Origin of the sequence: Cypionkella psychrotolerans, from assembly GCF_001294535.1 — a bacterium.
GTDB classification, from domain to species: Bacteria; Pseudomonadota; Alphaproteobacteria; order Rhodobacterales; family Rhodobacteraceae; genus Cypionkella; species Cypionkella psychrotolerans.
On record NZ_LGIC01000065.1, the window covers coordinates 111,165 to 166,740 of the forward strand.

The window sequence follows — 55,576 nt, forward strand, 5'->3', positions numbered from 1 at the left end:
CGCGATCAAGGCGTTAGCTTTATTCTCGGCGGTGATATCGCGCGGGTGTTTGACTCGGCTTTGCTGCCCGCAGATGGCGTGGCCACCCTGACCGAAGACCGCTCACGCCTGCGCGCGGGGGTGCATTGGCAGGGCGAAAAGGCCTCGGTGTTCTATGGCGTCAGCTATCTGAGCAAGGAATTTGATCAGCAGCCGGAATGCCAGTTGGTTGGCGGGCTGAACCTGAACCTCAAGTTCTAAGCAAATCGAATCGGCCGAAGAACACCAGATCAACTCAAAGTTGTATAAAGTAACATTCACTTGCTCTGTTGCCTTTTTACCATAGGAATTCGCGTAACCCTCTGTTAACGTTTCCAGATAAGAAACAAAAAAACGAGCAGGCAAACAGGCATGAAAACGGGCTCTTTGGGCACGTTCGTCATCTCCTGGTCACAAACAGAAGTAGACGGCCTTAAGGCCGCATCCTTGGACTTACTGAGCGTAGGCGCCGCATGGCGTTGGACGGGTGCAGCCGTGCGCGTGGACGGTCCTCAGGGGTTGCTACTTTTGGAACAGGCTGAAGGGGCGGCGGATTTACGCAAAAGGGCGGCGCGCATGGTGCGCCGTCTGGTGGGTGTAGCGGTGGGCGGCGAGGTTAAGCCGGAATACGAAACAGATCCCTATCCTGATCTTCCCGATCAGGGCTTTATCGTCACCGATGGGCATCAGTCCTTCACGGTAACCATCATTCCGGTGCCGGACACCGGGGCGCATCTGTTGATGCTGGTCGGCGATCTGCCGCCCTGCGATCAGGATTTGTGGGTGGTGCGCACCGCGATTGACCGCACCCATTCCGGGGCAGGGGCGCGGGTGGCGGGCGGGGTGATTTGCTTTACGCCTGATACACGCGTGGCCACGCCGGACGGAGTGCAGCAAATCCGCCATCTGCGCAGCGGTGATATGATCCTGACCCGCGACAATGGCCCGCAAGAGGTTCTCTGGACCGGTCACAGGCGGATGTCCGGCGCGCGGCTTTACGCCATGCCACATCTGCGGCCCATTCGATTTCGGGCAAATTCGATGGGCCTTTACCGCCCGGATGAGGATTTGTTGGTCTCGCCGCAGCACCGGATGCTGGTCAAAGGTGCCGCAGCACAGGCCTTGTTCAACACATCGGAAGTGCTGGTCGCCGCCGAAGATCTGGTTAACGACGCCACCATCGCCGTTGATCACGTGCTGCGCGAGGTGACTTATGTGCATATCCTGTTGGAGCGGCACAATATCGTCTGGGCCAATGGGCTGGAAACCGAAAGCTTCCACCCCTCCAACACCGCGCTCGATACTGTCGATCCGGTACAGCGCGAAGGCCTGCTGCACATCCTGCCCGAGATCGCAGAAAATCCGCACGCCTACGGCGATTACGCCCGCCGTAATATCTCGGGGTCCGAGGCCGCCATCCTGCGGCACGAACTGGCGGCATAAAGTGGTCTGCAGCGGTTGACTCTGCTTAGGCCGACTGTATAAGCCGCCCTACGTCCCGGATGAAAGTCCGGGGCTTTTCATTGGTGTTGGTGGACTTCGCAAGAAGAACCCTGTCGAACCTTCGGGTTAAAGGACAACGCCCTTCGTAACTTAAGAAGGAGATCAGAGATGACAAAACGCACCTCTGCCAAGTACAAAATTGACCGTCGCATGGGCGAAAACATCTGGGGCCGTCCGAAATCCCCGGTGAACAAGCGTGAATATGGCCCCGGCCAGCACGGTCAGCGCCGCAAGAACAAGCTGTCGGATTTCGGTACTCAGTTGCGCGCTAAGCAAAAACTGAAGGGTTACTATGGTGACCTGACCGAGAAGCAATTCCGCAAGATCTACACCGAAGCTGAACGCGTCAAAGGCGATACCGGCGAGATGCTGGTGGGTCTGCTGGAGCGTCGCCTCGACGCCGTCGTATACCGTGCTAAACTGGTGCCGACCGTATTCGCAGCGCGTCAGTTCGTGAACCATGGCCACGTCACCGTCAACGGCAGCCGCGTCAACATCGCGTCGTACCGTGTCAAAGAGGGCGACATCATCGCCGTTCGCGAAAAGTCGCGTCAACTCGCGATCATCGCAGAGGCTTTGGCTTTGACCGAGCGTGACACCCCGGACTATCTTGAAATCGACACCAACAAACTGACCGTGAAGTTCATCCGCACCCCCGGTCTGGGCGACATCCCGTATCCGGTCGTCATGGAACCGAACCTGGTCGTCGAATATTACGCCAAAAACTAAGCTCTGCCCCACTCGGCAGAGGCGAAACCGTTATGATCGGCCCGCCTTTATGGCGGGCCTTTTCTCTTTTATCGGAGCCCGTGATGTCAGACAAACCCACGCTTGAATCGAAGTTTGAACAGGGTCTGTTCGCCAGCCGCTGGTTGATGGCGCCGATGTATCTTGGGCTGGTGGTCAGCCTTGCGATGCTAGTGGTGATTTTCGTAAAGGAATTGGCTTATTACGCGCCACAAGTCCTGACGATGACAGCCGATCAAAGTATCCTTTCGGTGTTGACCCTGATCGACCTTAGCCTTGCCGCCAACCTGCTGCTGATCGTGCTGTTTTCCGGCTATGAGAATTTCGTCTCTAAGCTGGACATCACCAGCGATGACCGACCCGATTGGATGGGCAAGGTCGATTTCTCGGGCCTGAAAATGAAACTGATCGCCTCGATCGTGGCGATTTCAGGTATTCACTTGCTAAAGGTCTTCATGGGTTTAGGTAAGCCAGACTCGGCTTATGCCGTCACCCCCGACACTTTGCGCTGGATGGTGATCATCCACCTGACCTTCGTGACCTCGGGCGTTCTGCTCGCTCTGATGGATTGGCTGTCGGCGAAAACCGACAAGCATTGAGGACCTTATGACCTACACCGTACACGCCCGCATCGACGGCCCCTTGGTGATGATCGGCTTCGGCTCGATTGGCCGTGGCACTCTGCCGTTGATCCAGCGCCACATTGATTTCGACCGCGACCAGTTCACCGTGATCGAGCCCTCGGCTGAATTCGCGCCGATGCTGGCCGAACATGGCATCAACCACCTGCAACTGGCGTTGACGCAGGACAACTTCGCCGAAACCCTGCGCAGCCTGTTCCCGAATGGCAAAGGCTTCATCGTTAACCTTTCCGTCGACGTAGATTCCATCGAACTGATGAAGCTCTGCCAAGAGCTTGGCGTGCAATATATCGACACCGTCGTGGAGCCTTGGCCCGGTTTCTACTTCAACTCGCCGCTGCCGAACGCCGACCGTACCAATTATCCCCTGCGCGAAAAGGTCCGCGCGTTGGGCAAAACCTATCCCGGCGGCCCGACAGCAGTCTCCTGCTGCGGCGCCAATCCAGGCATGGTCAGTTGGTTGCTGAAGGAAGCGCTGCTGCGCCTCGCCAAAGATACTGGCGTCAAAACCGACCCCAAGACCCAACAAGACTGGGCCCTGCTCGCGATGACCCTTGGCGTCAACGGCGTTCACATTGCCGAGCGCGACACTCAGGTCTCTGCCCGCCCCAAGCCCCAAGGCACCTTCGTCAACTCCTGGTCGGTCGATGGCCTGCTCTCGGAAGGCTACCAACCCGCCGAACTCGGCTGGGGCACGCATGAGAAAAAACTACCCCCCAACGGCCATAAATTCAAATCCGGCCCCGGCTATGCGATCTGGATCGACCGCCCTGGCGCCGATACCCGCGTGCGCTCTTGGTGCCCCGATGTCGGCCCGCAATTCGGCCTTGTCGTCACCCATAATGAATCGCTGTCGATCCCCGACTATTACACGGTCTGGGACGGCCCCCGCGCCCTTTACCGCCCGACCTGCCACTACGCCTACCACCCATGCCCGGACGCGATCCTATCGTTGCACGAAACCAATGGCGCAGGAAAACTCCCTGAACAAAAACACATCCTGACCGCCGATGAAATCATCGGCGGCGGCGACGATCTGGGCGTGTTTCTCTACGGTCACGCCAAAGGGGCTATGTGGTATGGCTCGCGCCTGACCATCGAAGAAGCCCGCGCTTTGGCCCCTTACCAGAACGCTACCGGCATGCAGGTGACCTCCGCCGTCCTCGCCGCAATGGTCTGGACCGCCGAAAACCCCCGCATGGGCTTCGTCGAAGCCGATGAGATGGACCACGCCCGCTGCCTCGACGTCCAACGCCCCTACTTGGGCCGCATCGAGTGCCACTACACCGACTGGACCCCGCTGCAAAACCGCATCAACCGTTTTGCCGAGGATCGGGACGAAGACGATCCGTGGCAGTTCACCAACTTCCTCGCGGTTTGAGACATTTGCGCAAGGGCTAGCCCCTTGCGCAGCCCGATAGGCCAAATGTTGCTGGCATTGCACCCGCCCCCTCGCTAAAACCCGCGCAACACTTGGGGAATCCGATGAACGACGCAATCCGCCCACAGCCCGGCATCATGGACATCGCTCTGTACGAAGGTGGCAAAGCCGCCATCGCAGGCGTCACCAATGTGCTGAAACTGTCGTCGAACGAAAACCCGTTCGGCCCGTCTGACAAAGCCAAAGACGCCTTCGCCCGCTCGGTCCACAACCTGCACCGCTACCCCAACACAGACCACGCGTCCTTGCGCCAAGCCATCGCCGACGTGCATGGCCTCGACGCCAGCCGCGTGATCTGCGGTGTCGGTTCCGATGAAATCATCACCTTCCTGTGCCAAGCCTATGCCGGCCCGAAAGACGAAGTGGTGTTCACCGAACACGGCTTCCTGATGTATCGCATCTCGGCCCTCGCCGCAGGGGCCACCCCGGTTGAAGTCGCCGAACGCGACCGCACCACCGATGTCGATGCCATCCTGCGCGCCTGCAACCGTCGAACAAAGCTGGTTTTTATCGCCAACCCAAACAACCCGACCGGCACGATGATTTCCGCCGCCGAGATCGAACGCCTTGCTGCGGGGCTGCCTGCGCAGGCCATTCTGGTGCTCGACGGTGCCTATGCCGAGTTTGTTGAAGGTTTTGATGCCGGCCTCTCCCTGATCGAATCCCGCACCAACGTCGTGATGACCCGCACCTTCTCGAAAATCTACGGTCTGGGCGGTCTGCGCATCGGCTGGGGCTATGGCCCCAAACAAATCATCGACGTGCTGAACCGCATTCGTGGCCCGTTCAACCTGTCGAACACCCAGCTGGATACCGCCGAAGCCGCCGTGCGTGATCAGGATTTCGTCAACCGCTGCCGCACCGACAACGCCCGGATGCGGACGTGGCTTGCGCAGGCTTTGGCCGAGCTTGGCATTCCCTCCGACACCTCGCTTGCCAATTTCATCCTCGCCCGCTTTGCTAGCCCGGAAGAAGCCGAGGCCTGCGATTTGTTTCTGCAAAAGCAGGGCCTGATCGTGCGCCGCGTCGTCAGCTACAAACTGCCGCACTGCCTGCGCATCACCGTGGGGGATGAGGCCTCGTGCCGCCGCGTCGTCCACGCGATTGCGCAGTTCAAGGGTGTGAAATGACGCAAATCTACAGCCGGGTGGCCCTGATCGGACTGGGCCTGATCGCCTCGTCGATGGCCCATGCGATGCGCGCCAACGGCCTTGCGGGGCAGATCGTTGGTCACGCCAAATCGGCTGAAACCCGCGCGACCGCCTTGGAACTGGGCCTGTGCGATCATGTCTACGCCACTGCTGCCGAAGCCGTGCAGGGCGCTGATCTGGTCGTGCTTGCCGTGCCCGTGGGTGCTATGGCGGCGATTGCTGAAGAAATCGGCCCGCATCTTATGCCGGGTTGCACCGTCACCGATGTAGGCTCGGTCAAACAAGCCGTGATCGCCGCCGTCGCCCCCTATATCCCTGAAGGCGTTCAGTTTATTCCCGGCCACCCGATGGCAGGCACCGAATATTCCGGCCCGCGCTCGGGCTTTGCGACGCTGTTTCAAAACCGCTGGTGGCTGTTGACCCCGGCACCCGAAGTTGACCCTGCGGCCCTCGCACGCCTGCAATCTCTGCTGATCGGCATGGGGGCCAAGGTCAATTTGATGGACCCGCCGCATCATGATCAGGTCTTAGCCGTGGTCAGCCACACCCCACACCTGATCGCCTACACCATGGTGGGCGTCGCGGATCACCTCGCACAAGTGTCCAACTCTGAAGTCATCGAATATTCCGCCTCGGGTTTCCGCGATTTCACCCGGATCGCGGCATCGGACCCGACGATGTGGCGCGATGTATTCCTGACCAACAAAGACGCGGTGCTGGATATTCTGGGTCGCTTTGCCGAGGAATTGTTCGTGCTGCAACGCGCCATCCGTATGGGGGACGGCGATCATCTGCACGATTATTTCACCCGCACCCGTGCCATCCGTCGCGGCATTATTGAGGCCGGGCAAGACACCTCCGCCCCCGATTTCGGTCGCGCCCCAGCTGCGGCAAAGCCCGCAGGCGAGGCCTAACATGCGGGCCATTGGCCCCCTCACACTGATCTTGGCGGTACTCGGTGGGATGGCGATGGCCGAGGCCCCGAAATCCTCCCCCCATCCCGCCCCACGCCCCACCGTTGTGCAACCCGAAACGCCTGTGGTCGCGCCCATCCTCCGCCCCCGGCATCGCCCAACCACACGCGCCGCCGAGCCGCAAACCACCGTGGAGCCAGCACGACAACAAGCCGCCCCAGAAATCGCAGCGGTTGCCCCGACGCTGCGACCCCGGCCTCGCCCCAAGGGATTGCAAGCTGAAGTCGAACAAGTGGCGATGGCCCAGTCCGAGCCGGAAGCCACCCCCACCCGAAAATCCCAAAAAGAATCCCGCAAAGGTTCGGTCTGCGGCGACCCTGCGATCCGCGGCCAGGAACTCCCCCCGGTCACCTCACGCACCAAAGGCTGTGGCATCGCCGAGCCCGTCCGCGTCACCGCCATCGACGGCATCCCGTTCAGCCAGCCCGCCACCATCGACTGCGACACCGCGCTCGCGCTGAAACGCTGGATGCGCGAAGGCATGGCCCCCGCCTTCGGCAACCGTGAGGTGGTGCAGTTGCACATCTTCGGCAGCTACATGTGCCGCAGCCGCAACAACGTGCGTGGGGCGAAAATCTCAGAACACGGGCGCGGAAAAGCCGTTGATATCGCTGGGTTTATCTTCTCAGATGGGAAAGAATGGACCGTGGCGCGCGATTACAACAAACAAATCCGCCGCGCCCAGAAAGCCGCCTGCGGCATCTTCGGCACCACCCTCGGCCCTGGCTCCGACGGCTATCACGAAGACCATCTGCACTTTGACACCGCAGAGCGGCGCGGTTCGGCCTACTGCCGATAACCTAAGCCCCGCCCATATTCCGCATCCGGGGAGCAGGCCCCAACGGCAGCGGCCCCAGCACCATGCCGCCATCCTTACAGATCAGCTTGATCTGCAAAATCTCCAAATCGCCGCCCTGCTGTGCCACAATCCCCAGCATCCGCTCCACCGTCGGCGCCACATCCGGCTTCACCAGCCCCAAAGCCACCAAGATCGGCGGCAGCCGCTTCCAGCCTTCCACCCGCAACGCGATCTCGCCTTCCGCCAGCCCATCCGGCCCCGCCGTCAGCACCCCCTTGGCGGAAAACTTCAACGCTCCCCAACTCACCCGTGCATCCGCAATCTCCAGCGCCATCAGTTCAGGCCTGGATGTCACCGCATTGCGGTCCAGCGGCGCGGTCAGCACAGCATGACCATCCAGAAACACCTCATCCACAAGATCGGGCAAATCCGTCGCCGCCAAAGCCTGCAACACCGCAGCATCCGGCGCAATCTCGGCCACCCGCAGACCCAGCCGATAGGTGTTGGCGCGGGTCACATCCTCGGCCATCGAAACCGTGGCGGTATTGATCCCCAGCGTCCAGCCCGCATCCGAGGTCAGCTTCACACCAGAAGCCTCACCCACCAACTCATTCAGCGCAAGCGCGGTCGAGGGATGCACCTGCACACTCGCCCGCAGTTTCTCAGAGCCAACCGTTACCACCTGATCCGGCAGCGTAATCACCTGACCCGAAGGCAAAGCCGCAATCACATGCCACGGCTTCCACGTCATCGCATAAACCTGCACAAACGGGCTGGAAACCTGCACGCCCTGCGCCGGATCAGCCAGCACCAGATCGGAAACCGTCAGATCAAAGCGGTTCGGGATGCCATGCACCTCCACGCTGGAAGCGATCACCACCCCCGGCGGTTGCTGCGCAATCCACGCCTTGACCCCGCTTTCAATCTGCGACGCCCCCACCCACCAATAGCCGGTCCACGCCGCCGTAGCCGCCAGCACAATCCACAAAAGCGCGCGCATCCTCGCCCCTTTTCTTTGCTTTGCCCAATGCTTACACCTAAGCCGAACAGAGGGATAGCCAATGCCAGACAGCCAAGAAATACCAGAACCGCTTTGGGTCTTCGGCTATGGCTCGCTGATCTGGAACCCGGATTTCCCCGTCGCCGAGCGCCAAATCGCCCGCGCCACCGATTGGCACCGCAGCTTTTGTATGCGCTCGATCCACCATCGCGGCAGCGTCGAAAGCCCTGGCCTCGTCCTCGCGCTTGATCACGCGCCGGGTGCTGTTTGCGACGGCGTCGCCTTCCGCGTCACGCCGGGGGCCGAGGTGGAAACCCTGCAAGCCTTGCGCGGCCGCGAGCTGATTTCCTCGGCCTATTTAGAAACCACTCTGCCGCTCACCCTGTCAGATGGTCGCATTATCATTGCCTTAGCCTATGTGATCGACCCCGATCATGACCAATATTGCGGCAACCTGCCCTTGGCAGAACAAGCCCAGATCATCGCCCATGCCACAGGCGGGCGCGGCCGCAACCGCGACTATCTGTTTGCCACCGCCGATCATCTCGCCGAGCTTGGCATTGCCGACCCCGATTTGGCATGGCTTTCCACACAAGTTCGCAAACTCTAAGGGTTTTACTTGGCACAGGCCCGCCGCCTGCTATGCTTAACCCCAGCAGAACAGCCGGGCGGAACCGACGCGATGGACATTTCCAAGGCCGAGCAGTCGACCTTCTTCAGCCAACCCATTCGCCAGATCGTCACCATGCTTGTGGCCGTCGCACTTGTTTGCGCGGGGGCGTGGCTGATCCACCGCACCGTGTTGGGCATCATCGACACCAACCCGCTGCTCAATGGCTTCATCATCCTGGTCTTCGCTTTGGGCGTCGTGACCTGCTTCTGGCAGGTCTTCACCCTCGTGCAATCGGTGTCGTGGATTGAGCGTTTCGTGCGCCACGACACCGGCTATGAAGACGCCGCCGCACCGCGCCTTCTCGCGCCCTTGGCGCAGCTGTTGCGCACCCGTGGCGCGCGGATGCAAATTTCCTCCTCCGCCTCGCGCTCGATTTTGGAATCGGTGGAAACCCGGATTGAGGAAGCCCGTGACATCACGCGCTACCTGATCAACCTATTGGTTTTCCTCGGTCTTCTCGGCACCTTCTACGGCCTTGCCACCACCGTCCCCGCCATCGTCGAAACCATCCGCTCGCTCGCACCACAGCAGGGCGAATCCGGGATGGAGGTGTTCAGTAAGCTGATGAAGGGCTTGGAAAGCCAACTCGGCGGCATGGGCACCGCGTTTTCCTCGTCGCTTTTGGGCCTCGCCGGATCGCTGGTCGTTGGCCTGCTGGAACTGTTCGCCAACCACGGCCAGAACCGTTTCGCGCGCGAATTGGAAGAATGGCTGTCCTCGATCACCCGCGTCGGCTTCTCCAGTGGCGATGCCGAGGGCGGCGAGGCGGGCGTTACCTCTGCCGTGCTGGATCATCTGGCCGAGCAAATCGAAGTGATGCAAAGCCTGTTCGCGCAGGTCGAGGCCAACCGCTCCGGCGTCGAGCAAGGCCTCGCGGGGTTAGAGCAGGGGCTTGGCGACTTGACCGGAGTTGTCGCCCAACTAACCGAGAAAATCGCTGCCGAAAGCGGCCAGACCGCAGCGCTCAACCGCATCGCCGAAGGCCAAGAACGCCTGATCGCCGCCCTCACCGGAGCCGAAGGTGGCGCCCATTCCGACGCTGAAAGCCGGATGCGCCTGCGCTCAATCGACGTGCAACTGCTGCGTATCCTCGAGGAAATCTCCGCTGGTCGCCAAGAAAGCCTCGCCGATCTGCGCGGCGACATCTCGGCGCTGACCGCCTCCGTCCGCCAGTTGGCGCGCGGCATCCCCGCGCGGGGCTAAGCCATGGCTTTACGCCGCAAACGCGATTCCGCGATGATCTGGCCCGGCTTTGTCGACGCCGTCACCACGCTGTTGATGGTGCTGATGTTCGTCCTCACCATCTTCACCGTGATGCAATCGGTGTTGCGCGACACCATAACCACCCAATCGACCGAACTCGACAGCCTCACCGCGCAAATTGCGGGCCTTGCCGATGCCTTGGGGCTGGAAAGGCAAAAGGTCAGTGATTTGCAGGGTGAAGTCGGCACGCTCAGCTCCGATCTGACCGCAGCCCAGACCAAAGGCGAGCAACAGTCCGCGCTGATCGCCACCCTCACCGGGCAAATTGCGACCAAAGAAGGTGAAATCGCCGCCGCCCAAACCCGCATCACCAGTTTTGAAGCCCAAGTCGCCTCGCTTCTCTCCGAACGCGACGCCGCACGCGGGCAGGCGACCGCCTTGACCGCCGAAGTTGCCGATTTACAAGCCAAAGGCGCGAAACTTCTGACCGAAAAGCAGGCCCTCGACCTCGCCCTCGCCAAAGCCCGCACCGAGATCGACGCCAGCGCGGAGGCCGCCCGCCTCGCCGCCGCCCGGCGTGAAGCCTTGGAAACTTTGGTGGCCGATCTGAAAGCAAAGGGTGACGCCAGCGCCGCCGACCTCAAAGCCGCCCAAACCAAAATCACCGAGGCCGAAGCCACGCGTCTGGTCGATGCCGCAGCCCTCGCCGCCCTGCGCGACAAGCTGAAAAATTCGGATGCCGAACTGACCGCGATGACCTTGGCGCTGGAAGATCAACGCAAAAAGGCTGAAGACACCCTCACGCTTCTGGCCGCTGCCAACACCAAGGCCGCGCAATCGGCAACCGCAGGCGACAAAAACGCCACCCTGCTTGCCGTGGCTCAGCAAGCCCTGACCGCCGAGCAAGCCAAATCCGTTGAGTCCGCCCGCAAGACCGAGGTGCTCAACCAGCAAATCGCCGCCCTTCGTGTCCAACTGGGCGAGTTGCAGGGGCTGCTTGATGCCTCCGCTGCCGTGGATTCCATCAATAAGGTGCAGATCGAAGCCTTAGGCAGCCAGTTGAACGCGGCTTTGGCGCAGGTCGCCTCCGAGCAGAAGAAGCGTGCCGAAATGGAAGCGGCCGAGCGGCTGCGACTAGAAGCCGAGAATGCCGATCTTGCGAAATTCCGCTCCGAATTCTTCGGCCAGCTTTCGCAGCTTTTGGCGGGGCGTGAAGGCGTGCGGGTTGTTGGCGACAGGTTCGTGTTCTCGTCCGAGGTTCTGTTCAACCCCGGCTCGGCCGATCTGGCGCCCGAGGGGCAGGCTCAGATCGCCGATGTGGTGAAGATTTTGGATGAGGTGGCGGGGAAAATTCCGCCGGGGATCGACTGGATCATCCGGGTGGATGGTCACACCGATGACGTGCCGTTGTCGGGGACGGGGGCGTTCAAGGATAACTGGCAGCTGAGCCAAGCCCGGGCTTTGTCGGTGGTGCGCTTCATGCAGGACAATCTGGGCTTCCCGCCGCAGAGGTTGGCCGCGACCGGGTTTGGCGAGTATCAGCCCGTGGCTACTGGGGACAGTCCGCAGGCGAGGGCGCAAAATCGGCGGATTGAGTTGAAGCTGACCGAAAGGTAGTGTCCGCGCGTGGACAGGGCCGAGGTTTCTATAAAATCAAAGGGTTAAATGGTGGGCGCTCATCATTTCTTAACTACTGACCCACAGTAATCTCGATCTGCTCACGCCCCAATTCCACCCCGCTGCGCTGCAAAATCGCCTCACCCTGATAGCGGCCTGCTGGCCATTCCGCCGCTTTCAGCTTCCGCCCGACAGCCCGAAACGCCTGCGCTTGCGGTTTCTCGATCACAGAACGCTCAGTCAGAAGCTCGCCCTCAGGCCCGGTCAGCCGGAACAAAACTGCATCCCCCGCTTGCAGACCGAACAGATAGGCCCAGACCACCAAAGCAGGCGCATCGCCGGGAAGGGCAGGGCTGGCAAGCCCGGCCTTGATCGCCGGATAGTCGGGAATGGCGGCGCTGATGCCAAGGCTGAGCATCCCGCCGGGCTGGTAAGCCAGCGGATGATCCCAAAGTTCGGGGCCGGGGGGGCCGCAACTGGTCAGGCTGTCCGGCGCGAAGGGGTCAAGTTCGACGCCGTTATGGCGCACCGAGAGATGCAGATGCGGAAAGGCCGCCATACCGGATTGGCCGATCTGGCCCAGCACCGTGCCGGGCACAACCGCATCGCCGACGCGCACCCGCACAGAGCCTTGTTTCATATGGCAATATTGGGTTTCCCAGCCGCCGCCGTGATCGACGAGCACGCCGTTACCGCACTCACGATCCGCCACTGGGGCTGCGAAATCGGCCACGCCATCGCGCAGGCCCTTCACCGTGCCAGCACCCGTTGCCAGCACATCAACGCCCGCAAACATCGCCGCGCGAGAGGTTAGGGCGATATCCGTGCCGTCATGGCCCTGATACGACAGCGGCCCGCAGGTGAAATCTTGCGCGCCCGGTCCGGGGTCGTGATCGACATATTGTTGGATATAGCAGGTATCGCCTAAGCGACAGTCAACCGGGAACGCTAATTCAAAGGCCCCCGCCGGGAAGGCGAGGGCCATTGAAAAGGTTAAAGTCTTGATCATTCCGCCGTAAGCAGGGGCGGTTTTTGCCCGGTCAGGCGGGCCTTTTGCGGTTCCTCAAAAGTCAAAGCCAGTTCGCCGTCTTTGACATGGACATGCACCAGACCGCCTTTGGTCAGCTTGCCGAACAACAACTCCTCAGCCAAAGGTTTCTTGATGTATTCCTGAATCACCCGGCCCAGAGGCCGCGCGCCCATTTTGTCATCATAGCCCTTGTCGCCCAGCCAAGCGGCGGCTTCGGGGGTCAGGTCAATATGGACGTTGCGATCCATCAGTTGCGCCTCAAGTTGCAGCACAAATTTGGTCACCACTTCCATGATCACCTCTTTGCCCAAGCGCGCGAAGCTGATCACGGCATCCAGACGGTTGCGGAATTCGGGCGTGAACATCCGCTCGATCGCCGCAGTGTCTTCGCCAGTCCGCGCCGCCCGGCCAAAGCCGATCGCCTCTTTCGACTGCTCCATAGCGCCTGCGTTCGAGGTCATGATCAGGATCACGTTGCGGAAATCCACTGTCCGGCCATTGTGGTCGGTCAGCTTGCCGTGGTCCATCACCTGCAGCAGGATGTTGTAGACATCCGGGTGCGCCTTTTCCATCTCATCCAGCAACAGCACGCAATGCGGGTCTTGATCGACGCCATCGGTCAACATACCGCCTTGATCAAAGCCGACATAACCCGGAGGTGCGCCGATCAAACGGCTAACGGCATGTTTCTCCATGTATTCTGACATGTCGAACCGCAGCAGCTTAACGCCCAAGGACGATGCCAACTGTTTGGCAACTTCGGTTTTGCCCACACCTGTGGGCCCTGCGAACAGGTAGTTGCCGATGGGTTTTTCCGGCTCGCGCAGGCCCGCGCGGGCGAGTTTGATCGCCGAGCACAAAGCCTCAACCGCCTTGTCCTGCCCGAACACCACGCGTTTCAGGGTTTTTTCCAGATCGCGCAGGGTTTCGGCATCGTCTTTCGACACGGTTTTCGCCGGGATGCGGGCGATTTTGGCAACCACAGCCTCAATCTCTTTTACGCCCAGACTTTTGCGCTTTTTCGAATCCGCCAGCAGATGCTGCGCCGCCCCGGCTTCGTCGATCACGTCAATCGCCGAATCTGGCAGTTTGCGGTCGTGGATATAGCGCGCCGCCAGTTCCACCGCCGATTTGATCGCATCATTGGTGTAGCGCAGGTCGTGGTGTTCTTCGAAATGCGGCTTCAGACCCATCAGGATCTTGATCGCATCCGGCACAGACGGTTCATTCACGTCGATCTTCTGGAAGCGCCGGGCAAGCGCGCGGTCTTTCTCAAAATGCTGACGGAATTCTTTGTAGGTCGTGGAGCCCATGCAGCGCAGCTTGCCGCCAGCCAAAGCCGGTTTCAGAAGGTTAGAGGCGTCCATTGCCCCGCCAGAGGTGGCCCCCGCGCCGATCACGGTATGGATCTCGTCGATGAACAGAATCGCGTCGGGGTGATCTTCCATTTCCTTGACGACCGCTTTCAGGCGTTCTTCAAAGTCACCACGATAGCGGGTGCCTGCCAGCAATGCGCCCATATCAAGGCTGTAGATCGTGGCATGCGCCAAAATCTCAGGCGTTTGTTTATCCACGATTTTCTTCGCCAAACCTTCGGCAATCGCGGTTTTACCCACGCCCGGATCACCGACCAGCAGCGGGTTGTTCTTGCGCCGACGGCAGAGCACCTGAATGGCGCGTTCCACCTCATCTTCCCGCCCGATCAGCGGGTCGACATCGCCCTTCATAGCCTTGACGTTCAGATCCACGCAGTATTTCGACAGCGCGGATTCCTTGGCCTCGCCAGCCTCGGCCTTGGGCGTCTCATGGTGGTGTTCTTCGGCCCCGCTCACCGGGCGGGCCTCGCCATAAGACGGGTCTTTGGCGACGCCGTGTGCTATGAAATTCACCGCGTCATAGCGGGTCATATCCTGTTCTTGCAGGAAATAGGCGGCGTTGGATTCGCGCTCGGCGAAGATTGCGACCAGAACATTGGCCCCGGTGACTTCGGTGCGACCCGAGCTTTGCACATGGATCGCCGCGCGCTGGATCACGCGCTGGAAGGCGGCAGTCGGCACGGCTTCAGAGCCTTCGACATCTGTGACCAAAGTCGACAGATCGTCGTCGATGAAGTCGTTCAGGGTCTTGCGCAGATCATCGAGGTTGACCGAGCAAGCCTTCATGACGCGGGCAGCGTCAGGCTCGTCGATCAGCGAGAGCAACAGATGCTCCAAGGTGGCAAGTTCATGGCGGCGGGCATTGGCAAGCGCCAAAGCGCCGTGGATGGCTTGTTCGAGGGTCGTCGAAAATGATGGCACTTGGTCGTGCTCCTGTCCTGCGGGTCGGACGGGCGGGTGGCCCTAATCCAACCATGGCCTCATAAGGTAAAGGATCGGTTTTATTCTGCGATCTTCAAGCCCTATTTCAGCAAGATTTCGTAAATTGTCGGCAGTGATGCAATTTGTGATGGGCGCGGTGCTGAAAGGACTCAGAATTTGTCCTTTTGCGCGCGGATTGCGGTGAAGACTTGGGCATCGGTTGCATCAGCCATACCCAGATGAGCCCTTATATGGGGGTCTTGCGCGCGCAGAAAAGGGTTGGTCGCCAATTCTTCTGATAGCGTGACCGGCACGGTGGGGCGGTTTCCGGAGCGCTCGCGTGTCACGGCGCGGATGCGGGCTTGCAGCGCTGCATTCTCGGGATCGACGGTGATCGCGAAAGCAAGGTTGGCGGCTGTATATTCGTGCCCCGAGCAGATCAGCGTGGTGGGGGGAAGTTGTTGCAGCTTGGCAAGGCTTTCAAACATCTGCTGCGGGGTGCCCTCAAACAAGCGCCCACATCCTGCGGCCATCAGGCTGTCGGCGGTGAAGCACAGGCCCGCGACGGGGAAATAGAAGGCGATATGGCCGACGGTATGGCCCGGCACATCAATGACATAGCCGATTTCATCCCCGACCTTCACCTGATCAGCCTCAACCAGTTCGCGGGTCAAGGGCGGCAGGCGGTGGGCGTCAGCGGCAGCGCCCAGGATGGTGGCGGAGGTGGCTTCAACAATCGGGCCGACGCCGTCGATATGATCCCAGTGGTGATGCGTTAGCAGGATTTGATCGAGATGCCAGCCACGGGATTTCAACGCGGCAAGGATCGGGGCTGCCTCGGGGGCGTCGATCAGCGTCGTCTCATCGCTGGCCGGATCATGCAGCAGATAGGCGTAATTGTCTTTCAGGCAGGGGATGGTGACAAGTTCCAGGGTCATGCGGGCAGCCTTTCCAGATTTGCGCCAGAGTGCTGAATAATCAGGCGGCCTACCAGACGGAATTTGAGAAATTCCGTGGCCTTGCCGCAAGCGGTCTGCTTAATCGGCAGGGGATGGGTTTCGGCCATAGCCATACGGACGCATCCGGCTATGATTGCCACGATTTTACCGCCGAGGAAGCCCCGACCCCATGCATCTTGATGTGCTCGATCTGCGCAATTTCTACTACCGCACTCAGTTGGGCCGGGTGGCGCAGCGGGCGATCCGCGATCAGGTGGTCAGTCTGTGGCCACCGCTTGCGGGGCAGACCGTGGCGGGGTTCGGTTTTGCCGTGCCGTTGCTACGGCCCTATTTGGCAGAGTCGCGGCGGGTGATTGGGCTGATGCCGGGGCCACAGGGGGTGATGCCATGGCCTGCCGGAATGGCGAATGTCTCGGTTTTATGTGAGGAAACCCTGTGGCCGCTGCCGACCGGGCATGTGGATCGGCTGGTGCTGATGCACGGGTTGGAGACCTCGGATAACCCCACCGCCGTGTTGGAGGAAGCCCATCGCGTGCTTGGCCCCGGAGGGCGCGCGCTGTTCGTAGTGCCAAACCGTGCAGGCCTCTGGGCACGTCGCGATGGCACGCCGTTTGGCTTTGGCCGCCCTTATTCCGGCGGCCAGCTTGAGGCGCAACTGAAGGCGCATGGCTTCACCCCAGAGCGCAGCATGACCTCGCTGTTTGCCCCCCCTTCCGAAAGCCGGTTCTGGCTTGGCACCTCGAACTTTTGGGAGGGCTTTGGCCGCAGGCTACCATGGCTGGCGGGCGGGGTGCTGATGGTGGAAGCCAGCAAACAGGTCTACGCCCCGACGCGCGGCGGTTTGGGTGCTGCGGTGCGCAAGCCGCTGCGGGTGCTGGACGGCGTGGGGGCGGCGCTGCCGACGCTGCGCAGCGGACGGGTTCAGGACGCTAACCTGCGCGTTGCAGGCACTATCTCTGACTCTGAGAATCACTGATGTATTGCCAAGGCTCATAGCGCTTTGAAGCGATCACGCCAGCGCCGCTTTGGGCAACCAAGTCTGTTACAAATATATGACGCGTTTGCAGCAGCTTGGAGGGGCATCCCGCGCAAACCCATTGTTTCGGCTTGACAAACAAAGCAATGCCGAAAAGGTGAAGCCCGCGTGATCGACCGCCGCCCAAACCCGCCACCCCTGCGACAAAACCGCCATGCCGATATATCGCACGCGCGCACGCGGATATTGAGTGTCCTTCCCCGTTGCGGGATGGCCAATCGTCTGCTAGAGACGCCCGAAATCGAGAAGACGCATGCCCCAAGTATGCGCCGCAAATGGGTTGTAACCCGGATGCGGTCATTGTGAGGGGCCTAACAGCGGAAGGGTTGACGTGTCCGAACCAGCTTCAATCTCCTTGAGCATTGCATCGCGCTACGCGCAGGCTTTGTTTGAGATTGCGAAAGAAGAAAACGGTCTTAAAACGCTTGAGGCCGATACCGATGCTTTGGGAGCGGCCTTGGCTGCCAGCCCGGAGCTTGCCAGCATGATCGCCTCGCCCGTTGTGGCGCGCGAAGATCAAGCCAGTGCTATGGCGGCGATTGCTGCCAAGATGGGGCTTTCCACGGTGATGACCAATACCATCGCCTTGATGGCATCCAACCGCCGCTTGTTCGTGCTGCCGCAGCTGGTCAGCGATTTGACCGCCCGCATCGCCGCCGAAAAAGGCGAAGTGACGGCGGAAGTCACCTCGGCGACAGCGCTTTCGGCAGCTCAGGCCAAGGCGCTTGCGGCCAGCCTGAAGGCCAAGGTCGGCAAAGAAGTCAAACTTAAAACCACCGTTGATGAAAGCCTCATCGGCGGACTTATCGTCAAGCTCGGCTCGTCGATGATCGACACCTCGGTCAAGGCAAAGCTCGCGGCGCTCCAGAATGTAATGAAAGAGGTTGGGTGATGGGAATTCAGGCTGCTGAGATCTCTGCGATCCTTAAGGACCAGATCAAGAACTTTGGCAAAGATGCAGAGGTGGCCGAAGTTGGCCGCGTTCTCAGCGTTGGCGACGGCATTGCCCGTGTGCATGGGCTGGACAATGTCCAAGCCGGTGAGATGGTGGAATTCCCCGGCGGCATCCGCGGCATGGCGCTGAACCTGGAAGTCGATAACGTCGGTATCGTTATCTTCGGTTCCGACCAGGACATCAAAGAAGGCGACACCGTCAAGCGCACCAAATCCATCGTGGACGTGCCGGTTGGCAACGGCCTGCTGGGCCGCGTTGTGGACGGCCTCGGCAACCCGATCGACGGCAAAGGCCCGATCGCTTCGACCCAGCGCAGCCAGGCAGACGTCAAGGCTCCGGGCATCATTCCGCGCAAATCGGTGCATGAGCCGATGGCAACCGGCATGAAAGCGATTGACGCGATGATCCCGGTTGGCCGCGGCCAGCGCGAATTGATCATCGGTGACCGTCAGACCGGCAAAACCGCTGTGGCACTCGACACCATTCTGAACCAGAAGTCCTATAACGAGGCTGCTGGCGACGACGAATACAAAAAGCTCTACTGCATCTATGTGGCTATCGGTCAGAAGCGTTCGACCGTGGCGCAGTTGGTGAAGAAGCTGGAAGAAACCGGCGCGATCAAATACACCATCGTGGTGGCTGCGACCGCATCCGACCCGGCGCCGATGCAGTTCCTCGCACCTTACGCTGCGACCTCGATGGCAGAATTCTTCCGCGACAATGGCCGCCACGCTTTGATCATCTATGATGACCTCTCCAAGCAAGCCGTGGCTTACCGCCAAATGTCGCTGCTGCTGCGCCGCCCGCCGGGCCGTGAAGCTTATCCGGGCGACGTTTTCTACCTGCACTCCCGTTTGCTGGAACGCTCGTCGAAGCTGAACGAAGATTTTGGTTCGGGCTCCTTGACCGCTCTGCCGATCATCGAGACCCAAGGCGGCGACGTTTCGGCGTTTATTCCGACCAACGTGATCTCGATCACCGACGGCCAGATCTTCCTTGAGACCGAACTCTTCTACCAAGGCATCCGCCCGGCTGTGAACACCGGTCTGTCGGTTTCGCGGGTTGGTTCGTCTGCGCAAACCAACGCAATGAAATCGGTGGCTGGCAAGGTCAAACTGGAACTCGCACAGTACCGCGAGATGGCTGCCTTCGCGCAGTTCGGCTCTGACCTTGACGCCTCGACCCAGCAGTTGCTGAACCGTGGCGCGCGTCTGACCGAGCTGATGAAGCAGGCACAGTACTCGCCGATGACCAACGCTGAAATCGTCTGCGTGATCTATGCGGGTACGTCGGGCGCTTTGGACAAAGTGGCTGTGAAAGACATCGGCCGTTTTGAAGCGGGCCTTCTGAAGCATCTGCGCGGCGCTGGCAAAGCTTTGCTGGATGATATCACCGTGAACGACCGCAAAGTTGCGGGCGATCTGGAGAAAGCCATCAAAGCTGAGATCGCGGCATTCGCCAAAGACTTCGCCTAAGGGCAGGGGGATAGACAATGCCCAGCCTTAAGGACTTAAAAAACAAGATTGCGAGTGTCAAAAACACCCGCAAAATCACCAAAGCCATGCAGATGGTCTCTGCGGCAAAACTGCGCCGCGCCCAGGATGCTGCTGAAGCTGCCCGGCCCTATGCCGAGCGGATGAATGCGGTGATGGGGGGCCTTGCGTCTTCGGTTGGAACATCGGCCAGCGCGCCCCGGCTTCTGGCCGGGACGGGCAGCGACCAAGTGCATCTGCTGGTCGTGATGACCTCAGAGCGCGGGCTCTGCGGCGGCTTTAACTCGACCATCGTGCGGCTGGCCCGCGCGAAGGCGAATGAGCTGGTAGCAGCTGGCAAAACGGTGAAGATCCTCACCGTTGGCAAAAAAGGCCGCGAACAGCTGCGCCGGGACTATGCCGCAAACATGGTTGGCCATGTTGATATGGCGGATGTGAAACGTGTCGGTTATGTCAACGCGCTGACCATCGCGCGGGACGTGCTCGCACGCTTTGAAGCTGGTGAATGCGATGTGGTCACCATCTTCTACAACCGCTTCCAGTCGGTGATTGCACAAATCCCGACCGCGCAGCAGGTCATCCCGGCCAAGTTTGAGGCAGCCGCCCCGAATGCTCTGTATGACTACGAGCCCAGCGAAGAAGCCATCTTGGCCGATCTTCTGCCGCGCGGCGTGGCCACGCAGATCTTCACGGCTTTGTTGGAAAATGGCGCATCTGAACAGGGTGCGCGGATGAGCGCGATGGACAACGCAACGCGCAACGCAGGCGATATGATCACCAAATACACCACGATCTACAACCGCTCGCGTCAGGCTGCGATCACCAAAGAGCTTATCGAAATCATTTCGGGCGCGGAAGCGCTCTGAGGAACCGGAGAAACATTATGGCAAAAGCACCGAAAGCAGCTGCCGCGGCAGGCAAGGTGACCCAAATCATCGGCGCCGTGGTTGACGTGCAGTTCACGGGCGATCTTCCCGCAATTCTGAACGCGCTGATCACCGACAACAACGGCAAGAAACTGGTCCTTGAAGTGGCCCAGCACCTTGGCGAAAACACCGTCCGCACCATCGCTATGGACGCGACCGAAGGCCTCGTACGCGGCGCTGGCGTCAGCGACACCGGCGCTCCGATCCAAGTTCCGGTCGGCGATGCCACCTTGGGCCGCATCCTGAACGTCATCGGCGAGCCGGTGGACGAAAAGGGCCCGGTCAACGCGACCGAGTACCGCTCGATCCACCAGAAGGCTCCGTCTTTCGCCGAGCAAGCCACCGAATCCAAAGTGCTGGTCACCGGCATCAAGGTGATCGACCTGCTCGCACCTTACGCCAAGGGCGGCAAAATCGGTCTGTTCGGCGGTGCTGGCGTTGGCAAAACCGTTCTGATCATGGAATTGATCAACAACATCGCCAAAGTGCACTCGGGCTTCTCGGTGTTCGCAGGCGTTGGCGAACGCACCCGTGAAGGCAACGACCTTTACCACGAGATGATCGAATCCGGGGTTATCAACCTCGAAGACATGACCAAATCGAAAGTGGCCCTTGTATACGGCCAGATGAACGAACCACCGGGCGCACGTCTGCGCGTGGCTCTGTCGGGTCTGACCTTGGCAGAACAGTTCCGCGACCAGTCCGGCACCGACGTTCTGTTCTTTGTCGACAACATCTTCCGCTTCACCCAAGCGGGTTCGGAAGTGTCGGCTCTCTTGGGTCGTATCCCATCCGCCGTGGGCTATCAGCCGACGCTGGCAACCGACATGGGCGCTCTGCAAGAACGCATCACCTCGACCAAAGCCGGTTCGATCACCTCGGTGCAGGCGATCTATGTTCCTGCCGATGACTTGACCGACCCTGCACCAGCAACCTCGTTTGCGCACTTGGACGCAACCACGGTTCTGTCGCGTGCGATCTCGGAACTCGGCATCTACCCGGCCGTTGACCCGCTCGACTCGACCTCGCGTCTTCTGGACCCGGCTGTGATCGGAGAGGAGCACTACTTGGTGGCCCGTTCGGTCCAAGGTGTTCTGCAGCGCTACAAGTCGCTGCAAGACATCATCGCCATCCTCGGCATGGACGAACTGTCGGAAGAAGACAAACTCACCGTGTCGCGCGCCCGGAAGATCCAACGCTTCCTGTCGCAGCCGTTCGACGTGGCGAAGGTGTTCACCGGTTCCGACGGTGTGCAGGTTCCGCTGGATGTCACCATTGCTTCGTTCAAAGCGGTTGTGGCTGGCGAATACGATCACCTGCCGGAAGCAGCCTTCTACATGGTTGGCGGCATCGAAGACGTGAAAGCCAAAGCACAGCGTCTTGCTGCGGCTGCGGCCTAAGGGGGCATCATGGCTGGAACGCTGCAATTTGACCTCGTGTCGCCCGAGCGCCGTCTGGCCTCGGTTGTGGCATCCGAAGTGCAAATCCCGGGCGCCGATGGCGACCTGACGGCGATGGAGGGGCATGCCCCCACCATCACCACCCTGCGCCCCGGCGTGTTGAAAGTCGTGTCGGCAGAGGGTGCTAAATCCTTTGTCGTCACCGGCGGTTTCGCTGAAATCAGCGCCACCAGCGTTTCGGTTCTGGCCGAGCGTGCAGTGCCGATTGAAGAGTTGAACGCCACGCTGATGGATCAACTGATCGCCGATGCGTCCGAAGCCACCGCCGTTGCGGTTGACAAAGATGCTGCCGACAAGGCCATGGCCGATCTGGTCGCAATGCGCGCCGCCGCTGGTTTCTAAGCCTGCGGTCACAGTATGGATCAGGCCCCGCTTTGTCGGGGCCTTTTCATTTTGGTGGCTTTGCGGTTTAACTGTTGGAAGTCACACCAAAAGTTTTGCAATAGCGACACCTTTAACCCGCAATTAACCTAGTTTCGCCGAAATTCATTGCTACGTTGCAGTCACAAACCCCGAGTCCGCATGAAACGCATCACCTCCAACACCGTCGGTATTCAACAGGGCAGTCGCGTCCTGTTTTCGGATTTTGCCGATGGCGGTGTGATGTGGACAGGGCAGGGCGCGCGCGAAAGCCGTCATGTGGTGATGTTCAAAGAGGCGTTCACCGAGGCGCCCACCGTGATGGCCTCAATCTCGATGTGGGACATCGACCACAAACACACCTCGCGCGCCGACATCTCCGCCGAGAACATCACCGAGACCGGCTTCCATCTGGTGTTCCGCACTTGGGGCGATACCCGCGTCGCCCGCGTGCGCGCCGACTGGATCGCGATGGGCTCGGCGGCGAGTGAGGATGACTGGCAGTTGTATTGAGGGGTTGGAGCGTTGAAGCCTCCGGCGGGAGTATTTCAAAAAGAGCAACTCGGAGCTTAAGTCGCGAATTCGTAAAGATTTCGTTAAAGCGACCACGCTAACATATTGATACAAAACAAATAAAAAAGGTCCCGAGTTGGGACCTTTTCTTTTTCGGCTTCGGATGATCAGGGCCGCTGATACATGCCCTCATAAATCGGCACCAGTGTATCAGTCTCAAAAAGCGACGACACAGACGTCCCGTTCCAGATGTTCAAAATCGCCTGCGCGAAAATCGGTGCGGTTGGCACGATCCGAATGTTCGGGCAGTTCTTCACCGCCTCGGTCGGCTCGATCGAATCCGTGATCACCAAGGATTTCATCACCGAATTGGTAACCCGCTCCACCGCAGGCCCCGAGAGAACGCCGTGGGTGATATAAGAATGCACTTCCGTCGCGCCATTCTCCATCAACACTTCCGCCGCTTTACACAAAGTCCCGGCAGTGTCGCAGATATCGTCGACGATGATACACTTCTTGCCCTCAACCGAGCCGATCACGATCATCTCAGCAATCTCACCGGCCTTCTCGCGGCGCTTGTCCACGATGGCCAAGGGGGCGTTGATCCGCTTCGCCAATTCCCGCGCCCGCGCCACCCCGCCAACATCCGGCGAGACCACCATCAGATCCTGCATCTGGCCTTTGAAGTGATGCTCAATATCCAGCGCGAACACTGGCGAGGCATAAAGGTTGTCCACCGGAATGTCGAAAAAGCCTTGGATCTGTGCCGCATGAAGGTCCAACGTCAACACCCGGTCCACCCCAGCCTCGGCGATCATATTGGCCACCAGCTTGGCGGTGATCGGGGTGCGGGCCTTGGCGCGGCGGTCTTGCCTTGCATAGCCGAAATACGGGATCACGGCGGTAATCCGATTGGCCGACGAGCGCCGCAGCGCGTCGGTCATGATCAACAGCTCCATCAGGTTGTCATTGGCGGGGTTCGAGGTCGGCTGGATTATATACATATCCTCGCCGCGCACATTCTCGAACACCTCAACGAAAATCTCTTGATCATTGAAGCGCTCAATCCTTGCATCGACCAGATTGACCGACATGCCGCGATGCATCGACATGCGACGGGCGATGGATTTGGCGAGTGATAGATTTGCGTTGCCGGAAATCAGTTTCGGCTCAGTCATAGCGGGCATGGGGATCTCCGGGGGCCAGATTCGGATTGTTGACACCGCTTATCACCCAGCTAGGGTCTTGCAAACCTTGAAGCCTAGGGGGCGCATGAAATGCCGCAGATCGACTACTACTTCGCGCCAATCTCGCCGTTTTGCTATCTGGCAGGCGACAGGCTGGAGGCTATTGCCGCCAAACATGGCGCAACCATCCGTTATATTCCGCTCAACGCCCCGGCTTTGTTCCCGCGCACCGGCGGTCAGGTGCTGGCGGATCGCCACGACTCCCGCAAAACCTACCGGATACAGGAACTCCGCCGCTGGTCGGCGCGGCTGGGGTTGAAGCTGGATTTGCAGCCCGCGCATTTCCCGGTCAACCCCGCGCCTGCGTCTTATGCGATCATCGCGGCGGCCAAGGTCGGCGGTGGCGATCTGGGCGGTTTGGTGCAGGCCTTCCCGCGCGCGGTCTGGGCCGAGGGCCGCAACATTGCCGAGGACGAGGTGGTGCAGGAAATCCTCGCCGCCCACGGCTTTGATCCGAAGATCGCCGACAAATACATGCTGATGGCGGCGGAAACCTATATGGCGAACCTTGAAGAAGCGGTGGCGCGCGGTGTATTCGGCGTGCCGTTCTATATGGTTGGGGAGGAGCGGCTCTGGGGTCAGGACCGCTTGGACGACCTCGACCTCTATCTGTCTGGTAAGCTGTAACCTTGGGAAGTTCTTAATGCCTGAAGATCTGCACCAAATCGCCTTGCCGCCGCATCGTGTCTGGCATCGCGGCGGCACCCGTCCGGTACTGGCGCTGCATTGCAGCCTTGCCCATGCCGGGGCGTGGTCGGGGCTGGCTGCGGCCTTGCATGGCGTCACGATTACAGCCACCGACGCGCCGGGGCATGGCCGCGCGCCAGATTGGCTGCCGGGCACTGATATGCACGCACTGGCCACTGCGCAGTCGGTTGCAATGGCGGAAAGCCTAGGGCTGGGTGCAAAGATTGACCTGATCGGCCACAGCTTTGGCGGCACCGTGGCCCTGCGCATCGCGGTAGAGCGCCCTGATCTGGTGCGCAGCCTGACGCTGGTCGAGCCGGTGATCTTCGCCGCAAGCAAGGCCGTCGCCGCCGCCGCCTATGAGCGTTTCCGCGCCGACCACCTTGGCTTTGCCGAACTGGTCGAGGCCGGGGACCGCGAAGCCGCAGCGGCACTGTTCCACGGTCATTGGGGCTCAGACGACTGTTTGTCCAATCTGCCGGAACGCACCCGCGCCTACATGGTGGATCGTATCCATCTGATCGTGGCGCAGAATCCGACGTTGCTTGACGATGCCGCAGGCATCTTGCGCCCCGGTGGGCTAGAAGTCGTTGATGTCCCGGTCCTGCTGATTGAGGGCGCTGACAGCCCCGCTATCATCGACGCGGTGCATCGCGCCTTGGCGCTGCGCCTGCCGCAAGCCACGCGGTTGGTTGTGCCAAAGGCGGGGCATATGGTGGCGATCACCCACGCCGCCGCCATCGCCGCAAGCGTTCAGGCGCATCTGGACGCTGCTTAGCCGCGTAGAACGGCCAAGAACTGATCAACGTCCGCCTCGGTGGTGTTCCATGATGTGACCAGTCGCGCGGCCTCCATCCCCGTGCTTGCAGGCATCTGGTAATAGGCCGCCCCCGCAGCCTCCAGTCGCGCATGGGTGCCAAGCACCCATTCCGGGAACATCATATTGGCCTGCGCCGGGTGCTGATGCGTAGCACCTGCGCCTGCAACACCCTGCGCCAGCCGTGCGCCCATCGCATTGGCGTGGGCGGCCAGCCGCAGCCACAGATCATCCGTCAGGTAGGCTTCCATCTGTGCCGACAGGAACCGGTGTTTTGAGACCAGATGCCCCGCCCGCTTGCGGCGCAACTCGAACTCCCACGCCTTTTCGGGATCAAACATCACCACCGCCTCAACCCCCAGACAGCCGTTTTTGGTGCCGCCAAATGAGACCACATCAATACCCGCCTGCCATGTCATTTCTGCCGCACTGGCCCCGGTCGCCGCCAAAGAATTGGCAAAGCGCGCGCCATCCAGATGACAGGGCAGGCCCCATTGCTTTGCCACTGTGGTCAAAGCGCCAACCTCGGCAGGGGTGTAAACCGTGCCTGCCTCGGTGACATTGGTGATTGAGACCATGCCGCGCTGCACGCCATGCACGCCCACTTCGCCAATCCGGCCAATGGTTTGCGCAAGGCTTTCCGGTGTCATCTTGCCATGATCGCCGGACACGCCGATCAGTTTCGCGCCATCGGTGTAAAACTCTGGCGCACCACATTCGTCGGTGGCGATATGCGCCTCGGTATGGGCAAAGACCGCCGACCAAGGCTTGGTGTAGATCGCCAGCGACAGGGCATTGGCGACGGTTCCGGTGGTCACAAGGTAAACCGCGGCCTCGGGATGCTGGAACACCTCGCGCACCTGCGCCGTGACGCGGTCCATGGTCGCATCGGCGCCGTAACTGCGGGCAAAGCCGTCGTTGACGCGGGTCAGCGACGCCAGAATCTCGGGGTGCGCCCCCGAGGCGTTGTCAGAAGTGAAATACATCAGAGATTTTCCTGAATGATATAATCGTCCCAATCGTCTTCATCGACCGTGACTTCCGAGACGGTCTGATCCCGCATCGATTGGCCAGAGGTATGGGTGGACTCGGGGTCACCCGTAACCAAAGGGTGCCAGTCCGGCAAAGGTTTGCCCTGCTGCAACAGCTTGTAGGCGCAGGTGGCGGGCAGCCAATAGCTGATCTTTTTCAATGTCTTGGGATTGAGGCGAATACATTCCGGCACAAACTCAAACCGCCGCGCATAGTTGCTGCAGCGGCAAGTTTCATTATCCAGCAAGCGGCAGGCAACGCGGGTGTATTCGACCTCACCGGTGTCTTCATACTCGATCTTGTTCAGGCAGCATTTGCCGCAGCCATCACAAAGCGCCTCCCATTCGGGAGTGGTCATTTTCGCGAGGGGAACGGTTTCCCAGAATTTCGGGCGGAGGTTTGTCATGGCAGCAAAATGACGTGGGCGCGCGGAAAAGGGAAGGGCTAGAGTGTGGTGAGGATGGTGCGCGCTTGGGTGACATCGGCGGCCATTTGCACCATCAGTCCGGGCAGGCCGTCGAATTTCATCTCGGGCCGCAGGTAATCGACAAGGCCGATAGAGACGTGCTGGCCATAGAGATCACCTTTGAAATCAAAGATATAGGTCTCAAGATTCGGGGTGTTTTCGCCAAACATCGGACGCACGCCAAGCGAGGCCGCCCCGTGATAGCTGCCGATCTGCGGCCCGGTCAGCACGTCAACTTTCACCGCATAAACCCCAAGTTTCGGCAGATGTAGCCCCTGCACCGACATATTCGCCGTTGGATAGCCCAATTCGCGCCCACGTTTTTCGCCGTGGATCACCTCGCCATCAATCCGGTGCCAGTGTCCGAGCATCGAGGCCGCATCGCGGGGACGGCCATCGGTTAGGGCTTGGCGGATCGCGGTGGAGGAAATCTCGCGGCCTGCGGTTTTGACCAGATCTGCGATGGTGACGCCGAATCCATATTGTTTTCCAAGCGCTTGCAGATCAGCGGCCTTGCCGGCGCGGCCCTTGCCAAAACAGAAATCGGCCCCGACGACGACATGAGCGACGCCAAGGCCATCGGCCAGCACCTGCCGCGCGAAATCATCCGGCGTAAAGCTGGCCATTTGGGCGTTAAACGGCAGTTGAAACAACTGCTTAACCCCCAGTTTGGCCAAGCGGTTGCTGCGGGCTTCGGCGTTCATCAACCGAAACGGCGGGGCGTTGGGGGCAAAGTATTCGCGGGGATGCGGCTCGAACGCCACGATACCCAAGGGGCCATGTGGGCGGGCGCGGTCGATCACCGATTGATGGCCCAGATGCACGCCGTCAAAGTTGCCCATCGCCACCGAAGCGCCGCGTGTGTCAGGGTCAAGCCCTTGCCAATGCTGGTTTATTTGCATGCTACCCCAGGGTGGGGCGGCAGAGGCCCCTAGTCGAACTTGCGGCTTGGCGCCAGAACCAGCGCTTCGCCTTTCAGAACCACGGTATTGCCCACCGCGCAATGGGTTTCAAGGGTCACGCGGCGGCGAGAATGGTCGATGGCCAGCACTTTCACCACCGCCTCAACGGTATCGCCGGGGCGCACGGGGGCGAGGAATTTCAGGGATTGTCCAAGATAAACAGTGCCATGGCCGGGAAGTTGCTCTCCGATCACCGCTGAAATCAGCCCGGCGGTCAGCATGCCATGCGCGATGCGGCCCTGAAAAATTGTGTCCTGCGCGTAGGAGTCGTCCAGATGCACTGGGTTATGATCGGTGGAAACCTCGGCAAAAAGTTCGATATCACGGTCGGTTATGGTTTTTTGCAACGTGCGCACCATGCCGATTTCAAGGTCTTCGATGCAGATGGTGCCGCGCGGTTGGTTATCCAGCATGATGCGAATCCCTAGGATGTGCTGATGCAGCGTAGCAGATGCTGCGTTGCGGCGCAAATCCAAAGCGCAGTAATTGTGCGCAAAAACGACTTCTAGGATAATTTTGTTGCTGCGCTAGCGCAGGTGGCCAATGCTATAGCTGGGCGACAGCATCCCCGCCTCTAGCCAATCTTCCAGCAAGTCCTTGTCCGGATTGTTGGAATCTGCACCGAAGCTTTCATGCGCGATGCCCCCGGTGACGAAAAGCGCATCAAGGCTTTCGCCAATCGCGCCCTGCACATCGGTGTGGATGCCGTCGCCAATGCAGAGGATACGCGCGTCTCCTGGGCCACCCAAAACCTGCAAGCGCCGCTGCGCCAGATCATAAATCGGCGGATGCGGCTTGCCGAAATAGAGCGCCGTGCCGCCCATCGCCTCATAGTCTTTCGCCAGCGCGCCGGCGCAATACAAAAGCTTGTCGCCCCAATGCACGATGATGTCTGGGTTGGCGCAAAGCATGGGCAGGCCGAGGTTTTTCGCCAGCAACAGGGTGGTGCGGTAGTCGTCGGGCGTCTCGGTCAGATCATCCACCAGACCCGTCACCACAAGGCCCTCGGCGTCTTTGGTGGGCACGCGTTCTATCGGGGGATTGGCAGCGGCAACCGCTTGCAGATCTTCGGCGAAATCGGTGAAGAAAACTTCATCCTTTGGCGCACCGATGAAATGCACTTTATGGCCTACCGCCCCGGTCAGCATGGCATATTGCGCGGCATCGCCCGAGGTCACCACATCATCCCAGGCGTCGCGCGGCACGGACATTTCATCCAACTGTTTGACAATGCTGGATTTCGGGCGCGGCGCATTGGTGAGCAAGATCACCCGGCCACCCTTGGCGCGGAAGGCTTGCAAGGCGGCCACCGCTGCCGGGAACGGGGTGACGCCGTTGTGCAGGCAGCCCCACAGATCGCAAAACACCGCGTCATAACGGGCGGAAATCTGAGCAAGGTTGGCGATGATCTGCGTCATGGGGCGGCCTTTTCGCGGGGATGAGGGCGTGCTTTGTCTGTGCCTACCTTGAACACAAACGCAAAAGGGCCGGAGCGGCTCCGGCCCCTTTGGAAATTGCTGCGACTTAAAGCTTTAGTGCCGGGATGATCTGCTTTTTGCGGCTCATCAGGCCGGGGATCAGCACGGTATCGCCCGTCACGATCACGCCAAAGGAAGCCTCAGCCAGCGCCTTCACCAGATCATTCGGCACCAGCAATGTGGCTTCTTCGCGCAGAATGTCGATGACAAACAGCAGCACTTGCTCAGCCCCATCCTCGGCGGCGACACCGGGCATCGCGGCCATCAGCGCCGCCTTGCGGGCCAGCACAGTTGCGGGTGAGGTGGTTTCCAGCACCGAAATCCGCAGCTCGCGCCCGGCGACATTGTATTCCTTGCTGTCCATCCGCAGCAAAGCCGCATCGGAAAACGCCGACACATCGGATTTCGCGGCGAACATCGCGGCCGCCAGTTCTGGGATCGAAACGCCCAGATCAGCCGCCAAAGCCTCAGCCACGGCGCGGTCATGGTCGGTGGTGGTGGGCGAGCGGAATTCCAGTGTGTCGGATAGGATGCAGGACAGCATCGCGCCCTTGATTTCACGCGGGCATTTCGCCAGATCGGCGCCCATAATATCGTGCATCACAGTGGCCGTGCAGGCTAAGGGCCGCATCACCACATTAATCGGGGTTTTGGACTTCAAACCGCCCACCAGCATGTGATGGTCGATGATCGCCATGATGGTGGCCTCGTTGATCGAGGGTGGCAGTTCAGCCGGATTGTTGGTGTCAACGATCACAACTTGCTGACCGGGGGCGACATCTTGGATGATTTCAGGCTGCGCAAAGCCCCAGTGTTTCAGCACGAAGGCGGCTTCGGTGTTCGGCGTCCCCAGCAGGCGTGGCTCGGCATCGCCGCCTTTGACATGGGTCAGATACCAAGCCCAGATGATCGCCGACATTGTGGCATCGGTGTCGGGGGATTTGTGGCCGAAAACGAGAGTGGTCATGGGGCAAACCTTCGCGATTGGATTTTGCCCGGCTTATAGGGGCAGGGGGGCGGATTGTCACGGGGTCGCAAGGTCGCGGCCCCCCGCAAACGCAGGGTAGGTTACTGCCACTTGCCCGGATCAATTTCCGACTGGCAGCCATAGGGCGGCAGGGTTTTATCGCCGAAATGGACCTTCAACCGGGTGCAGCCCCAGTCCTGCACGAAACCCGGCATCATCTGATGCAACTCGATGCCCACCTCATCAAACGGATCAGGCGCACCTGTGGTGTTGTTGACCCAAGCATAATAGCGATAGCCGCCGGTGCCGAGAGCGGCGAGGGTTACGACAACCACAAGCATCAGCAATCGTTTCATAACAAACCTTTATGGAGTAAGCGGTAGCCGGGTGATCGTGTAGCCGTCATCCTGCAACAGCTTTAACACGCCCTGATCGCCCGAGAGATGCAGCGCGCCGAAAGCCGCCAGCACCGGACCTTTCGCGGCTGCGGCTTCGATCACCGGGATCCAAGACTGGTTGCGGTCGTTCATCATCAGCTTTTCCATCACTGCAAATTCACGCTCGACCCGTTCGGGGGCGAAACCGGGCATTTGCAGGGTTTGCAGCTTGGAAAACTCCCAGATCAGCCGTCCTTCTTCGGCGAAATAGGCGTCGGCGAGGGTGACGGCCATATCGGCGGATTTGTCTTCCAGCGCGAGGGCTGAGGTGATCATGTCGAGTTGCTCGGGTTGCGACATATCGCCGAAAATCGAAAACAGCGTGTCGTAGGGCTCCAACGCCTCAACGGGCAGGCCTTGCGCGGTGGCGGCTGCGATCAGTTGCGAGTCTAAGCCCTCGGGCATCGCGGCGAGGTCCATGCTGCACGGGGGCATCGCCAAGAGGACCGAGACATACCACGGGCGGAATTTCGCGATCATGAAACTGGGCACACCGCGCGCCGAAGCCGCATCGCGCAGATGTTGCCAGTCTTCGGGCGAGAGCACTTCGGGCAGGGTGGGGCCATCGGTATTGACGATCAAGGATGGGTCGTCGGCCATGCGGGCTTTCAGCGATTCCTGCTCTTTCGGGCCAGCCTCCACCAGCAAGACCTTGGCCTTGGCCAATGCGGGCGCAAGCGCGGCCAGCGCAGAAGCATGGCGCGGGTCGTCGAAGTGATAGGTGCCAACGAGGGTGATTTCCTCGGCCCCTTTGGTCGCCAGCCATAAATTGCCGACGGCGAAGGGCTGTTTTGCGGCCTCGGCACGCAGGGCGGTTTGCGCCTCAGGCGTGAGGGCTGTGATCAGGTTTTGACCCTTGCACTCGGCCAAGGCGGGGGCGGTAAAGGCCAACAGGGCCATGACTATAGATAAAATTTGGCGCATGGCGTCCTGCTTTTGGAGGTAGGACAAGGGTTGCATTTTGCAGCTGCAAGGCCAAGCCCGAACCATGCAGCCAAGGCGGAAGTTAGCTGCCGATCTGTTCACCTGTCGCAAAAAATTTGCGCAAGCGGGTGTTGACTGTAAGGGGCAGAGGGCCTAACTCAAGCGTCGTTAGCACTCAGGGAATACGAGTGCTAATCTTATTCAAACCTGGAAACTCAAGGGAGTGTAACCAGATGGCATTCACACCGCTGCATGACCGCGTATTGGTCCGTCGTATCGAAGGCGAAGACAAAACCAAGGGCGGCCTTATCATTCCAGATAGCGCCAAAGAAAAACCCGCTGAAGGCGAAATCGTCTCGGCAGGTCCGGGCGCACGCAAGGACAGTGGCGAGCTGATCGCACCGTCGGTTAAAGCCGGCGACAAGATCCTGTTCGGCAAATGGTCGGGCACCGAAGTGAAACTTGACGGCGAAGATCTGCTGATCATGAAAGAAAGCGATATCCTCGGGATCATTTCCTAAGGCATAGGGCTCGGGCCTTCGCCCTGAGCCCGCTTTCCAATCCAACCGATTAGAGGAGTTTGCACCATGGCTGCAAAAGACGTACGTTTTGAGTCCGATGCCCGCGACCGCATGCTGCGCGGCGTGAACATTCTGGCTGACGCTGTCAAAGTAACGCTTGGCCCGAAAGGCCGTAACGTTGTGATCGACAAATCCTTCGGCGCTCCGCGCATCACCAAAGACGGTGTGACGGTTGCCAAAGAAATCGAACTGGCGGACAAGTTCGAGAACATGGGCGCGCAAATGGTGAAGGAAGTCGCTTCCCGCACCAATGATGAGGCTGGCGACGGCACCACCACCGCAACCGTTCTGGCACAAGCGATCATCAAAGAAGGCATGAAAGCAGTTGCTGCTGGCATGAACCCGATGGATCTGAAGCGCGGCATCGACATGGCGACCACCAAGGTTGTCGCGGCGATCAAAGCGGCTGCTCGTCCGGTCAAAGACACCGCAGAAGTTGCACAAGTGGGCACCATCTCGGCCAACGGCGAAGCTGAAATCGGTCGTCAAATTGCTGACGCGATGCAGAAAGTCGGCAACGAAGGCGTGATCACTGTTGAAGAAAACAAGGGTCTGGAAACCGAAACCACCGTTGTCGAAGGCATGCAGTTCGACCGTGGCTATCTGTCGCCCTACTTCGTCACCAATGCTGACAAGATGATTGTCGATCTGGAAGACGTGCTGATCCTGCTGCACGAGAAAAAACTCTCGTCGTTGCAGCCGATGGTTCCGTTGCTGGAAGCCGTGATCCAATCGCAGCGCCCGCTGTTGATCATCTCGGAAGATGTTGAAGGCGAAGCGCTTGCGACCCTCGTGGTCAACAAGCTGCGCGGCGGTCTGAAAATCGCGGCTGTGAAAGCTCCGGGCTTCGGCGACCGTCGTAAAGCCATGCTGCAAGACATCGCCGTTCTGACCGGTGGTCAGGTGATCTCGGAAGATCTGGGCATGAAGCTGGAGTCGGTGACCATCGACATGCTCGGCAAAGCCAAGAAAGTCTCGATCACCAAAGACAACACCACCATCATTGATGGCGCTGGCGTCAAGGCCGAGATCGAAGCCCGCGTTTCGCAGATCCGCACCCAGATCGAAGAAACCACTTCGGACTATGACCGCGAAAAACTGCAAGAGCGTGTGGCGAAACTGGCTGGCGGCGTTGCTGTCATCAAAGTTGGCGGCATGACCGAAATCGAAGTCAAAGAGCGCAAAGACCGCGTTGACGACGCTTTGAACGCGACCCGTGCGGCCGTGCAAGAAGGCATCGTTGTTGGCGGTGGTGTGGCTTTGATCCAAGCTGGCAAAGTGCTCGAAGGCTTGGTTGGGGCAAACCCGGACCAGACCAACGGCATCAACATCGTCCGTAAAGCATTGGAGGCTCCGCTGCGTCAGATCGCACAGAACGCCGGTGTTGATGGCGCTGTTGTGGCTGGCAAAGTCCGCGAGTCGACCGACCTTGCGTTCGGTTTCAACGCGCAGACCGAAGAATATGGCGACATGTTCGCATTCGGCGTGATCGACCCGGCGAAAGTCGTGCGCACCGCGCTGGAAGATGCAGCTTCGGTTGCATCGCTGCTGATCACCACCGAAGCTATGATTGCTGATCGTCCGGAGCCTAAAGGCGCTGGCGGCGGCATGGGCGGCGGCATGGGCGGCATGGGCGGCATGGACGGCATGATGTAATCATGCTTGCATGATTTAATCAGCCATTCAGGCATGTTAGGGAAAGGGCGCTCCGGTTGGGGCGCCCTTTTTCTTTTGGAGACCGCTGTGGTGATCGGACCGGATACTGTCAGAGAGATGCGGGCGGAGGAGCAAGCGGAAGTCGACGCGCTGCTGCGTGCGGCGTTTCCGACCGGGGACGAAGCCGATCTGGTGATGAAGCTGCGCAGCGATGGCGTGATGTGGGTGGAATTTGTTTCGCATTGGCAGGAGAAAATCGGCGCTTATGTCGCGATCAGTCGGATGACCGCCCCCGCAGGCTGGGGCTGCGTGGCCCCGGTGGCGGTGCGGCCCGAATGGCAAGATGGCGCGCTTGCGCCGATGCCTGCCCTGACGGGGCAGTATCGTTTAGGTTCGCGTTTGATGGCTTGGCTACCGGAACTGGTGCGGGTAAAGGCCTCCCCGAAATGGGCTGATAAGGACTTTCCCAGCACTTTGGTCGTGGTCGGCAAGCCGTCGTTCTACGTGCGCGCCGGGTTTTCGCAGGCGCGGGCGGCAGCTTTGATCTCGGAATACCCGTTGGAATACACCCTGATCGCGCGGCCGGGAGATGATGTGCCGACCGACCGGCTGATCTATCCAGCGGCTTTTCCGGGGTTGTGACGCGGTTGGTCAAGGCCTCGCCGCCGCCCGTCGTTACAGGCATGATCTGATCGCGCGGCGTGCCGCCGCAAGATCTTTTAGCGCTTACGCGCGGTGGGCGCTTGCCACGGGCGGCTGGGATGCGGTGACGGTATAGGGCGCTCTGGATGGAGGGCGCAGGGGCGCGGTGCCGCGCCTTTTCTTTTGCCAAAATGCCTGTGTTGTGCCCAGACTTCGCCATTCCAATCCTGAAAGATTTTGACATAGCCGATCCTGCAAAACAGGCAAAAACCAACGCCTATGTGGTGAAAGGCATGAGCATCGTGCTGCTGTTCGGGGCGTTCAATGCCATCATGATCACGGCGGATGAGTATGATCCCGAGACGCTGGTCTGGATGAATCTTGGGCTGGATGTTTTGATCACCGCGCTGCCGGGGGTTATTTTAACGCAAGTTGCCAGATTGAACGAACCCGGCGGGCTGAAGGCCGCGGCACTGGTGTTGGGGCCGCTTGGCCTCATCGCCGGGCTGACCAAACTTGCGGCGCGGTTCTCCAGCGATCATGGCTGGCGGACCGGGCATTTCAGCTATGCGCTGAGTTAAGCGCCCAAAGGTTTCGCCAAGCGGTGCATAATGTGGCCGGTGTCTGGGTTATGTCCGGTGACGCCCGTGGGGGCGAAGCCCATGCGGTGCCAGAACGCGCGGCCGCGCGGGTTGGCCTCTAACACGGCGAGATAGAGGATTGGCGATCCGGCGGCGCGGGCGCGGGATTCAGTCTCGGCCAGCAAGACTGGCCCGGAACCGCTGCCACGCAGGCGTGGGGCGAGCAGCATCAGGCCGAGATAGGCATCGCCGGGGTTGGGGAAGCCGAAAGACAGTTCGGCTATTCCGCTGAGTTGGCCGTCATCGAACAGTCCAAGCCGATGACTGTGGGCTGGGTCGCAGTTCGGGGGTGTGTCGGTGAAAAACGCGGCGGCCTTTTGCGCGGGGTCGCAATGGCCGTCGGCGAGCAGCCAGTAATCTTGCGCCTCGGTTTGCAGTGTGGTGAGGATGGCGAGGTCGCGGCTTGGGTCTAACTTACGGATCAGCATGGCTTATTCTCAGGACTTCCAAAGTGACGGCACCGGAGGGTTTGCGCCATATGACCTCATCCCCCACCTGTGCGCCGATCAACGCGCGGGCGAGTGGCGATTGTGGCGCGATGCGGTGCAGCGGGGCGTCAGCTTCATCCTCTCCGGTGATCTCGTAGGTGGTCTGCTGGCCGTTGTGGTCTGCAACGGTGACGGCCAAGCCGAAAGCGACTTCGGTGAGGGGCAGGGTGGTGGGGTCAATCAAGAGAGCTGTGCGCAGGCGGGCCTCGATGTAGCGGATGTCACGCTCGGCGGCGGCTTCGGGGAGTTTATCGAGGCGCTCGGAACGGGATTTCAAGGTGGCGAGTGTGGTTTGCAAATCGCGCAGGCGCGATTGCAAAGCGGTAAGGCCGCGCGGGGTGACGTAGTTTGGATGTGGCGACAGCGGCAGATCGGGGAGGGGGTCGAGGTCGCCATCGCCTTCTTTGACGAAAGCCCTACTCATGCAAGCGGCTCATCTGACGATGACTTCCAGCGGGTCATAGAGGATGCCCTCGCCCCATGTGGTGGCAATCAAGCTGTCGGGTTTGAAGCGGATGCGGCCTGATTCCAATTCAGCCCGGCTGAAAAACCGCCGCTGGGTGACGACGCCTTCGGGGTCGCGCCAACTGGCGTTGATCGCGCCTGCGGTGATGGTGCAGCGGAAGAAGATATCGACCTGATGAAAGCCTGACACCGGATCGTGGAATTCATTGATCAGCGCAGGCGCGCCGACGATGACAGAAAGTCCGGTTTCTTCATGCACTTCGCGGGCAAGATTGGTGGGCAGCGAGGTGCCGGATTCCACGCCGCCGCCCGGCGCGCACCACAGATCAGAGCGCGCGCCGGGATAGGCGTTGACCAAGAGCAGCCGATCCTCATGCAAGATCAGCGCGCGGGTGGCGAGGCGGGTGGGGCGTTTGGACATGGCGTTAGGCTGAAGCCCCCGTGCCGCAAGGTCAAGGGCCTATACCGCAATGGGATGGTTTTGCCCCTGCCGTTCCGACCACAGCAGATACATCGAGCCCGCAAGGATGAGGGCGACGCCCAACCAATAGGCACCTTCCGGCGCGAAATCCAACACCAGCCAGCTGACCGCGATGTTGGAGAACAGCTTCAGATCGTCAAACGGTTGCACAAACCCCGCATCGGCGGCAGCGTAAGCCAAGGTCAGGAAATGCTGGGCGGCATACATCACCGCGCCGCCAAGGATCAGCAGCGCGAGGATGCTGCCGGTTGGAATTTCAAACCCTGCGTGCAGCGAGAACAACCCATTGATCGGCGTCAGCAACAGCAAAAGCCATAGGGTGATCGCGGTTTGCGGCTCGGTCGCGGTCAGCCGCTTGGTGATCAGCGACGCCCCGCCCCAGCAGATCGCGGCGGCAACGGGATAGAGCGTGGCGAGGGTCAACGCGCCCTCCCATGGTCGCAACAGGATCATCGCACCGCTAAAGCCGATCAACGCCGCCAGCCAGCGGTTTGCCGCCACCCGCTCACGCAGCAACAAAGCCGCCCCGATCATTACGAAAAACGGTGAGGTCATCACCAAGGCCACCACATGCCAGGGCGCCATGCCAGCAGCAAACGCTTGGGTGAATGCCTGCACCCCCAGCACCGACAACACGATCCGCAAGCCATGCAGCCAGGGATGTCCAGTTTTCATACTCGCCAGCCCCTGTCGCCAAATGAACGGCAACGAGAACAGCGTCGCGATGGCATATTGCCAGAACGCATCCGATTGCGGCTTGAAGCCCATCTTATAGGTGACGGTCCAGGTGATCGCATTGGCCGCCGCAAAGGCCATCCCCGCCAACACCATAAAGGCAGCGCCCTTCAGCGGAATATTCGTCTGATTCATGTCTGTCCTCCTTCAAGACCAACATCAATCAGGGGGACATGACACGCCAACACCCCCCGCAAAACGGTTGAGGCTGCGCGCATTCTCTTGCATCCGGACTATACCGTCGGCCCCGGAGTTACACCGGATCTGCTGACCCCAAGGCCAAAGCCAAGGGCGCTCGCGGGCTATACCGCCGGTGGGGATTTTCACCCCGCCCTGAGAATGCCCGGAACGACCCGGACACGCAATTTCTACCAGCCACCCGCGCGGACACAAGCCGCAAACCCCGCTTGCCCTGCACATAAGATGCGCTTTAATGCCTGCATGAGAAAAGCGATGGTTTTTATCCTATTAGCGGCGTTTGGACAGAATGACCCCGCTCTGGCCGATTGTGTTGTCCTGTTGCACGGCCTTGCACGCACCGAAACCTCATTGGTCGCGATGCAGGCCGCATTGGAGGCCAAGGGCCACCTTGTGATCAACGAAAGCTATCCCTCCACCGCAGCCCCGATTGCCGAACTCGCCGCCGGAGTAGGCAGCCGCGTCGCCCAATGCCCCCAAGGTGCGAAGGTCGATTTTGTCACCCATTCGATGGGCGGCATCCTTGCGCGCTACTGGCTGGCCAGCCACAAGCCCGACCAAATGGGCCGCGTTGTCATGCTCGGGCCACCCAATCACGGCTCAGAACTGGTCGATACGTTCGGTGAGATCGGCGCGTTTGAGTGGATGAACGGCCCCGCTGGCTTGCAACTTGGCACCGACCCCGGCGCTGTGCCGCAAGAGCTGCCAAAGCCGGATTACCCCGTGGGCGTGATCGCGGGCACGCAATCCTTGAACCCGATCACCTCGGTGGTGATTCCCGGCCCCGATGATGGCAAGGTTTCGGTCGCCAGCACCCATCTCGCGGGGATGAGTGATCAGATCGAACTGCCCGTAACCCACACGTTCATGATGCTGAACCCGGTTGTGATCGCCGAAACCCTGATCTTTCTGGACACCGGGCGCTTTGATCATAACCTCAGCTACACCGATGCGCTGCGCATCGCTTTCAACAAGGAATAACCGATGGCGAAGCTGGGATATGCCGGGCTTGCAAAGGCAGTGTCGCGGTTCTGCGGACGGCCCAGCACCTTCATGCTGGCCTGCGGGGTGATTGCCGTCTGGATCATCACCGGACCGTTGTTCGGCTATTCCGACACGTGGCAGCTGGTGATCAACACCGGCACCACGATCATCACCTTTCTGATGGTGTTCCTGATCCAGAATACCCAGAACCGCGACACCCAAGCCATTCAGCTGAAACTGGATGAGCTGATCCGCGCCACCAACGGCGCGCATAACGCCTTGCTCGATCTGGAAGAGTTGGACGAAAAGGCGCTGGAAGCCTTCCGCATCCGCTATGAATCCTTGGCCCGCGATGCGCGCAATCTGCAACTCAGCGGCGGCATTGATACAGACTCACCCGAGGCTTAAAGCGGTTTGTGGTTTATCTGACCCAAACGCATCGCCATGCGCGCAGGTCTGGGCGCGCATGCTGAGTAAACATCACCGCAAACCGCTCTGGGGGACGGGAAATCCACACCGTGCCTGCCCAACAGAAGACTTTGCGAAAAGCGGGTTCTCGGCTAAACTACAAGCACATTTGAAGAATGGTTGTGCTGATGTTTGATCGACTCTCGCATTTTCTGCGGCTTTGCCTGTTTGGCATCTTGGCGCTGGCGCTGCTGCCAGCGGCTGCGGAAGCTGCGGGCCGCAAACTGGCGTTGGTGGTCGGCAATCAGGCCTACACGGTGCTGCCGGGGCTGAATACGCCCGTTGAAGATGCCCAAGGTGTGTCAAACGCGCTGCGCAATCTGGGGTTTGAGGTGACTTTGCTCACCGATGTTGGCCCTGCGGTGTTTCAGGCGGTGCTGGGCACTTTTGCAGCACAGGTCGATGAAGCCGATACGGTTTTGTTCTTCTATGCGGGCCATGCATTTCAGAAAGACGGCGTCAACCATCTGGTGCCGGTCAATGCACGGCTGGCCGATGCCAAGGCGTTGGATACCGAGACTTGGCGGCTGGATGACATTGCCAAGGCCCTGAAAGGCAAAACCAATCAGCTTTTGCTGTTCGTCGATGCCTGCCGGGATAATCCTTTGCCAGAAGCGGTGCGCGCGGTTGCCGAGGCGGGCGGTTTGGCGCAGTTTGACGGTGGCGCAGGCACCTTTGTGGCCTTTGCGACAGCGCCGGGGCAGGTGGCTTGGGACAAAACCGAAGGTGCTGTGAACAGCCCGTTTACCGCCGCATTGCTCGCCCATATCGCCAAGCCGGGGCAGAATATTTCCGATCTAATGATCGCGGTGCGCAATGACGTGGAAACCGCCACAGGTGGCAAGCAAACCCCGTGGGAGCAATCCTCGCTGCGCGAGCAGTTCTTCTTCGTGCCGCCGGTGGAGGTTGCACCTGTCGCCGAAGAAGTGCTGCCTGAGTTTGAGGTGGTGGCGGACCAGAACACAGCGCTTGCGCCTCCGGGTGGCATTGCAGTGATTGGTCAAGGCGTGGGCGATGATCAGCTGGCGTCTTTGGAAAGTGACACCCGCAGCCTGAATGCGCCTTTGCCCGAGAATTTGGCTTTGGGCGTGCAGACCGAACTCGACCGCATCGGCTGCTATGGCATGCCGGTGGATGGCGATTGGGGCAACGGCTCGCGTCGCGCGATGGCGGCGTATTATGACGCGAAAAAGGTCGCCCCCGGCGAGATGGAGCCGAGCGAAGCGGTCTATCGCGCGCTTTTGGCCGAGCCGGAGAAGACCTGCAACAAGCCTGCCGTGGCGGTGAAATCGGCCACGAAGACCACGCCGAAAGCCACCACGAAGAAATCAACCACCAAAAAAGCCGCGGCCACCACAACCAAGAAAAAACCCGCTGTTGTAGCGCCGGTGAAGAAAAAGCCGACCTGCAAGTTTATGGTGATCGCAGTGGTGTGTTCCTGAGCCATACTCAAAGCTTAACAAAGTGTGAATGACACCCTGTTAAGTCCTTGATTTCTCTCTAGTGACGGCTGTGTCCACGCGTGGACACTAGGCCTTTCGGATCACCCGATTGACATGCCCCATCTTCCGCCCCGGCCTTGCCTCGGCCTTGCCATACAGATGCACCGCGCAGTCGTTTTCTTTCAGAAGATCCGGCAACCGATCCATATCGTCACCGATCAGGTTCTCCATCACCACATCCGAATGTCGCCCGCCATCACCCAGCGGCAGCCCCGCCACGGCCCGGATATGCTGCTCAAACTGATCGACAGCACAGCCATTCTGCGTCCAATGCCCCGAATTGTGGACCCGAGGGGCTACCTCATTCACGATCAATCCGGTTGGGGTGACAAACAACTCCACCCCCATCACGCCGACATACTCCAGCGCGTTCAATATCCGCGCCGCCAGCAAGATAGCATCCGACCGCATCGAGGCTGACAATTTGGCGGGCAGGGTGGTGGTGGCCAAGATGCCATCCTTATGCACGTTCTCGCCCGGATCGTAGCAGGCAACCGAGCCATCCAACCCCCGCGCCGCGATCACCGAAACCTCGTGGCTGAAGTCGATGAAGCCTTCGAGCACGCAAGCCGCCCCCGCCATGCTGGCATGCGCCTCGGCCGCATCCGAGGCGGTCTTGATCCGCGCCTGTCCCTTGCCGTCATAGCCGAGCCGGGTGGTTTTCAAGATCGCAGGCACACCAATCTTTTCAATCGCGGCCTCCAGATCGGGCAGGGTCTGCACGGCAGCGTAGGGGGCACAGGTCAGGCCGAGGCTGGTGAGGAAGTCTTTCTCTAGGATACGATCCTGACTGATCGCAAGGGCGCGGCGATTGGGGCGGATCGGGCGCAGGGCCTCTAAGGCGTCAAGGGCGGCGGTGGGGATGTTCTCGAACTCATAGGTGATCACATCGACCGAGGCCGCGAATTTTTGCAACGCGGCGATGTCGTCATAGCTGGCGCTGGTGACGGTATGTGCGACATCGGCGGCGGGCGGGTTCTGGCTGGGTTCAAAGATGTGGGTCTTATAGCCGAGGCGCGAGGCCGCAACCGACAGCATCCGGCCCAACTGACCGCCGCCCAGAATACCGATTGTCGCGCCGAGGGGTAGGTTATTCATCCTTCGGCTCCTCTGGGATCGAGGCCGACAGGGCCTCGCGCCATGCATCCAGCCGTGCGGCCAAAGCCGGATCATGCAGCGCCAGAATCCCGGCTGCCAGCAGGCCCGCATTGGCGGCACCAGCGGCACCGATGGCCATGGTGGCAACCGGGTAGCCCTTCGGCATCTGCACGATGGAATACAGGCTATCGACGCCCGACAAAGCCTTGGTCTGCACCGGCACGCCGATCACCGGCACGCGGGTTTTCGAGGCCATCATACCGGGCAAATGTGCAGCCCCACCCGCGCCTGCGATGATCACCTGCAAACGACCGGCCGCTGCTTTACCATAGGCCCAAAGCCGGTCGGGGGTGCGGTGAGCCGAGACGATTTTCGTCTCATACGAAATGCCAAGCTGATCCAGCACAAGGGCCGCTTCTTTCATCGTCGGCCAGTCAGACTGGCTTCCCATGATGATCCCGACATCAACAGACATTGGCGCCTCCGGCTGTTTGCAAGCGCTTCATAGCAATGCAGGCGGGGGAGGCAAGGAAAAGCCAGCGATCTGGCAACGCGGGCGTCGGTTTTAGCCGAGGGCGTGGCAGATCAGGCGATGATATTCGGGATCAGCAGATCTTCAATCCGCACGATCTGGTCCTTCATCTGCAATTTCTGCTTTTTCAGCCGCCGCAGCGTCAGCACATCAAGACGGCCTGCGGTTTCCAGCGCATAAACCGCCTCATCCAGATCGCGATGCTCGCGCCGCAGCACTTCCAGCTTCACGCGCAGCATGTCTTCAAAGTTCATCTCGGAGGAGGCATTCATGGCAGGATCGAATCCAGTCTTTATGGCTTGGCGTTAGGATACAGTGATTCGCCTGAAATCGGCGGAAAATCTCTACATCAGGCTTTAAGTTTTCTTGGGCAATCCACCACTTGCGGGCTTGCGCCGCTGCCCCCATATTCAAGGGGTCGGGTGCCGCAGTCTGGGCCCGGCTTCAATGTCGCTTGTTGCAAAGGGCATCGGTCATGACGAAACTTACTTTTGGTTCGCACCCCTTTCTGCTGGGGTTTGAACAGCTGGAACGGCTGGTCGAGCGCACCGCCAAAACCGCCTCGGAAGGCTATCCGCCGTTTAACATCGAGGCCACCTCCGAGAACACCTACCGCATTACTTTGGCCGTTGCTGGCTTTCGCGATGAAGATCTGGCGATCACTGTTGAGGATCGTCAACTGGTGGTGCGCGGACGGCAAAGCGATGATCTGGGCGAGCGGGTGTTCCTGCATCGCGGCATCGCCGCGCGGGCGTTTCAACGCTCGTTCGTTTTAGCCGACGGGGTTGAGGTGGCAGGCGCTGATCTGGACCACGGGCTGTTGCATATCGACCTGCGCCGGATGGTGCCCGACACCATTGTGCAGACCATTCGTATTGGCCGCAAATAAGGAGAGATGATGATGGATGTGAAATTCGAAGCATTGCCCGAGGCGGAAAACCGCATCGTTTATGTGCGCCCCATCGCGGTGGAAAGCCTGCCGGAAAAGGTGCGGGCGCAGATCAACGGCATGAAAACCGTTTATGCCGTGCATGGCGAGGATGGCGAACAACTGGCTTTGGTCGCCGACCGAGCCCTCGCGTTTTCGCTGGCGCGTCAGCATGATATGGCACCGGTCAACGCGCACTGAGGCTTAGCCGGGGCGGTCAGCCTCGGCGATGAAATCCGTAAACCGCGCCAGAAATGCCAGTAGGGCGGCGCGGTTTGTGGGCTGGGCCATATGGGCGGCCACCTCGGGCGGGGTCAGCTTGCCCAAGGGGAAGCGCGCGAATATATCGGGCGCGAAGCGATCTGACACGGTGGCGAGCACGCGACGCAGATCGGCCAGAACATCCTCCCCCCGATGCGAGGCGTGCAACAGGGCGATGGGTTTGTGGATCAACTCGGGCCGCGACACCAACCAATCCAACGCATTTTTGAAGGCGCCGGGCAGGGCGTGGATATATTCCGGGCAGGCGATGATGAGGCCGTCAACGCTGGCGATGGCTGCGGCGAAGGCTAGCACTGGGGCGGGGGTATCTGCCTCAAAGTCGGGCGAGAACAGCGGAAAGTCGGCCATATTTTCATAGAGCGTGACAGTTTGCGGGGCCGCTTCGGCCAAAGCCCGCAGCAATGCGGTGTTGGTCGAAGCGGAGCGCAGGCTGCCCGAGATGGCGAGCAGGCGCATCGCGCCTATTGCTCGGATTGCTCTTGCAGCCAACGTTCGGCGTCGAGTGCGGCCATGCAGCCCATCCCGGCGCTGGTCACCGCTTGACGGTAGATGTGGTCTGTCAGATCGCCCGCCGCAAACACGCCCGGAATGGCGGTGCGAGTGGAGCCTGCCTCAATCTGCACATAGCCGCCCTCATGCAGCGGCAACTGGTCTTTCACCAGCTCTGAGGCGGGGGAATGGCCGATGGCGACGAAGAAGCCGTGGCAGGGCACGTCTTTGACTTCGCCGGTTTTCAGATTGCGGGTGCGGACGGCGGTGACGGAAGTGGGGGCGTCAGAGCCCAGAACCTCGGTGACTTCCGAGTCCCACAGCATTTCGATCTTCGGGTGCTTGAACAGACGGTCCTGCATGATCTTCTCGGCGCGCAGGGTGTCGCGGCGGTGGATCAGGGTGACCTTGGTGGCGAAGTTGGTGAGGAACAGCGCTTCCTCCACCGCCGTATTGCCACCGCCGATCACCACCACCTCTTTGCCCCGATAGAAGAAACCGTCGCAGGTGGCGCAGGCCGAGACGCCGAAGCCCTTGAACTTTTCTTCCGACGGCAGACCCAGCCATTTGGCTTGCGCACCCGTCGCCAAGATCACAGCATCAGCGGTATACGTGGTACCGGAGTCGGATGTGGCGGTGAAGGGACGGCTCTGCAGATCAAGGCTGGTGATGTAGTCGGAGATCACTTCCGCTCCCATCGCCTCGGCATGCGCCTGCATCCGCACCATCAGATCGGGGCCTTGCACATGGGTGTCACCGGGCCAGTTTTCCACCTCGGTGGTGATGGTCAACTGCCCGCCGGGTTGCAGGCCTTGCACCAAAATGGGCTCCAGCATGGCGCGGGCGGCATAAACCGCCGCCGTATATCCTGCGGGGCCGGAGCCTATGATCAGAACTTTACTGTGGCGTGTCGTGGTCATGGCGCATCCCCGGAATCGTGTGGAGCTTGATATATGCGTTGCCCGTGCGCGGGGGAAGGGCTGGCAAACGCATGGCGGAATTGTGCGGCGCGTGGGTGTTTTGCGAAAATATCTTGCGCGGTTGTGAAAGAATGTTGCGCAGGGTGGGGCGTAGGCATAGATACAAGCCAAAAAGGAGGCCCATATGGCCGGCAGCAAACTTGATCCGATTGATCGTCGCATTCTGGCGGAATTGCAGGCGGATGGTCGGATGACCAATGTGGAACTCGCCAGCCGGGTGGGGATTTCAGCGCCGCCCTGCCTGCGTCGGGTGCGCACGCTGGAGGAGGCGGGCTATATCAAGGGCTATCACGCCGATATTGACGCACGCGAGATGGGGTTTGAGGTGCAGGTCTTCGCGATGGTGCGGTTGCAAAGTCAGGCCGAGGCCGATCTGTCAACCTTTGAAGGCCGTTGCCGCGCGTGGCCGTTGGTGCGTGAATGCCATATGCTGAACGGTGAGATTGATTTCATTCTGAAATGCGTGGCGCCCGATCTGTCGAGCTTTCAGTCGTTCCTGACCGAACAACTTTTGAAGGCCGAAAATGTGGCGAACGTGAAAACCTCGTTGGTGATCCGCTGTGCCAAGGACGAGCCGGGACTGCCGTTTGATGTGCTGGAAGCGCGGTTGGCGAAGCACGCCTAAACTGGTAGGCGGAGGCGTTTTCTGAAGTCAGAAAACGTGCCGAATTCTGCGACAGAATTCGGTTTGGTGGCCAGCGGTCTGCACAAATGTTTAGGCGGCCCCTTGATGGTGTCAGAGCACACCAGGGCCGCCTTAACTGAGCATCATCCGCAGCCCGACATTTGCCGAACTGGTGCGCCGAGGGGGGAGCCTTTGAGGGGTCTTACCACGCCCGCCACCGCCTGTTTTCACAGAGGGACATCTGTAAGGCCAAACATGGCGGAAACACGCCCTGTTGTCAAAGTTTATTCTTAATTGATATGAAGTTATGACGCGATCTTCATGTTGTTGCCGTTATTGTTCACGCTGGGGATGTAATGCGACGATTGTGCGCTGAAAATGAAAAAAAGCCGGGGGTTGTCCCGGCCTTTTTTTTGCGAATCGGGCCCGAGTTGGGGCGATTGATCAGTGAGCAGCCTGCGCGCGCGGCTTGGCGGCGGCGGCTTTCAGTGCCAGAGCCATTGCCTCGGGGCGGCGGCGTTGGCCGCGAGCCCACGGCAGGGCGACTTGCGGCTCCGCGCTTGCGGCGATGGCGGATTTCATCCAGCGGGGTTGTTTCTTCATGGCCTTGTCCCTTGCAGGTTTGTTCATGCGTTGGAGACAATCTGACGGATCTTTGCGGCAGGGTTTGGGCTGGAAACAGTAGGGATTGAGGTAACTTTGTGCGGCATTATGGTGAATTGTGGCAGAGCCGACGGCTTTACAGACGGATCACTGACAACAGGCGGCCATAGTCGGCCTCATGCGCATGGGTGGTGCGGCGGTAGGAGTAGAATCGCGAGGCATCCGAAAAGGTGCAGTGCCGCGTCCATTCGGCATGACCGACGTCAGCCGCGCGCAGCCGCCACAACCCATAGCCGGGCAGGTCGAACAACATCCGATCACCTTGGCCTTGGGCGAAGAAGCGGCGGGTTTCGGAGTCGTCGTCGGTGAAGGCTTCAAAGAACTCGGGGCCAACCTCATAGGCGGACTGGCTGATGCAGGGGCCGATTACGGCGGCGATGTTGGCGCGAGAGGCGCCCAAAGCCTCCATCGCCACAACGGTTGCTTCCAGAACACCGTCTTTCGCACCGCGCCAGCCAGCATGGGCGGCACCGATCACCCCCGCCTTCGCATCGGCGAACAGCACGGGCTGGCAATCGGCGGTTAGGATGGCAAGGCCAAGGCCGGGGGTGGCGGTGACCATCGCATCGGCTTGCGGGCGCACCCGCAGCGGCGTTGTGACGTGCAAAGCATCGGGGGAATGGACTTGGTGGACCGAGACGAGATGATCGGGGGCAAGATCCAGCGCTTCGGCGACGCGGGCGCGGTTGATCGCCACCACTTCGGCTTGGTCGGTGGAGCCCGTGCCGCAGTTCAGCCCGGCAAAAATCCCTGAAGAGGCTCCACCCTTACGGGTGAAAAACCCGTGGCGGGGGGCAAGGGCGTCGGAGGTGATGATTTCCAGCATCAGGCGAATCCGGGGGGCTTGGGGGCGTGGGAGGGTGTGATGGCGAGGGCTTTGAACAACCTTCCCATTTCCTCGGGCGCGGTCAAGCGGTGCGTGGCGGCATTGTGCTGGACGAGGGCATCTCCGGTCAGTTTTAACCCCAGTTGGACGGCGCGCTTGCGGATGCCAAGCGCGGTCAGAAGCTGGCCTTGCGTGGTGTAGGCATGGGATGTGCAGGCCGCGGCGAGGGCGGCAAAATCGACATGGGCGGTCAGATCGGCTTCGCCGGGTTCCACGAGGGGATCGGTAAAGCTTTGGGCTTTCAGCGCTTGGAATGTATCGCCGTGCGAGGTCCAATCGCCGTAGTCGAGGATCAGGGCGGCACCGCCATGGGTCTCAATTTGGGCGGCGATGGTCTGCATGATCGGGGCGGCGGCTGGGCAGATTTCGACGATGTCGCCGGGTTTGGTGTCGGTAAGGCGATGGTCCAGCTGAGAAATTGCGGCTGGCGCGGATTTTCCCATCGTCAGCTGGCCGTTGCCGACGCCGATCAGGGTTTCTTCCCAACCTTGGGGAGCCTTGGTGAACTGCCGGATCGGTAGGGCGTCGAAGAATTCATTGGCGAGCAGGTAGAGCGGGGTTTCGCCGGGGGCGAGGTGGTCGGCCCATTGCACGGTGTGGTCGGCTAAGGTGATGCGCTGGCGTTTGCGCAGGGTGGCGGAGGCTTCCACCAGCAGCACCTGCGCTGCGACGTGGAAGCCCGGAACACGTTTGGTGGCGCGCAGAACATCGGCCATCAGAGTGCCGCGACCGGGGCCGAGTTCGGCAAGCGTGAACCGCGTAGGCGCGCCTTGGTCGAGCCAAGTCTGCGCAAGGCAGAGGCCCAGCAGCTCGCCGAACATCTGGCTGATCTCGGGCGCGGTGGTGAAATCGCCAGCAGCGCCGAAGGGGTCGCGGGTGGAATAATAGCCGTGCTGGGGATGCAGCAGACATTCGGCCATATAGTCGGCGAGGGTGATCGGGCCTGTCGCCTGAATACGCTGGATCAGCAGTTCGGCGAGGGGAGTCATTTGGGGTTTGCTGGGGCGGGTTTGGCTTTGGCGATGAACCAGACGCCAGCGGCGATCATCGGGATCGTTAGGATTTGGCCCATGGTCAGGCCATAGCCTGCGACGTGCAACGCCAAGCCCAAGGGATTGCCGTCCGAGACGAATTGCGCATCGGGTTGGCGGACGAATTCGACCAAAAACCGGGCGATGCCGTAGCCTGCGAAGAACAGGCCGGCGATCTTGCCGGGGGTTTTCAGCCAGCTTCGCCGCCAGATCAGATAGCTGAGGACGACCAGCAGCAGCAGGCCTTCAAGTGCCGCCTCATAAAGCTGGCTGGGGTGGCGGGCGCATATGGTCAGAACACCTTCACAAGTCTGCGCGGCTTCCCCGGGAAAGGCGACACCCCAGGGCAGATCAGTGGGGCGGCCCCAAAGCTCTGCATTGACGAAATTGGCCAAGCGCCCCAGCAGCAGGCCGATCGGGGCGACGGCGGCCATCAGATCGGCCAGCGGCAGCATTGGAATTTTCTCGCGCTTGCAAAACCAGATACCCGCGATAGCCACGCCCGCAAAACCACCGTGGAACGACATCCCGCCCTCCCACACCCGCAGGATTTGCAGCGGGTTTTGCAGGAAATGGTCAGGTTGGTAGAAGATCACATAGCCCAGGCGCCCGCCGAGGATGACGCCGAAGATCACCCAAGTCAGCAGGCGCTCGACCGCTTCGGGGGTGAGTGGCGGCGGCCCCGACCACAGCCGCGGCGTGTTGATCATCCAAACGATCAGCTTCCAGCCCGCAAGCAGGCCGACGATATAGGCCAAAGCATACCAGCGCAGGGTCAGCGTCATCGGCCCCAGCGGGATCGAGAAGATATCGGGCGAGAGGTTCGGGAAGGGGATATAGGACATTGGGCTTCCTGCGATTTCCCCCGCGTTGTCGGCAAGCGGCGGGGCGATGTCAACGTGGGATCGCGGCAGATCGCCATCTTGTGCATGGGGCTTTGGCGGCTCATATAAGGCTTAAGCGAAAGGAGGCCCCAGATGACGGCCGGAAACAAATTCTTCGACGATATGTCAAAGCTGATGACCAATGCGATGGGCGTGGCGCAGGGCGCCAAATCCGAAGCCGAAACCGCGATGAAGGGATTCGTCGACCGCTGGCTTGCCGACCGCGATTTCGTCACCCGCGAAGAGTTCGACGCGGTGCGCACGATGGCACAAAAGGCCCGCGAAGAAAACACGGCCTTGGCGGCCCGTATTGCAGCGCTTGAGGCAAAGCAGGGCTAAGGCATTGGGGCGACCAGCCCCACTTCCTGCCTTTTTCTGCAATCACAAAAGCAAATGGCCCACCAAAAGGCGGGCCATTTGCTTTGGAAGTTTCCCCAGATTTACTACCCGGAAGATTTGGTGGAGCCAGGGAGGAGCTCTACCAAAAACTTAACCCATTGACCGTAATCGACTTTCAGGTGTGCGTTTCTGAATTTGTCGCACCTTTGTGCCTCACCATGAGGGAAAGCCGCCGTGCCGTCAATCCTTATCGTTACCAGTAATGAGTAGGCCCCCTTGGGGGGATACTCCCTTCCCTAATGCATTTTCCTTTGCGTTTCCGCTATAGTCAAACCAGTCTTGAGTGCGTCTCAAATACCCAAGTTCTGTCATTGCAGTCAGTTCATTTGAAACAACCTCGTACTGATCTAGATTCCCATCTGTTGGGACGTAACTGTCTATAATAGTTGAGTATTTTGTATAGCTGGGGATGCCAAACTGTTGCTCGAACACCTTAACCATGATGTCTCGTAATTCATCTTTGAGCTTGTAATGCACGATGAAGCTGTCGTGTACCGGAAGGCAGGGATAGCCCATGTCGGCAAACCGCATCATGATCGTTTCCGCCATGCAGCTATCATGGAACTGCAAGGAAATTCCGATACCAGAGCCAAAATGCTCTTGTAGACCGGGAAAGCTTTTGATGACATGCCGCCTGAAGACCGCCCATGTCATGCCTGTTAGTTCTTCAGAAAACAATTCATTGGGTTGTACCTTGTAGATTGAACCCGCGTTCAACAGAGCGTTGAAGGTCAATTTGACACACGACCTCAAGTCTCTGTTTTTACTACCATTGAGGCAAGCGGCATAGGGGTCTTCAGGTATGGGAAAGCCTTTGCGAGCTAGCAACATGGCGCAATGCAGGCCCGAGTAATCCACTTCCACAGTCGGCTTGCCGTCAATGATGATGTAAGGCCTAAACCGCTTGGGAAGGCTCTGCCACCACCCCCCGTAGAACCGCCCTCCTTGTTCCCAGCTACTATTGTTGAACACGCGGTAGAGGGTTCGTGCACTCAAGTCTATTGCGCGGTATTCCTTGTCTTTCGGCTTTGCTGCAAGGTGATCACTTTGCAAGTACTGCCCGTCTGCTAAAAGCTCTTCGTCTGTCCGTTCAAGGTCGTACCAGTGCCGCGACAGATTGGCGTTAATCCTTTGCAGTTTGGCTCTCGCATCTTCCGCAAAGGGAACGTTGCCGTATGGAGCTTCATCTTTCTTCGCGTTTCTGAGAATGATCCCTTCTGCCTCAGGGTTCCGCTCCAAATGGACGGTGCTGGCCCTCAGGTCTTTAAGGAGCTGGAAGAGGCCCCCTGAAAGCCGATATCGCCTTGTCTTGCCCGTCTCACCGCCTTTTGGGGGAAGAAAATGGCCGGATGTTTCGATGTACCCTGCGCATTCAAGAAGTGACACAGCTTGCCGGAGCGCAGTTGGTGTCTTGAAGTTGGGAACGTAACGGGACGCTAACGCTTCCTGAAGCCAAGTCTGCCCAGTAGGTATTCCGACTACATATTCCGGCCACGTCAAACGAGCACGAAACAGGTCCAAAACTATCGCATCAACACACTTTATGTAGTTGTCCTGAGATTTTGCATCCCGCGCGCGCTGCCTTGCCTCGATCACGTCCAACTCAGTGTAAACCAGTGTCAGGCAATGTCGGATGCCCTCGTGTCGGGTTGTCCAGTTGGGGTCCAAGGGTCTTGATAACTTATTACTTAGGGCTTCATTGATCGGGTTTGTCACGGCGTGTCGCTCCGGTAATTAGAGACGTTGCAGCGTGAACCCTCCTATACGGGGATGTCGCGGAACACGGCAGTTTCTGTCTGGTCCTTGAAGGGTGCCGGTAGGGGGGAAATCGACTTCTCCCTTTGTCTATGATAGGTCCACGAAGATTTTCAGCATTTTTCTTTGCGGCTCCCGCGAACCTAGCGGGGGGCCACTCCGTTACCGCGCCGACAATTCCAGCCCCCGCATAGAGCGCGCCAGAGGCCCCACAGGCAGGCTTCCCAGCGGCAAAGCACCCACATGCCCCCGCAGCCGGAAGGTGCCTCTGGCGGGTCATCTGCGGGTCATACCAAGAGGCGGAAAATTGGACAAATCTGCAATGACCCGCCTCCCTCGCGGACCACTTGCGAAAGCAAAGGTAATTGATAGCCGGGATGACAATCGCTGACCGCATCTTGTTTGCTACGCTCCAACGCTCTTAATGAACTCGGTTTCGAATGATGCCTTCAGCGCAGCCTCATCATTAAAGAATGGAAGGCCATACACCTTGTATTCCCTGTCTTGGAACACTGTTTCGAGGCGCGCTTCCGATGCGATGGTCTTGAGGAAGTCCTCTTTCCACTGATCATCAGGCCAGAACTTCTTGCCCTTTGGTTCAATGAACAACTGATAGATTGTTGCCTTAGCTTCTTTGGTCTTTCGAAGAAACAGAAGGAAGTCTGGTTCAAAAGCCTGCCCATCCTTAAAGGAGTAAAGGGTCAAGGCTTTCTCGTTCCTGATCAGGTAAAACTCTTCGTACAGTTCGTTCAGCCGTTGAGCATGGTCATTCAAGTGACGTATGAACAGCTTTTCCTGATCAGTTCCAAAGCTGTCTTCGAACACATGCCAAGGCTTTGACGCAAGGTCGATCTGATCCAAACCGGGAATCTTGCTGTCTTTCCAGCCCAAACCTGTCTCGCCCTCAAGTCGCAGCTTGAGGGTCTTGTCGGTAAACAAGTCTTTCAAAGCATGCGGCTTGAAATCTTTCGTTCCAACATAGTCTATACTCTCGCGCCTGATATCCGCTTCGATCTGGATCAGCACGAATTGTGCGACTTGCAGCTTTTGTTGTGCAGTTAGATTGTCCAGTTCTGCTGGTAAGCCCCGAACCTCCACTTTGACGCCACCAAGATAAGCCGTATCGCTCAGAAATATTGCCAGACTGGAAAGCGCAGGGAAGTATTGGCGCAACTTTGCAAAGTGGAAGAAGTCGTTTGCATCACAGGCGAAACGCAGGATGGATGTGCCAAACGATATAAGGTCAAGCGTCCTACCCTCTGGTTCGGCAGCTTTGGCTGCTCCTGCTTTAGCCCTTGTATCAACAAAAGCTGATGCCTCAGTGACCCTACCCGTCAATAGGGCTGGAAACACAAAGTACTTTTCCACCTTGTAAGAACCAAGTCCAACAACACCTTCTCGCGCATTTTTCACTCTGTCATTCAGCCAAACCCTCTCGGACTTGTAGAAATCGGTCGCTTTGAACGTGTCTTTCAGGCGTAACGAAGCCGTCCGTGTATTGTCGTCAATCATGCCCGTTTCGCGCAGGGCGTTGCGGATATCCTGAAGGTACTTTGGATTGTGTGAGCAATGATAGTGCAGCTCCTCCAAGATACGGAGCGGGCTGTCTAAAGCACTGTCAAACTTCCTCTTTTCCCGTGCAGCATCCGGTTTGTCAGCACTGACAAACGGAAAATACCGCGCTCCCCTCCCGATAAGTTGCGCTTCGGCCATTGTCGTCTTGCCGACCTTGTTATCTTTGCCGTCGCGCGTGTCATAAAGACGTACAATGTCGAAAAGGTTCAGAACGTCCCAACCTTCGTTCAACTTATCTACCGCAAAGATCGTCCGGATTTCGTTGTCCCGGTCTTCCAGCGCGTTCAGCTCGATCTGCCGTTTCTCCAAGTCTTTCGGATTGTTGACATTCACAACTTTTTCAGGTGCGAAATCGCCCTTCAACTCTTTGGCGAAGTCGTCCGGCAACACTGCGCGCTCATCAAAGATATAGGTGAAAGCGCGGTTCAAAGTGATGTCGTCTTTGGACGCAACCGTTGCTGCCCGCAGCCTAAGAAGTTGTTCACCTGTCAGAGCCTCAACCAGCTTTGTGAAAGCCTCTTCGTTCTCTGTTGATCCCGCGATTGTCTTCGACTTCATCAACACCACGGGTTTGCAGTGCAGGCTATGCGCCTCGGCCACTTTGCGTCGGTACTGGCTCAGTACTATGGCTTGAAGCATGCGTTCCGCAGGGGGCAAGTCTGCTTGCCGCAGCTCAATGTCTTTCGAGTATCCATCTTCGCGGAAACGGCCCAAGGAATAGTCATAGATTATCTTGTCGTGATACTTGGCCTTGATCGCTTCGTTGGTCAGATCAACGGTCGCCGTAAATTCCAGCAACATGTTTTCGGCATGTTGTTCAAAGATGCCTCGAACCGTCTTTTCCCAACTTACCTTTTCTTCCTCTTCCTCACCCGTCAGCGCCTTCTTGGTTTCGGCGTTCAGGTGATGGGCTTCGTCGGAAATCATCACCACTTTGTAGTCGCTGAAATCTTCGATGGTGACAGCGTTTTCTCGTGGGTCGTTGATACGGCTTTGCAGACCTTGAATAGTGGTGAAGTGGATGTTGATCACGTCCTGACTGGCCGCGTCAAACGTATCCACCGACCGAACCTCTACCAGTTTGTCATCAATCCTGATCTGAGAGGCGAACAGGTACTTGCTGGAACCGGGGTTCAGGAAGTTTTCCTTGGTCTTTTCAATGATCTGAGTGGAGTTCACAAAGAACATGAAATTGCGATAACCGCGCCTGTAAAGGTCAAGGATCAGCGCCGCCATGATCACGGTCTTGCCGCTACCCGTCGCCATATGGAACAGCAGATGTGGGTTCTTGGGGCGACCCTTGAAGTCTTCGACAAAGAACAGGAACCGTTCCAGCGCCTGTTCCTGATAGGGGCGCAGGGTGATCTTGGGCGACAGGTTGTCGCGCAGGTCAGCCGGGATCACCTTCGACAGAAATCCCATTTCTGAGGCGACTGTTAGCTTGTCGTTCAGGCTTTGGGTCATTCCGCAACCCCATAGAAGGCGCGGGTGGCCTTGGCGTCTTCCTCGCTGATCTGGAAGGCTTCATCACCCAATGAGCCAAGGTTGACGTACAGATGGTTTGCATCAAGGCAATCCATCAACACGTGCTTCTGATCGGCAAGGGGAAGTGCCGCGAAGTCCTTGGTGTCGAATTTCGTCAGGTCGATGTCGTGCCGCAGATAGCCTGTTGCCTGCATGGCGTCGTAGACAGCCAGCAAAGCCGCTGTGTCCACCGCATCGGTGATCTGCGCCGCGAAAGATACGTTGAATGACGCGAGTTCGGCATAGATGAAGGAACCGCCGCCGTTCCACGCTTGGGCCTTAGAAATCCCGCCCGGTTCACCTGCAAGAACCTTTTTCAGACGCGCAGATGTAAGTTCTTCGATGTAGTCCATTTGCTCAACTGCTATCCAGCGCCGTCGCATCTTTTGTGCAACGGCAGCAGTCGTTCCCGAACCAGCAAAAAAGTCGAGAACGATTTCACCCTCGTTGGTTGCAAGGTGTACTATGCGCTCGATCAGCCTTTCAGGCTTCGGTGTGAAATCCGAAGCAAGCTCAGCACCGACCAGTGCTATGAGTTCCTTGGTTGCCTCTTCATTCGAACCAGCATCGGTATGAGGCCACCATGTCCATGACTGAATGCCAGTCTCTTCCTTTAGGAATTTCTTTCTGCGGGGCTTGTTTGATCCATCAACCCCAAACCAAATTCTGTTGTCCTTGAACAACTCAAGGTATTCCGCTTCAGTCTTTTTCCAGCAGTACCCGTCCTCGGGGTAGTACTTTTCACCTGATGGCGTCGTGATCCAATACATTTGATTTTCACGGCCAGCTTTGCCGTTTTTCTTCTTGTTCTGTGCTGTGAAGTCCCTGTGGACCCACGCTCCCCTGCCGTCCTTGTCGAGGTTTTTGTATTCTGCGCGTTGCTTTTCAGTCAGTGGCAAGCGGTTCGCCTGCTCTTCAAACAGCGTCTTCACCGTGCCGTTGGCGCGTTTTATTGTGCCCAGCGTCCGGCCATAAACAAGGATGTTGTCGTAGCCGTTCCCTAGCACCACCCTGTCATCCGGCGAAGTGCGCTTCTGCCAAGCTATGTGTGCGACAAAATTCGCCCGCCCGAAGACTTCATCCATCAAGACCTTGCAGTAGTGAACTTCTGTATCGTCCAGAGTGACGAAAATTGCCCCGTCACGCCGAAGCAATTCCTTTGCGACCTCAAGACGGCTACGCATGAACGCCAACCATGTAGCGTGATTGAAACGGTCATTGTAGGAAAAACCATCGTTCCCTGTGTTGTAGGGCGGGTCAATATATATCAG

Annotated in this window: 60 protein-coding genes and 1 riboswitch (2 of these 61 only partly in view); of the genes, 31 read left to right on the forward strand and 29 right to left on the reverse strand. The window is 59.4% G+C overall.

Features of this window, described 5'->3' with window-relative positions:
- From AKV04_RS13665 to AKV04_RS13700, 8 genes are all read left to right on the forward strand, one after another.
- Nucleotides 1-240, forward strand: partial view of a lipid A-modifier LpxR family protein gene (locus AKV04_RS13665; RefSeq protein WP_054006963.1) — the 3' end only. Its footprint begins 675 nt before the window's first position; the window shows 240 of its 915 coding nt (coding positions 676-915); its start codon lies beyond the left edge, outside the window; the stop codon is at nt 238-240.
- A gap of 354 nt (nt 241-594) precedes the next feature.
- Entirely contained in the window at nt 595-1,461 is an 867-nt protein-coding gene (locus AKV04_RS13670; protein ID WP_328287151.1) for a Hint domain-containing protein, read from the forward strand.
- A 168-nt stretch (nt 1,462-1,629) separates the two neighbouring features.
- On the forward strand, nt 1,630-2,250 hold the full coding sequence (rpsD, locus tag AKV04_RS13675; RefSeq protein WP_054006965.1) for a 30S ribosomal protein S4: 621 nt from the start codon (nt 1,630-1,632) through the stop codon (nt 2,248-2,250).
- Between the two features lie 83 nt (nt 2,251-2,333).
- A complete protein-coding gene (locus AKV04_RS13680; protein ID WP_054007179.1) occupies nt 2,334-2,867 on the forward strand; it encodes a TIGR00645 family protein in 534 nt (177 codons plus the stop codon).
- Between the two features lie 7 nt (nt 2,868-2,874).
- Nucleotides 2,875-4,290, forward strand: coding sequence for a homospermidine synthase (locus AKV04_RS13685; RefSeq protein ID WP_054006966.1), 1,416 nt, complete (start codon nt 2,875-2,877; stop codon nt 4,288-4,290).
- Between the two features lie 104 nt (nt 4,291-4,394).
- Nucleotides 4,395-5,480, forward strand: coding sequence for a histidinol-phosphate transaminase (gene hisC / locus AKV04_RS13690; protein ID WP_054006967.1), 1,086 nt, complete (start codon nt 4,395-4,397; stop codon nt 5,478-5,480).
- A complete protein-coding gene (locus AKV04_RS13695) occupies nt 5,477-6,415 on the forward strand; it encodes a prephenate/arogenate dehydrogenase family protein (protein ID WP_054006968.1) in 939 nt (312 codons plus the stop codon). Before hisC ends, AKV04_RS13695 begins: the two co-directional genes overlap by 4 nt.
- 1 nt (nt 6,416) lies before the next feature.
- Nucleotides 6,417-7,274, forward strand: coding sequence for an extensin-like domain-containing protein (locus AKV04_RS13700; protein ID WP_054006969.1), 858 nt, complete (start codon nt 6,417-6,419; stop codon nt 7,272-7,274).
- Nucleotide 7,275: 1 nt separating this feature from the next.
- Here AKV04_RS13700 and AKV04_RS13705 read toward each other — a convergent pair whose 3' ends face one another.
- Nucleotides 7,276-8,274: a DUF2125 domain-containing protein gene (locus AKV04_RS13705; RefSeq protein WP_054006970.1), complete on the reverse strand. Its 999-nt coding sequence runs from the start codon at nt 8,272-8,274 to the stop codon at nt 7,276-7,278.
- A 79-nt stretch (nt 8,275-8,353) separates the two neighbouring features.
- Here AKV04_RS13705 and AKV04_RS13710 point away from each other — a divergent pair, with 79 nt between their 5' ends.
- The 3 genes from AKV04_RS13710 (at nt 8,354) to AKV04_RS13720 (ending at nt 11,767) form a co-directional block, all read left to right on the forward strand.
- On the forward strand, nt 8,354-8,884 hold the full coding sequence (locus tag AKV04_RS13710; RefSeq protein ID WP_156317562.1) for a gamma-glutamylcyclotransferase: 531 nt from the start codon (nt 8,354-8,356) through the stop codon (nt 8,882-8,884).
- A 72-nt stretch (nt 8,885-8,956) separates the two neighbouring features.
- Nucleotides 8,957-10,150: a hypothetical protein gene (locus AKV04_RS13715; RefSeq protein ID WP_054006972.1), complete on the forward strand. Its 1,194-nt coding sequence runs from the start codon at nt 8,957-8,959 to the stop codon at nt 10,148-10,150.
- Between the two features lie 3 nt (nt 10,151-10,153).
- On the forward strand, nt 10,154-11,767 hold the full coding sequence (locus AKV04_RS13720; protein ID WP_054006973.1) for a peptidoglycan -binding protein: 1,614 nt from the start codon (nt 10,154-10,156) through the stop codon (nt 11,765-11,767).
- A 73-nt stretch (nt 11,768-11,840) separates the two neighbouring features.
- Here the strand turns inward: AKV04_RS13720 and AKV04_RS13725 are convergent, their stop codons facing one another.
- From AKV04_RS13725 to gloB, 3 genes are all read right to left on the reverse strand, one after another.
- Nucleotides 11,841-12,776: a M23 family metallopeptidase gene (locus AKV04_RS13725; RefSeq protein WP_054006974.1), complete on the reverse strand. Its 936-nt coding sequence runs from the start codon at nt 12,774-12,776 to the stop codon at nt 11,841-11,843.
- Entirely contained in the window at nt 12,773-15,094 is a 2,322-nt protein-coding gene (clpA, locus tag AKV04_RS13730) for an ATP-dependent Clp protease ATP-binding subunit ClpA (protein WP_054006975.1), read from the reverse strand. Before clpA ends, AKV04_RS13725 begins: the two co-directional genes overlap by 4 nt.
- A 170-nt stretch (nt 15,095-15,264) precedes the next feature.
- Complete coding sequence (gene gloB / locus AKV04_RS13735; RefSeq protein WP_054006976.1) at nt 15,265-16,032, reverse strand: hydroxyacylglutathione hydrolase; 768 nt, start codon at nt 16,030-16,032, stop codon at nt 15,265-15,267.
- 190 nt (nt 16,033-16,222) lie between these two features.
- Between gloB and AKV04_RS13740 the strand changes: the two genes are divergently transcribed.
- The 7 genes from AKV04_RS13740 to AKV04_RS13770 all read left to right on the forward strand — a co-directional run bounded on the left by AKV04_RS13740 (nt 16,223) and on the right by AKV04_RS13770 (nt 22,796).
- Entirely contained in the window at nt 16,223-17,029 is an 807-nt protein-coding gene (locus AKV04_RS13740) for a class I SAM-dependent methyltransferase (protein WP_054006977.1), read from the forward strand.
- Nucleotides 17,030-17,420: 391 nt separating this feature from the next.
- Nucleotides 17,421-17,981, forward strand: a complete 561-nt coding sequence (locus AKV04_RS13745; protein WP_054006978.1) for a F0F1 ATP synthase subunit delta — start codon at nt 17,421-17,423, stop codon at nt 17,979-17,981.
- The gene (atpA, locus tag AKV04_RS13750; protein WP_054006979.1) at nt 17,981-19,519 is read left to right on the forward strand and encodes a F0F1 ATP synthase subunit alpha; all 1,539 of its coding nucleotides are present in this window, start codon (nt 17,981-17,983) and stop codon (nt 19,517-19,519) included. The genes AKV04_RS13745 and atpA overlap by 1 nt, the downstream gene beginning before the upstream one ends.
- Before the next feature lie 17 nt (nt 19,520-19,536).
- Nucleotides 19,537-20,403 (forward strand): F0F1 ATP synthase subunit gamma, encoded by an 867-nt coding sequence (locus tag AKV04_RS13755; protein WP_054006980.1) that lies wholly within the window; start codon nt 19,537-19,539, stop codon nt 20,401-20,403.
- Between the two features lie 17 nt (nt 20,404-20,420).
- A complete protein-coding gene (gene atpD, locus AKV04_RS13760) occupies nt 20,421-21,863 on the forward strand; it encodes a F0F1 ATP synthase subunit beta (protein WP_054006981.1) in 1,443 nt (480 codons plus the stop codon).
- A gap of 9 nt (nt 21,864-21,872) precedes the next feature.
- Nucleotides 21,873-22,265 carry a F0F1 ATP synthase subunit epsilon gene (locus AKV04_RS13765; RefSeq protein WP_054006982.1) on the forward strand — a complete coding sequence of 131 codons (393 nt, stop codon included), beginning with the start codon at nt 21,873-21,875 and terminating at the stop codon, nt 22,263-22,265.
- Between the two features lie 180 nt (nt 22,266-22,445).
- Nucleotides 22,446-22,796 (forward strand): H-type lectin domain-containing protein, encoded by a 351-nt coding sequence (locus AKV04_RS13770; RefSeq protein WP_054006983.1) that lies wholly within the window; start codon nt 22,446-22,448, stop codon nt 22,794-22,796.
- 167 nt (nt 22,797-22,963) lie between these two features.
- On the opposite strand, the gene AKV04_RS13775 is transcribed toward AKV04_RS13770, so the two are convergent.
- Nucleotides 22,964-23,983, reverse strand: a complete 1,020-nt coding sequence (locus AKV04_RS13775) for a ribose-phosphate pyrophosphokinase (RefSeq protein ID WP_054006984.1) — start codon at nt 23,981-23,983, stop codon at nt 22,964-22,966.
- A gap of 90 nt (nt 23,984-24,073) precedes the next feature.
- On the opposite strand from AKV04_RS13775, the gene AKV04_RS13780 reads away from it, so the two are divergent.
- Together AKV04_RS13780 and AKV04_RS13785 are read left to right on the forward strand one after the other, a co-directional pair.
- The gene (locus AKV04_RS13780; protein WP_054006985.1) at nt 24,074-24,670 is read left to right on the forward strand and encodes a 2-hydroxychromene-2-carboxylate isomerase; all 597 of its coding nucleotides are present in this window, start codon (nt 24,074-24,076) and stop codon (nt 24,668-24,670) included.
- A gap of 16 nt (nt 24,671-24,686) precedes the next feature.
- Nucleotides 24,687-25,508 (forward strand): alpha/beta fold hydrolase, encoded by an 822-nt coding sequence (locus AKV04_RS13785; RefSeq protein WP_054006986.1) that lies wholly within the window; start codon nt 24,687-24,689, stop codon nt 25,506-25,508.
- Here AKV04_RS13785 and AKV04_RS13790 read toward each other — a convergent pair.
- From AKV04_RS13790 to AKV04_RS13825, 8 genes are all read right to left on the reverse strand, one after another.
- Entirely contained in the window at nt 25,505-26,533 is a 1,029-nt protein-coding gene (locus AKV04_RS13790) for a threonine aldolase family protein (protein WP_054006987.1), read from the reverse strand. The genes AKV04_RS13785 and AKV04_RS13790 overlap by 4 nt on opposite strands.
- Entirely contained in the window at nt 26,533-26,985 is a 453-nt protein-coding gene (locus AKV04_RS13795; RefSeq protein WP_054006988.1) for a YcgN family cysteine cluster protein, read from the reverse strand. The genes AKV04_RS13790 and AKV04_RS13795 overlap by 1 nt, the downstream gene beginning before the upstream one ends.
- 38 nt (nt 26,986-27,023) lie before the next feature.
- Entirely contained in the window at nt 27,024-27,947 is a 924-nt protein-coding gene (locus tag AKV04_RS13800) for a bifunctional riboflavin kinase/FAD synthetase (protein WP_054006989.1), read from the reverse strand.
- Nucleotides 27,948-27,976: 29 nt separating this feature from the next.
- A complete protein-coding gene (locus AKV04_RS13805) occupies nt 27,977-28,420 on the reverse strand; it encodes a MaoC family dehydratase (RefSeq protein WP_054006990.1) in 444 nt (147 codons plus the stop codon).
- Nucleotides 28,421-28,534: 114 nt separating this feature from the next.
- Nucleotides 28,535-29,425: a TIGR01459 family HAD-type hydrolase gene (locus AKV04_RS13810; protein WP_054006991.1), complete on the reverse strand. Its 891-nt coding sequence runs from the start codon at nt 29,423-29,425 to the stop codon at nt 28,535-28,537.
- A 106-nt stretch (nt 29,426-29,531) separates the two neighbouring features.
- The gene (locus AKV04_RS13815; RefSeq protein ID WP_054006992.1) at nt 29,532-30,452 is read right to left on the reverse strand and encodes a manganese-dependent inorganic pyrophosphatase; all 921 of its coding nucleotides are present in this window, start codon (nt 30,450-30,452) and stop codon (nt 29,532-29,534) included.
- A 101-nt stretch (nt 30,453-30,553) separates the two neighbouring features.
- Nucleotides 30,554-30,808 (reverse strand): hypothetical protein, encoded by a 255-nt coding sequence (locus AKV04_RS13820; RefSeq protein ID WP_054006993.1) that lies wholly within the window; start codon nt 30,806-30,808, stop codon nt 30,554-30,556.
- 9 nt (nt 30,809-30,817) lie between these two features.
- On the reverse strand, nt 30,818-31,813 hold the full coding sequence (locus AKV04_RS13825) for a TraB/GumN family protein (RefSeq protein WP_054007180.1): 996 nt from the start codon (nt 31,811-31,813) through the stop codon (nt 30,818-30,820).
- 233 nt (nt 31,814-32,046) lie between these two features.
- On the opposite strand from AKV04_RS13825, the gene AKV04_RS13830 reads away from it, so the two are divergent.
- The 4 genes from AKV04_RS13830 (at nt 32,047) to AKV04_RS13845 (ending at nt 35,273) form a co-directional block, all read left to right on the forward strand.
- On the forward strand, nt 32,047-32,334 hold the full coding sequence (locus AKV04_RS13830; protein WP_054006994.1) for a co-chaperone GroES: 288 nt from the start codon (nt 32,047-32,049) through the stop codon (nt 32,332-32,334).
- 66 nt (nt 32,335-32,400) lie between these two features.
- On the forward strand, nt 32,401-34,050 hold the full coding sequence (gene groL / locus AKV04_RS13835; protein ID WP_054006995.1) for a chaperonin GroEL: 1,650 nt from the start codon (nt 32,401-32,403) through the stop codon (nt 34,048-34,050).
- 87 nt (nt 34,051-34,137) lie between these two features.
- A complete protein-coding gene (locus AKV04_RS13840; protein WP_235815643.1) occupies nt 34,138-34,692 on the forward strand; it encodes a GNAT family N-acetyltransferase in 555 nt (184 codons plus the stop codon).
- Nucleotides 34,693-34,985: 293 nt separating this feature from the next.
- On the forward strand, nt 34,986-35,273 hold the full coding sequence (locus AKV04_RS13845; protein WP_162232878.1) for a hypothetical protein: 288 nt from the start codon (nt 34,986-34,988) through the stop codon (nt 35,271-35,273).
- Here AKV04_RS13845 and AKV04_RS13850 read toward each other — a convergent pair.
- Genes AKV04_RS13850 through AKV04_RS13865 form a run of 4 tightly spaced genes read right to left on the reverse strand, consistent with a single transcriptional unit; the run spans nt 35,270 to nt 37,637 of the window.
- Nucleotides 35,270-35,761, reverse strand: a complete 492-nt coding sequence (locus tag AKV04_RS13850; RefSeq protein WP_054006998.1) for a GNAT family N-acetyltransferase — start codon at nt 35,759-35,761, stop codon at nt 35,270-35,272. The genes AKV04_RS13845 and AKV04_RS13850 overlap by 4 nt on opposite strands.
- Complete coding sequence (locus AKV04_RS13855) at nt 35,748-36,245, reverse strand: GreA/GreB family elongation factor (protein ID WP_054006999.1); 498 nt, start codon at nt 36,243-36,245, stop codon at nt 35,748-35,750. Before AKV04_RS13855 ends, AKV04_RS13850 begins: the two co-directional genes overlap by 14 nt.
- 9 nt (nt 36,246-36,254) lie before the next feature.
- Nucleotides 36,255-36,707, reverse strand: coding sequence for an NUDIX domain-containing protein (locus tag AKV04_RS13860; protein WP_054007000.1), 453 nt, complete (start codon nt 36,705-36,707; stop codon nt 36,255-36,257).
- A 39-nt stretch (nt 36,708-36,746) separates the two neighbouring features.
- Nucleotides 36,747-37,637 (reverse strand): DMT family transporter, encoded by an 891-nt coding sequence (locus tag AKV04_RS13865; protein WP_054007001.1) that lies wholly within the window; start codon nt 37,635-37,637, stop codon nt 36,747-36,749.
- 77 nt (nt 37,638-37,714) lie between these two features.
- A riboswitch (FMN riboswitch) is annotated at nt 37,715-37,847 on the reverse strand.
- Nucleotides 37,848-37,955: 108 nt separating this feature from the next.
- Between AKV04_RS13865 and AKV04_RS13870 the strand changes: the two genes are divergently transcribed.
- From AKV04_RS13870 to AKV04_RS13880, 3 genes are all read left to right on the forward strand, one after another.
- Nucleotides 37,956-38,681, forward strand: a complete 726-nt coding sequence (locus AKV04_RS13870; protein ID WP_082351649.1) for an esterase/lipase family protein — start codon at nt 37,956-37,958, stop codon at nt 38,679-38,681.
- Between the two features lie 3 nt (nt 38,682-38,684).
- Nucleotides 38,685-39,092: a low affinity iron permease family protein gene (locus AKV04_RS13875; RefSeq protein WP_054007002.1), complete on the forward strand. Its 408-nt coding sequence runs from the start codon at nt 38,685-38,687 to the stop codon at nt 39,090-39,092.
- 188 nt (nt 39,093-39,280) lie between these two features.
- Nucleotides 39,281-40,594: a caspase family protein gene (locus AKV04_RS13880; protein WP_162232879.1), complete on the forward strand. Its 1,314-nt coding sequence runs from the start codon at nt 39,281-39,283 to the stop codon at nt 40,592-40,594.
- 87 nt (nt 40,595-40,681) lie between these two features.
- Here AKV04_RS13880 and AKV04_RS13885 read toward each other — a convergent pair whose 3' ends face one another.
- From AKV04_RS13885 to AKV04_RS13895, 3 genes are all read right to left on the reverse strand, one after another.
- Nucleotides 40,682-41,752, reverse strand: coding sequence for a 5-(carboxyamino)imidazole ribonucleotide synthase (locus AKV04_RS13885; RefSeq protein WP_054007004.1), 1,071 nt, complete (start codon nt 41,750-41,752; stop codon nt 40,682-40,684).
- Complete coding sequence (purE, locus tag AKV04_RS13890) at nt 41,745-42,227, reverse strand: 5-(carboxyamino)imidazole ribonucleotide mutase (protein WP_054007005.1); 483 nt, start codon at nt 42,225-42,227, stop codon at nt 41,745-41,747. The genes AKV04_RS13885 and purE overlap by 8 nt, the downstream gene beginning before the upstream one ends.
- Before the next feature lie 110 nt (nt 42,228-42,337).
- Complete coding sequence (locus AKV04_RS13895) at nt 42,338-42,556, reverse strand: YdcH family protein (protein ID WP_054007006.1); 219 nt, start codon at nt 42,554-42,556, stop codon at nt 42,338-42,340.
- A gap of 203 nt (nt 42,557-42,759) precedes the next feature.
- Here AKV04_RS13895 and AKV04_RS13900 point away from each other — a divergent pair, with 203 nt between their 5' ends.
- Together AKV04_RS13900 and AKV04_RS13905 are read left to right on the forward strand one after the other, a co-directional pair.
- On the forward strand, nt 42,760-43,173 hold the full coding sequence (locus tag AKV04_RS13900) for an Hsp20 family protein (RefSeq protein WP_054007007.1): 414 nt from the start codon (nt 42,760-42,762) through the stop codon (nt 43,171-43,173).
- 12 nt (nt 43,174-43,185) lie between these two features.
- Entirely contained in the window at nt 43,186-43,413 is a 228-nt protein-coding gene (locus AKV04_RS13905; RefSeq protein ID WP_054007182.1) for a DUF1150 family protein, read from the forward strand.
- A gap of 3 nt (nt 43,414-43,416) precedes the next feature.
- Here the strand turns inward: AKV04_RS13905 and AKV04_RS13910 are convergent, their stop codons facing one another.
- A complete protein-coding gene (locus AKV04_RS13910) occupies nt 43,417-43,950 on the reverse strand; it encodes an NADPH-dependent FMN reductase (protein ID WP_054007008.1) in 534 nt (177 codons plus the stop codon).
- 5 nt (nt 43,951-43,955) lie between these two features.
- Complete coding sequence (gene trxB / locus AKV04_RS13915; protein WP_054007009.1) at nt 43,956-44,903, reverse strand: thioredoxin-disulfide reductase; 948 nt, start codon at nt 44,901-44,903, stop codon at nt 43,956-43,958.
- 184 nt (nt 44,904-45,087) lie between these two features.
- Here trxB and AKV04_RS13920 point away from each other — a divergent pair, with 184 nt between their 5' ends.
- Nucleotides 45,088-45,588 (forward strand): Lrp/AsnC family transcriptional regulator, encoded by a 501-nt coding sequence (locus tag AKV04_RS13920; protein WP_054007010.1) that lies wholly within the window; start codon nt 45,088-45,090, stop codon nt 45,586-45,588.
- Nucleotides 45,589-46,032: 444 nt separating this feature from the next.
- On the opposite strand, the gene AKV04_RS13925 is transcribed toward AKV04_RS13920, so the two are convergent.
- The 4 genes from AKV04_RS13925 to lgt form a co-directional block, all read right to left on the reverse strand.
- On the reverse strand, nt 46,033-46,191 hold the full coding sequence (locus AKV04_RS13925) for a hypothetical protein (protein WP_156317534.1): 159 nt from the start codon (nt 46,189-46,191) through the stop codon (nt 46,033-46,035).
- 136 nt (nt 46,192-46,327) lie between these two features.
- Nucleotides 46,328-47,077: a peptidoglycan editing factor PgeF gene (gene pgeF, locus AKV04_RS13930; RefSeq protein WP_156317535.1), complete on the reverse strand. Its 750-nt coding sequence runs from the start codon at nt 47,075-47,077 to the stop codon at nt 46,328-46,330.
- On the reverse strand, nt 47,077-48,126 hold the full coding sequence (locus tag AKV04_RS13935) for a class I SAM-dependent methyltransferase (protein ID WP_054007012.1): 1,050 nt from the start codon (nt 48,124-48,126) through the stop codon (nt 47,077-47,079). Before AKV04_RS13935 ends, pgeF begins: the two co-directional genes overlap by 1 nt.
- The gene (gene lgt, locus AKV04_RS13940) at nt 48,123-49,013 is read right to left on the reverse strand and encodes a prolipoprotein diacylglyceryl transferase (RefSeq protein WP_054007013.1); all 891 of its coding nucleotides are present in this window, start codon (nt 49,011-49,013) and stop codon (nt 48,123-48,125) included. Before lgt ends, AKV04_RS13935 begins: the two co-directional genes overlap by 4 nt.
- Nucleotides 49,014-49,145: 132 nt before the next feature.
- Between lgt and AKV04_RS13945 the strand changes: the two genes are divergently transcribed.
- Nucleotides 49,146-49,391, forward strand: a complete 246-nt coding sequence (locus tag AKV04_RS13945) for an accessory factor UbiK family protein (RefSeq protein ID WP_054007014.1) — start codon at nt 49,146-49,148, stop codon at nt 49,389-49,391.
- A gap of 240 nt (nt 49,392-49,631) precedes the next feature.
- On the opposite strand, the gene AKV04_RS13950 is transcribed toward AKV04_RS13945, so the two are convergent.
- The 3 genes from AKV04_RS13950 to AKV04_RS13960 form a co-directional block, all read right to left on the reverse strand.
- Nucleotides 49,632-51,167, reverse strand: coding sequence for a hypothetical protein (locus tag AKV04_RS13950; RefSeq protein ID WP_156317537.1), 1,536 nt, complete (start codon nt 51,165-51,167; stop codon nt 49,632-49,634).
- Between the two features lie 444 nt (nt 51,168-51,611).
- Entirely contained in the window at nt 51,612-54,245 is a 2,634-nt protein-coding gene (locus tag AKV04_RS13955; protein WP_054007016.1) for a DEAD/DEAH box helicase family protein, read from the reverse strand.
- On the reverse strand, nt 54,242-55,576 hold the 3' portion of the coding sequence (locus AKV04_RS13960; RefSeq protein WP_054007017.1) for a DNA methyltransferase. 606 nt of this gene lie beyond the right edge of the window; the window shows 1,335 of its 1,941 coding nt (coding positions 607-1,941); its start codon lies off the right edge, out of view — the gene reads right to left on this strand; it ends in the stop codon at nt 54,242-54,244. Before AKV04_RS13960 ends, AKV04_RS13955 begins: the two co-directional genes overlap by 4 nt.

Coding starts and splice junctions, on each gene's coding strand:
- AKV04_RS13670 (WP_328287151.1), top strand. CDS start 595: ATGGTGCGCCGTCTGGTGGGTGTAGCGGTGGGCGGCGAGGTTAAGCCG.
- rpsD (WP_054006965.1), top strand. CDS start 1,630: ATGACAAAACGCACCTCTGCCAAGTACAAAATTGACCGTCGCATGGGC.
- AKV04_RS13680 (WP_054007179.1), top strand. CDS start 2,334: ATGTCAGACAAACCCACGCTTGAATCGAAGTTTGAACAGGGTCTGTTC.
- AKV04_RS13685 (WP_054006966.1), top strand. CDS start 2,875: ATGACCTACACCGTACACGCCCGCATCGACGGCCCCTTGGTGATGATC.
- hisC (WP_054006967.1), top strand. CDS start 4,395: ATGAACGACGCAATCCGCCCACAGCCCGGCATCATGGACATCGCTCTG.
- AKV04_RS13695 (WP_054006968.1), top strand. CDS start 5,477: ATGACGCAAATCTACAGCCGGGTGGCCCTGATCGGACTGGGCCTGATC.
- AKV04_RS13700 (WP_054006969.1), top strand. CDS start 6,417: ATGCGGGCCATTGGCCCCCTCACACTGATCTTGGCGGTACTCGGTGGG.
- AKV04_RS13705 (WP_054006970.1), bottom strand. CDS start 8,274: ATGCGCGCGCTTTTGTGGATTGTGCTGGCGGCTACGGCGGCGTGGACC.
- AKV04_RS13715 (WP_054006972.1), top strand. CDS start 8,957: ATGGACATTTCCAAGGCCGAGCAGTCGACCTTCTTCAGCCAACCCATT.
- AKV04_RS13720 (WP_054006973.1), top strand. CDS start 10,154: ATGGCTTTACGCCGCAAACGCGATTCCGCGATGATCTGGCCCGGCTTT.
- AKV04_RS13725 (WP_054006974.1), bottom strand. CDS start 12,776: ATGATCAAGACTTTAACCTTTTCAATGGCCCTCGCCTTCCCGGCGGGG.
- gloB (WP_054006976.1), bottom strand. CDS start 16,032: ATGACCCTGGAACTTGTCACCATCCCCTGCCTGAAAGACAATTACGCC.
- AKV04_RS13740 (WP_054006977.1), top strand. CDS start 16,223: ATGCATCTTGATGTGCTCGATCTGCGCAATTTCTACTACCGCACTCAG.
- atpA (WP_054006979.1), top strand. CDS start 17,981: ATGGGAATTCAGGCTGCTGAGATCTCTGCGATCCTTAAGGACCAGATC.
- AKV04_RS13755 (WP_054006980.1), top strand. CDS start 19,537: ATGCCCAGCCTTAAGGACTTAAAAAACAAGATTGCGAGTGTCAAAAAC.
- atpD (WP_054006981.1), top strand. CDS start 20,421: ATGGCAAAAGCACCGAAAGCAGCTGCCGCGGCAGGCAAGGTGACCCAA.
- AKV04_RS13765 (WP_054006982.1), top strand. CDS start 21,873: ATGGCTGGAACGCTGCAATTTGACCTCGTGTCGCCCGAGCGCCGTCTG.
- AKV04_RS13770 (WP_054006983.1), top strand. CDS start 22,446: ATGAAACGCATCACCTCCAACACCGTCGGTATTCAACAGGGCAGTCGC.
- AKV04_RS13775 (WP_054006984.1), bottom strand. CDS start 23,983: ATGCCCGCTATGACTGAGCCGAAACTGATTTCCGGCAACGCAAATCTA.
- AKV04_RS13780 (WP_054006985.1), top strand. CDS start 24,074: ATGCCGCAGATCGACTACTACTTCGCGCCAATCTCGCCGTTTTGCTAT.
- AKV04_RS13785 (WP_054006986.1), top strand. CDS start 24,687: ATGCCTGAAGATCTGCACCAAATCGCCTTGCCGCCGCATCGTGTCTGG.
- AKV04_RS13790 (WP_054006987.1), bottom strand. CDS start 26,533: ATGTATTTCACTTCTGACAACGCCTCGGGGGCGCACCCCGAGATTCTG.
- AKV04_RS13795 (WP_054006988.1), bottom strand. CDS start 26,985: ATGACAAACCTCCGCCCGAAATTCTGGGAAACCGTTCCCCTCGCGAAA.
- AKV04_RS13800 (WP_054006989.1), bottom strand. CDS start 27,947: ATGCAAATAAACCAGCATTGGCAAGGGCTTGACCCTGACACACGCGGC.
- AKV04_RS13805 (WP_054006990.1), bottom strand. CDS start 28,420: ATGCTGGATAACCAACCGCGCGGCACCATCTGCATCGAAGACCTTGAA.
- AKV04_RS13810 (WP_054006991.1), bottom strand. CDS start 29,425: ATGACGCAGATCATCGCCAACCTTGCTCAGATTTCCGCCCGTTATGAC.
- AKV04_RS13815 (WP_054006992.1), bottom strand. CDS start 30,452: ATGACCACTCTCGTTTTCGGCCACAAATCCCCCGACACCGATGCCACA.
- AKV04_RS13820 (WP_054006993.1), bottom strand. CDS start 30,808: ATGAAACGATTGCTGATGCTTGTGGTTGTCGTAACCCTCGCCGCTCTC.
- AKV04_RS13825 (WP_054007180.1), bottom strand. CDS start 31,813: ATGCGCCAAATTTTATCTATAGTCATGGCCCTGTTGGCCTTTACCGCC.
- AKV04_RS13830 (WP_054006994.1), top strand. CDS start 32,047: ATGGCATTCACACCGCTGCATGACCGCGTATTGGTCCGTCGTATCGAA.
- groL (WP_054006995.1), top strand. CDS start 32,401: ATGGCTGCAAAAGACGTACGTTTTGAGTCCGATGCCCGCGACCGCATG.
- AKV04_RS13845 (WP_162232878.1), top strand. CDS start 34,986: ATGAGCATCGTGCTGCTGTTCGGGGCGTTCAATGCCATCATGATCACG.
- AKV04_RS13850 (WP_054006998.1), bottom strand. CDS start 35,761: ATGCTGATCCGTAAGTTAGACCCAAGCCGCGACCTCGCCATCCTCACC.
- AKV04_RS13855 (WP_054006999.1), bottom strand. CDS start 36,245: ATGAGTAGGGCTTTCGTCAAAGAAGGCGATGGCGACCTCGACCCCCTC.
- AKV04_RS13860 (WP_054007000.1), bottom strand. CDS start 36,707: ATGTCCAAACGCCCCACCCGCCTCGCCACCCGCGCGCTGATCTTGCAT.
- AKV04_RS13865 (WP_054007001.1), bottom strand. CDS start 37,637: ATGAATCAGACGAATATTCCGCTGAAGGGCGCTGCCTTTATGGTGTTG.
- AKV04_RS13870 (WP_082351649.1), top strand. CDS start 37,956: ATGGTTTTTATCCTATTAGCGGCGTTTGGACAGAATGACCCCGCTCTG.
- AKV04_RS13875 (WP_054007002.1), top strand. CDS start 38,685: ATGGCGAAGCTGGGATATGCCGGGCTTGCAAAGGCAGTGTCGCGGTTC.
- AKV04_RS13880 (WP_162232879.1), top strand. CDS start 39,281: ATGTTTGATCGACTCTCGCATTTTCTGCGGCTTTGCCTGTTTGGCATC.
- AKV04_RS13885 (WP_054007004.1), bottom strand. CDS start 41,752: ATGAATAACCTACCCCTCGGCGCGACAATCGGTATTCTGGGCGGCGGT.
- purE (WP_054007005.1), bottom strand. CDS start 42,227: ATGTCTGTTGATGTCGGGATCATCATGGGAAGCCAGTCTGACTGGCCG.
- AKV04_RS13895 (WP_054007006.1), bottom strand. CDS start 42,556: ATGAATGCCTCCTCCGAGATGAACTTTGAAGACATGCTGCGCGTGAAG.
- AKV04_RS13900 (WP_054007007.1), top strand. CDS start 42,760: ATGACGAAACTTACTTTTGGTTCGCACCCCTTTCTGCTGGGGTTTGAA.
- AKV04_RS13905 (WP_054007182.1), top strand. CDS start 43,186: ATGGATGTGAAATTCGAAGCATTGCCCGAGGCGGAAAACCGCATCGTT.
- AKV04_RS13910 (WP_054007008.1), bottom strand. CDS start 43,950: ATGCGCCTGCTCGCCATCTCGGGCAGCCTGCGCTCCGCTTCGACCAAC.
- trxB (WP_054007009.1), bottom strand. CDS start 44,903: ATGACCACGACACGCCACAGTAAAGTTCTGATCATAGGCTCCGGCCCC.
- AKV04_RS13920 (WP_054007010.1), top strand. CDS start 45,088: ATGGCCGGCAGCAAACTTGATCCGATTGATCGTCGCATTCTGGCGGAA.
- AKV04_RS13925 (WP_156317534.1), bottom strand. CDS start 46,191: ATGAAGAAACAACCCCGCTGGATGAAATCCGCCATCGCCGCAAGCGCG.
- pgeF (WP_156317535.1), bottom strand. CDS start 47,077: ATGCTGGAAATCATCACCTCCGACGCCCTTGCCCCCCGCCACGGGTTT.
- AKV04_RS13935 (WP_054007012.1), bottom strand. CDS start 48,126: ATGACTCCCCTCGCCGAACTGCTGATCCAGCGTATTCAGGCGACAGGC.
- lgt (WP_054007013.1), bottom strand. CDS start 49,013: ATGTCCTATATCCCCTTCCCGAACCTCTCGCCCGATATCTTCTCGATC.
- AKV04_RS13945 (WP_054007014.1), top strand. CDS start 49,146: ATGACGGCCGGAAACAAATTCTTCGACGATATGTCAAAGCTGATGACC.
- AKV04_RS13955 (WP_054007016.1), bottom strand. CDS start 54,245: ATGACCCAAAGCCTGAACGACAAGCTAACAGTCGCCTCAGAAATGGGA.